57 protein-coding genes, 3 tRNA genes and 1 pseudogene (1 of these 61 running past the window's edge) are annotated in these 57,671 nt (G+C 31.8%); 43 read left to right on the top strand and 18 right to left on the bottom strand.

Annotated features, from left to right (window positions below):
• From CVD18_RS05025 to CVD18_RS04965, 13 genes are all read left to right on the top strand, one after another.
• On the top strand, positions 1–545 hold the end of the coding sequence (locus CVD18_RS05025) for a TonB-dependent receptor domain-containing protein (RefSeq protein WP_103864350.1). 1,924 nt of this gene lie to the left of the window's left edge; 545 of the gene's 2,469 nt are visible here — the last part of the coding sequence; its start codon lies off the left edge, out of view; its stop codon occupies positions 543–545.
• Positions 546–623: 78 nt separating this feature from the next.
• A complete protein-coding gene (locus tag CVD18_RS05020; RefSeq protein ID WP_103864349.1) occupies positions 624–1,136 on the top strand; it encodes a PAS domain-containing protein in 513 nt (170 codons plus the stop codon).
• A gap of 234 nt (positions 1,137–1,370) precedes the next feature.
• The gene (locus CVD18_RS05015) at positions 1,371–1,877 is read left to right on the top strand and encodes a ferritin (protein WP_103864348.1); all 507 of its coding nucleotides are present in this window, start codon (positions 1,371–1,373) and stop codon (positions 1,875–1,877) included.
• 392 nt (positions 1,878–2,269) lie between these two features.
• Complete coding sequence (locus tag CVD18_RS05010; protein ID WP_103864347.1) at positions 2,270–2,704, top strand: thioredoxin family protein; 435 nt, start codon at positions 2,270–2,272, stop codon at positions 2,702–2,704.
• Position 2,705: 1 nt separating this feature from the next.
• Complete coding sequence (locus CVD18_RS05005) at positions 2,706–3,689, top strand: FAD:protein FMN transferase (RefSeq protein ID WP_233194475.1); 984 nt, start codon at positions 2,706–2,708, stop codon at positions 3,687–3,689.
• Positions 3,690–3,713: 24 nt separating this feature from the next.
• Positions 3,714–3,926 carry a DUF4266 domain-containing protein gene (locus CVD18_RS05000; protein ID WP_103864358.1) on the top strand — a complete coding sequence of 71 codons (213 nt, stop codon included), beginning with the start codon at positions 3,714–3,716 and terminating at the stop codon, positions 3,924–3,926.
• Positions 3,927–3,990: 64 nt separating this feature from the next.
• Entirely contained in the window at positions 3,991–5,232 is a 1,242-nt protein-coding gene (locus CVD18_RS04995; protein WP_103864346.1) for a DUF3570 domain-containing protein, read from the top strand.
• Positions 5,233–5,501: 269 nt separating this feature from the next.
• Positions 5,502–5,900, top strand: a complete 399-nt coding sequence (locus CVD18_RS04990) for a hypothetical protein (protein WP_103864345.1) — start codon at positions 5,502–5,504, stop codon at positions 5,898–5,900.
• Between the two features lie 220 nt (positions 5,901–6,120).
• Positions 6,121–6,465 (top strand): YciI family protein, encoded by a 345-nt coding sequence (locus tag CVD18_RS04985; protein ID WP_103864344.1) that lies wholly within the window; start codon positions 6,121–6,123, stop codon positions 6,463–6,465.
• Positions 6,466–6,472: 7 nt separating this feature from the next.
• Complete coding sequence (locus CVD18_RS04980) at positions 6,473–7,750, top strand: RNA polymerase sigma factor (RefSeq protein WP_103864343.1); 1,278 nt, start codon at positions 6,473–6,475, stop codon at positions 7,748–7,750.
• A gap of 176 nt (positions 7,751–7,926) precedes the next feature.
• Positions 7,927–10,296: a DUF2339 domain-containing protein gene (locus CVD18_RS04975; protein ID WP_103864342.1), complete on the top strand. Its 2,370-nt coding sequence runs from the start codon at positions 7,927–7,929 to the stop codon at positions 10,294–10,296.
• The gene (locus CVD18_RS04970) at positions 10,280–11,533 is read left to right on the top strand and encodes a DUF3999 family protein (RefSeq protein ID WP_103864341.1); all 1,254 of its coding nucleotides are present in this window, start codon (positions 10,280–10,282) and stop codon (positions 11,531–11,533) included. The genes CVD18_RS04975 and CVD18_RS04970 overlap by 17 nt, the downstream gene beginning before the upstream one ends.
• Before the next feature lie 196 nt (positions 11,534–11,729).
• Positions 11,730–12,203 (top strand): hypothetical protein, encoded by a 474-nt coding sequence (locus tag CVD18_RS04965; RefSeq protein WP_103864340.1) that lies wholly within the window; start codon positions 11,730–11,732, stop codon positions 12,201–12,203.
• 220 nt (positions 12,204–12,423) lie between these two features.
• Here CVD18_RS04965 and CVD18_RS04960 read toward each other — a convergent pair whose 3' ends face one another.
• Complete coding sequence (locus CVD18_RS04960; protein WP_103864339.1) at positions 12,424–13,191, bottom strand: phosphatase PAP2 family protein; 768 nt, start codon at positions 13,189–13,191, stop codon at positions 12,424–12,426.
• A gap of 415 nt (positions 13,192–13,606) precedes the next feature.
• Here CVD18_RS04960 and guaB point away from each other — a divergent pair, with 415 nt between their 5' ends.
• Positions 13,607–15,079, top strand: a complete 1,473-nt coding sequence (guaB, locus tag CVD18_RS04955) for an IMP dehydrogenase (protein WP_103864338.1) — start codon at positions 13,607–13,609, stop codon at positions 15,077–15,079.
• 101 nt (positions 15,080–15,180) lie between these two features.
• On the opposite strand, the gene CVD18_RS04950 is transcribed toward guaB, so the two are convergent.
• The 3 genes from CVD18_RS04950 to CVD18_RS04940 all read right to left on the bottom strand — a co-directional run bounded on the left by CVD18_RS04950 (position 15,181) and on the right by CVD18_RS04940 (position 16,652).
• The gene (locus CVD18_RS04950; RefSeq protein WP_103864337.1) at positions 15,181–15,699 is read right to left on the bottom strand and encodes an OmpH family outer membrane protein; all 519 of its coding nucleotides are present in this window, start codon (positions 15,697–15,699) and stop codon (positions 15,181–15,183) included.
• An 89-nt stretch (positions 15,700–15,788) separates the two neighbouring features.
• On the bottom strand, positions 15,789–16,034 hold the full coding sequence (locus CVD18_RS04945; RefSeq protein ID WP_103864336.1) for a hypothetical protein: 246 nt from the start codon (positions 16,032–16,034) through the stop codon (positions 15,789–15,791).
• A gap of 168 nt (positions 16,035–16,202) precedes the next feature.
• Positions 16,203–16,652 carry an SRPBCC family protein gene (locus tag CVD18_RS04940; RefSeq protein WP_103864335.1) on the bottom strand — a complete coding sequence of 150 codons (450 nt, stop codon included), beginning with the start codon at positions 16,650–16,652 and terminating at the stop codon, positions 16,203–16,205.
• Positions 16,653–16,813: 161 nt separating this feature from the next.
• On the opposite strand from CVD18_RS04940, the gene CVD18_RS04935 reads away from it, so the two are divergent.
• From CVD18_RS04935 to CVD18_RS04890, 10 genes are all read left to right on the top strand, one after another.
• Complete coding sequence (locus CVD18_RS04935; RefSeq protein WP_103864334.1) at positions 16,814–18,769, top strand: peptidylprolyl isomerase; 1,956 nt, start codon at positions 16,814–16,816, stop codon at positions 18,767–18,769.
• Positions 18,770–18,936: 167 nt separating this feature from the next.
• Positions 18,937–19,791, top strand: coding sequence for a peptidyl-prolyl cis-trans isomerase (locus CVD18_RS04930; RefSeq protein WP_103864333.1), 855 nt, complete (start codon positions 18,937–18,939; stop codon positions 19,789–19,791).
• Entirely contained in the window at positions 19,784–21,235 is a 1,452-nt protein-coding gene (locus tag CVD18_RS04925) for a peptidylprolyl isomerase (RefSeq protein WP_233194474.1), read from the top strand. Before CVD18_RS04930 ends, CVD18_RS04925 begins: the two co-directional genes overlap by 8 nt.
• A gap of 6 nt (positions 21,236–21,241) precedes the next feature.
• Positions 21,242–22,198, top strand: a complete 957-nt coding sequence (locus CVD18_RS04920) for a MoxR family ATPase (protein ID WP_103864331.1) — start codon at positions 21,242–21,244, stop codon at positions 22,196–22,198.
• Between the two features lie 181 nt (positions 22,199–22,379).
• Positions 22,380–22,847, top strand: coding sequence for a lipocalin family protein (locus CVD18_RS04915; RefSeq protein WP_103864330.1), 468 nt, complete (start codon positions 22,380–22,382; stop codon positions 22,845–22,847).
• 224 nt (positions 22,848–23,071) lie between these two features.
• Entirely contained in the window at positions 23,072–23,491 is a 420-nt protein-coding gene (locus CVD18_RS04910; protein WP_103864329.1) for a hypothetical protein, read from the top strand.
• 349 nt (positions 23,492–23,840) lie between these two features.
• Positions 23,841–26,105, top strand: a complete 2,265-nt coding sequence (locus CVD18_RS04905) for an aconitate hydratase (protein ID WP_103864328.1) — start codon at positions 23,841–23,843, stop codon at positions 26,103–26,105.
• 137 nt (positions 26,106–26,242) lie between these two features.
• Complete coding sequence (locus tag CVD18_RS04900) at positions 26,243–26,911, top strand: Crp/Fnr family transcriptional regulator (protein WP_103864327.1); 669 nt, start codon at positions 26,243–26,245, stop codon at positions 26,909–26,911.
• A gap of 74 nt (positions 26,912–26,985) precedes the next feature.
• The gene (locus tag CVD18_RS04895; RefSeq protein WP_103864326.1) at positions 26,986–27,897 is read left to right on the top strand and encodes a hypothetical protein; all 912 of its coding nucleotides are present in this window, start codon (positions 26,986–26,988) and stop codon (positions 27,895–27,897) included.
• A gap of 326 nt (positions 27,898–28,223) precedes the next feature.
• Positions 28,224–28,784, top strand: a complete 561-nt coding sequence (locus tag CVD18_RS04890; RefSeq protein ID WP_103864325.1) for a TlpA disulfide reductase family protein — start codon at positions 28,224–28,226, stop codon at positions 28,782–28,784.
• On the opposite strand, the gene CVD18_RS04885 is transcribed toward CVD18_RS04890, so the two are convergent.
• The 5 genes from CVD18_RS04885 to CVD18_RS04865 form a co-directional block, all read right to left on the bottom strand.
• Complete coding sequence (locus CVD18_RS04885) at positions 28,785–29,234, bottom strand: sterol desaturase family protein (RefSeq protein WP_103864324.1); 450 nt, start codon at positions 29,232–29,234, stop codon at positions 28,785–28,787.
• Between the two features lie 27 nt (positions 29,235–29,261).
• On the bottom strand, positions 29,262–30,101 hold the full coding sequence (locus tag CVD18_RS04880; protein WP_103864323.1) for a phytoene/squalene synthase family protein: 840 nt from the start codon (positions 30,099–30,101) through the stop codon (positions 29,262–29,264).
• 35 nt (positions 30,102–30,136) lie between these two features.
• On the bottom strand, positions 30,137–31,627 hold the full coding sequence (locus CVD18_RS04875) for an NAD(P)/FAD-dependent oxidoreductase (protein WP_103864322.1): 1,491 nt from the start codon (positions 31,625–31,627) through the stop codon (positions 30,137–30,139).
• Positions 31,628–31,645: 18 nt separating this feature from the next.
• Positions 31,646–32,536 carry a MerR family transcriptional regulator gene (locus tag CVD18_RS04870; RefSeq protein WP_103864357.1) on the bottom strand — a complete coding sequence of 297 codons (891 nt, stop codon included), beginning with the start codon at positions 32,534–32,536 and terminating at the stop codon, positions 31,646–31,648.
• A gap of 165 nt (positions 32,537–32,701) precedes the next feature.
• A complete protein-coding gene (locus CVD18_RS04865) occupies positions 32,702–33,259 on the bottom strand; it encodes an RNA polymerase sigma factor (RefSeq protein ID WP_158250392.1) in 558 nt (185 codons plus the stop codon).
• Positions 33,260–33,347: 88 nt separating this feature from the next.
• Here CVD18_RS04865 and CVD18_RS04860 point away from each other — a divergent pair, with 88 nt between their 5' ends.
• From CVD18_RS04860 to CVD18_RS04835, 6 genes and pseudogenes are all read left to right on the top strand, one after another.
• Positions 33,348–34,523 carry a FecR family protein gene (locus CVD18_RS04860; protein ID WP_103864320.1) on the top strand — a complete coding sequence of 392 codons (1,176 nt, stop codon included), beginning with the start codon at positions 33,348–33,350 and terminating at the stop codon, positions 34,521–34,523.
• A gap of 150 nt (positions 34,524–34,673) precedes the next feature.
• Entirely contained in the window at positions 34,674–37,916 is a 3,243-nt protein-coding gene (locus tag CVD18_RS04855) for a TonB-dependent receptor (RefSeq protein ID WP_146052704.1), read from the top strand.
• A 957-nt stretch (positions 37,917–38,873) separates the two neighbouring features.
• Positions 38,874–39,179 carry a helix-turn-helix transcriptional regulator gene (locus tag CVD18_RS04850; protein WP_103864318.1) on the top strand — a complete coding sequence of 102 codons (306 nt, stop codon included), beginning with the start codon at positions 38,874–38,876 and terminating at the stop codon, positions 39,177–39,179.
• Positions 39,180–39,243: 64 nt separating this feature from the next.
• Positions 39,244–39,594 carry a DUF6428 family protein gene (locus CVD18_RS04845; RefSeq protein WP_103864317.1) on the top strand — a complete coding sequence of 117 codons (351 nt, stop codon included), beginning with the start codon at positions 39,244–39,246 and terminating at the stop codon, positions 39,592–39,594.
• Positions 39,591–40,169: an imm11 family protein gene (locus CVD18_RS04840; RefSeq protein ID WP_103864316.1), complete on the top strand. Its 579-nt coding sequence runs from the start codon at positions 39,591–39,593 to the stop codon at positions 40,167–40,169. Before CVD18_RS04845 ends, CVD18_RS04840 begins: the two co-directional genes overlap by 4 nt.
• An 81-nt stretch (positions 40,170–40,250) precedes the next feature.
• Positions 40,251–40,805 (top strand): annotated as a pseudogene (locus CVD18_RS04835) (transposase).
• 153 nt (positions 40,806–40,958) lie between these two features.
• On the opposite strand, the gene CVD18_RS04830 reads toward CVD18_RS04835, so the two are convergent.
• The 3 genes from CVD18_RS04830 to CVD18_RS04820 form a co-directional block, all read right to left on the bottom strand.
• Positions 40,959–41,042, bottom strand: a tRNA-Leu gene (locus CVD18_RS04830).
• Between the two features lie 65 nt (positions 41,043–41,107).
• Positions 41,108–41,180, bottom strand: a tRNA-Lys gene (locus CVD18_RS04825).
• Between the two features lie 80 nt (positions 41,181–41,260).
• Positions 41,261–41,333: transfer RNA gene (locus tag CVD18_RS04820), tRNA-Lys, on the bottom strand.
• A 135-nt stretch (positions 41,334–41,468) separates the two neighbouring features.
• On the opposite strand from CVD18_RS04820, the gene CVD18_RS04815 reads away from it, so the two are divergent.
• Complete coding sequence (locus CVD18_RS04815; protein WP_103864315.1) at positions 41,469–41,990, top strand: shikimate kinase; 522 nt, start codon at positions 41,469–41,471, stop codon at positions 41,988–41,990.
• On the opposite strand, the gene CVD18_RS04810 is transcribed toward CVD18_RS04815, so the two are convergent.
• The gene (locus CVD18_RS04810) at positions 41,982–42,482 is read right to left on the bottom strand and encodes a phosphoribosyltransferase family protein (protein WP_103864314.1); all 501 of its coding nucleotides are present in this window, start codon (positions 42,480–42,482) and stop codon (positions 41,982–41,984) included. The genes CVD18_RS04815 and CVD18_RS04810 overlap by 9 nt on opposite strands.
• Positions 42,483–42,756: 274 nt before the next feature.
• Entirely contained in the window at positions 42,757–43,143 is a 387-nt protein-coding gene (locus tag CVD18_RS04805; protein ID WP_103864313.1) for an RNA-binding S4 domain-containing protein, read from the bottom strand.
• Between the two features lie 169 nt (positions 43,144–43,312).
• On the opposite strand from CVD18_RS04805, the gene CVD18_RS04800 reads away from it, so the two are divergent.
• Positions 43,313–44,293, top strand: a complete 981-nt coding sequence (locus CVD18_RS04800) for an FKBP-type peptidyl-prolyl cis-trans isomerase (protein ID WP_103864312.1) — start codon at positions 43,313–43,315, stop codon at positions 44,291–44,293.
• A 71-nt stretch (positions 44,294–44,364) separates the two neighbouring features.
• Here the strand turns inward: CVD18_RS04800 and CVD18_RS04795 are convergent, their stop codons facing one another.
• The 4 genes from CVD18_RS04795 to CVD18_RS04780 form a co-directional block, all read right to left on the bottom strand.
• On the bottom strand, positions 44,365–44,946 hold the full coding sequence (locus CVD18_RS04795; protein ID WP_103864311.1) for a porin family protein: 582 nt from the start codon (positions 44,944–44,946) through the stop codon (positions 44,365–44,367).
• 289 nt (positions 44,947–45,235) lie between these two features.
• Entirely contained in the window at positions 45,236–46,189 is a 954-nt protein-coding gene (locus CVD18_RS04790; RefSeq protein ID WP_103864310.1) for a transketolase family protein, read from the bottom strand.
• On the bottom strand, positions 46,186–46,893 hold the full coding sequence (locus CVD18_RS04785; RefSeq protein ID WP_146052703.1) for a hypothetical protein: 708 nt from the start codon (positions 46,891–46,893) through the stop codon (positions 46,186–46,188). The genes CVD18_RS04790 and CVD18_RS04785 overlap by 4 nt, the downstream gene beginning before the upstream one ends.
• Positions 46,894–46,903: 10 nt before the next feature.
• Positions 46,904–47,749 carry a transketolase gene (locus tag CVD18_RS04780; RefSeq protein ID WP_103864308.1) on the bottom strand — a complete coding sequence of 282 codons (846 nt, stop codon included), beginning with the start codon at positions 47,747–47,749 and terminating at the stop codon, positions 46,904–46,906.
• Positions 47,750–47,925: 176 nt separating this feature from the next.
• Between CVD18_RS04780 and tgt the strand changes: the two genes are divergently transcribed.
• The 11 genes from tgt to CVD18_RS23325 all read left to right on the top strand — a co-directional run bounded on the left by tgt (position 47,926) and on the right by CVD18_RS23325 (position 57,238).
• On the top strand, positions 47,926–49,056 hold the full coding sequence (gene tgt, locus CVD18_RS04775; protein WP_103864307.1) for a tRNA guanosine(34) transglycosylase Tgt: 1,131 nt from the start codon (positions 47,926–47,928) through the stop codon (positions 49,054–49,056).
• Positions 49,057–49,177: 121 nt separating this feature from the next.
• Entirely contained in the window at positions 49,178–50,248 is a 1,071-nt protein-coding gene (locus tag CVD18_RS04770) for an LptF/LptG family permease (protein ID WP_103864306.1), read from the top strand.
• Positions 50,235–51,143 carry a DMT family transporter gene (locus CVD18_RS04765; RefSeq protein WP_103864305.1) on the top strand — a complete coding sequence of 303 codons (909 nt, stop codon included), beginning with the start codon at positions 50,235–50,237 and terminating at the stop codon, positions 51,141–51,143. Before CVD18_RS04770 ends, CVD18_RS04765 begins: the two co-directional genes overlap by 14 nt.
• Positions 51,144–51,216: 73 nt before the next feature.
• Positions 51,217–52,170 carry an acetyl-CoA carboxylase carboxyltransferase subunit alpha gene (locus CVD18_RS04760; protein ID WP_103864304.1) on the top strand — a complete coding sequence of 318 codons (954 nt, stop codon included), beginning with the start codon at positions 51,217–51,219 and terminating at the stop codon, positions 52,168–52,170.
• 169 nt (positions 52,171–52,339) lie between these two features.
• Positions 52,340–53,887 (top strand): replicative DNA helicase, encoded by a 1,548-nt coding sequence (gene dnaB, locus CVD18_RS04755; RefSeq protein WP_103864303.1) that lies wholly within the window; start codon positions 52,340–52,342, stop codon positions 53,885–53,887.
• Positions 53,888–54,002: 115 nt separating this feature from the next.
• Positions 54,003–55,187 (top strand): asparagine synthetase B, encoded by a 1,185-nt coding sequence (locus CVD18_RS04750; RefSeq protein ID WP_103864356.1) that lies wholly within the window; start codon positions 54,003–54,005, stop codon positions 55,185–55,187.
• Positions 55,188–55,378: 191 nt separating this feature from the next.
• Complete coding sequence (locus tag CVD18_RS23070) at positions 55,379–55,657, top strand: hypothetical protein (RefSeq protein ID WP_233194473.1); 279 nt, start codon at positions 55,379–55,381, stop codon at positions 55,655–55,657.
• 49 nt (positions 55,658–55,706) lie between these two features.
• On the top strand, positions 55,707–55,991 hold the full coding sequence (locus CVD18_RS23065) for a hypothetical protein (RefSeq protein WP_369858579.1): 285 nt from the start codon (positions 55,707–55,709) through the stop codon (positions 55,989–55,991).
• Positions 55,992–56,036: 45 nt separating this feature from the next.
• Positions 56,037–56,900 (top strand): DKNYY domain-containing protein, encoded by an 864-nt coding sequence (locus tag CVD18_RS04740; protein WP_103864302.1) that lies wholly within the window; start codon positions 56,037–56,039, stop codon positions 56,898–56,900.
• Between the two features lie 32 nt (positions 56,901–56,932).
• Positions 56,933–57,049, top strand: coding sequence for a hypothetical protein (locus CVD18_RS23475; protein ID WP_158250393.1), 117 nt, complete (start codon positions 56,933–56,935; stop codon positions 57,047–57,049).
• A 66-nt stretch (positions 57,050–57,115) separates the two neighbouring features.
• Entirely contained in the window at positions 57,116–57,238 is a 123-nt protein-coding gene (locus CVD18_RS23325) for a hypothetical protein (protein ID WP_255409416.1), read from the top strand.
• Positions 57,239–57,671 lie beyond the last annotated feature (433 nt).

Genomic DNA, 57,671 nt, shown 5'->3' with positions numbered 1-57,671 from the left:
TGTTTAATGATAGAGCACAACGAGTACGTGGTAATATCGGAAGTGCATTTATTTATGGGCTAGAAAGTTATACCAATTGGAACATTGCAAATTCATTTTTGCCAGAAAACTCTAATTATGTGTTCAACGCTTTTGTAAACCTTGCTGTTACTGATTCTGAGTATACAAAATCAGAAGAACAGATAGAAGGAAATAAAGTAGAATTTATTCCATTGATTAATTTAAAAACTGGAATTGGTTTTGGGTATAAGAACTTTTTAGGAAGTATTCAATATACTCATTTATCTGAGCAATTTACAGAAGTAACCAATGCAGATAGAGCAGATTTTGGGAGTAAAGAAGAAGGAACCTTAGGAAAAATACCTCAGTACTCAATAGTAGATCTTTCTTTATCGTATACATACAAAATGTTTAAATTAGAAACAGGGATCAATAATGTATTGAATGAAAAGTATTTTACCCAAAGAGCTACAGGGTATCCAGGCCCTGGGATTATACCTTCTGATCCTACAACTTGGTATACTACATTACAGTTTAAGTGGTAATTTTTTATTTAATAATTAACTTTTGTTCAATTAAAATAGATAGTGTAATTGTATATTTTTAATTAAAAATAAATAATTATGGATGACTTGTTTTGGTATGATACTATGATGGCAACAGATTATAAAAAAATGTCTGACCATGTATTGCCAATACTATCTTGGGAGTTCTATGGAGAACAACATGTTGTTTTAGAGGGTTTTAGAGAGGACTTAGTAACGCTAAAAAAAATAACAGAAAACTGGGAGTTTACTAGAGATTATTATAATGAGTTTCTAGAAAAACAATCCGTTATAATTATTACCAATCCTACACTTAAAATTGTGTATGCTTCTCAGAATATCCAACAACTTAATGGTTATATGCCTGATGAAGTATTAGGAAAATCACCAAAGATGTTTCAAGGAGAAGAAACTTGTAGTAGAACTTCAAAAATAGTAAGAGCAGCTGTAGATAACAAAATTCCTTTTGAAGTATCATTACTTAACTATAGAAAAGATAGGACAACATACATGTGTAAAATAAAAGGTTTTCCCGTTTGTAACAAAAGAGGTAAACTAATAAATTATATAGCTTTTGAGAAAGTTGCATAGTTTTTACCGCAAATCAATGTTTGATAAAGAAGAGGAAAGAGAGAAGTACGGTAAATAGAAATGATGTAATTTGGTTTTAATCAGATTAAAATTCAATAGTTTATAGATCATATTTATAAGTGAATAGATTGTGCATAATTTATAGCAGAAATCAATATGTAAAAGATAGGTTAAGGCTCCCAAAAACGTAATAAATTATGTACATTAGAGGTTCGTTTTAAAATAGTATTACACATGATATCAGAAATAGAAAAACTGTTAAATGATCAGATAAAATATGAAGCAAAAGCCTCTGCGCAATATCTCTCAATGGCATGTTGGGCTGATACCAGAGGATTTAATGGTATTGCAGATTTTTTTTATACACAATCAGAAGAAGAGCGCGTGCATATGACCAAACTTGTTAAGTTTATTAATGAGAGAAGTGGTACAGCAGTGATTCCTGCAATAGACAAACCAAGAGATGATTTTAAATCATTGATGGAGCTTTTTGAAATATTTCTAGAGAGTGAAGAGTTTGTTACACAAAAAATCAATAACATAATATTTGAATGCCTGAATCATAAGGATTATAACGTTCACAATTTTATGCAATGGTATGTGGCAGAACAGTTAGAAGAAGAAGCTGTAGCGCGTACTTTATTAGATAAACTCAAAATAATAGGAGACGATAAATCTGGGCATTATTTGTTTGATAGAGATATCAACACATTTCAAGTAGCAACAGAGGAGCCTAAGTGATTGTTAATAAGTTCATAGAGATATGCTAAAGATTCCTTTTTTAGGAATCTTTTTTTTATATTTTTGCACCTTATTTAGATTTAATAAGAATTGAAATAGTGCAAAGTTTAGCTACCCCTTCGTTATATACTCCTTGTCCTGCTTTGAATTGTGAAGTAGTTTGTGGAGGCAAAAAGAAAAAATGTTGTAAAAAATATAAAAAGAAAGGAAAAACTAATTGTAAAAAATGTCCTAAGCTTTAGTTTTATTACTATAAAAATATAACAATCAATTTTTGAAATTGATTTCTATCTTATAAAAAAGCAACTATAGTTAATTAGCTATAGTTGCTTTTTTTGATGAATATTATGTAATTTACCCTCATTGCTATAAAACTTAATTATATTCAATAGATGAAAAATATAGTTTTAATACTACTTCTGGCTGTCAATATAGTTCAAGCACAAGAGTGGTTAACAGACTTTGAAGAAGCTAAAGAGAGCGCAAAAGAGTATGAGAAAAATATGATGCTATTGTTTTCAGGCTCAGATTGGTGTGCTCCATGTATTAAATTAGAAAAACAAATTCTGGAAACCCAAGAATTTAAAGAATATGCAAACCAACATTATATTTTATTAAAAGTTGATTTTCCTAGAAAGAAAAAAAATCAATTACCAGAACCTTTGCAAAAGCAAAACAATGATTTAGCAGAAAAATATAATAGAAGCGGCGGTTTTCCATTAATTGTTATTTTAGACAAAGAAGGAAAGAAGCTTGGAGAAGTAGGATATAAAAAAGGAACACCAAGCTCATATATACAATTGTTGCAAACAATAAACAGTAAGTGATTTGAGATTTTTTTATGCATTTTTAATCTGGATATTGATAAGTAATATAGCTATATCACAAGAGATTTATAAACGTACTTTAAAATTAATGGGGAGTCGTTTTGATATCACCGTAGTAGCAGAAAGGAAGGATTCTGCTAATTATTATATAGACAGTGCAGTTGCAGAAATTAAAAGAATAGAAACATTGATTTCTTCATGGAATAAAGATTCTCAAACCTCCTTAATTAATACCAATGCAGGGATTCACCCAGTACAAGTAGATAAAGAGTTTTTTGACCTAATATCAAGAGCTATACAGATATCAAATTTAACAGATGGAGCCTTTGATATAAGTTATGCATCAATGGATAAAATTTGGAAATTTGATGGTAGTGTCAATAAGATGCCTTCTAAAGAAGATATTATGGCATCAGTAGAAAAAGTAGGACACAAATATATTATATTAGATAAAGAAAAATTGACTGTATTTCTTGCCCATAAAGGAATGAAAATAGGATTTGGAGCGATTGGTAAGGGATATGCAGCAGATAAAGCTAAAGAACTCTTAATTGGTAAAGGCGTCAAATCTGGGATTATCAATGCTTCTGGAGATATGAGTACTTGGGGTAAACAACCTAATGGAGATGAGTGGAGAGTTGCGATTACCAACCCATTGAATAAAAATAAAGCATTTGCCATATTACCAGTTATAGATAAAGCAGTTGTAACTTCAGGAAATTATGAGAAATTTATAATGATAGATGGTAAACGCTACTCGCATATTATAGATCCTAGAACAGGATACCCTTCTACAGGGATTATAAGTGTGACTGTATTTGCACAAAAAGCAGAACTGGCAGATGCGTTGGCAACATCGATTTTTGTAATGGGTATAGAAACAGGAGTAAACAGAATAAATCAATTAAAAAGTGTAGAATGTGTGATTATCGATGATCAAGGAAACATTCATACTTCTGATCATATTAAGATAGATAATCACTAGTGCCGTTTTATAAAATAAAATATGATGATTAAATTATTGCCATTATTTTTAATGTTATTATTTTCATTTCAATCGTGTGTAGCTGTAAAAGAATATGAAAAAGTACAGATTAATGATCCTGATATGGGGTTAACTCTCAAAAAAATAGATCGTTTCGAAACTAATTTCCAGGCATATCGAGAAGCTGCTGCTGGAGCCAATGGAGGAAAAACAGGAGGAGGTTGTGGTTGCAATTAAAATGATGTAGTATACTTGATAATTAAAGAGTTTATAGAATTGGATAAAGAATAAATCAACAACTTTGAAAAAACTTCTCTATATAATAGTATTATTAACTGTATCAGTAGTAACTGCACAGGAAAAAGATCTCTCGAATACATATAAAAAAAGAGTATTAGAATCATCAGAAATAGATTTTTTGATGAGTTACTATGCTCAAGAAGGAGATAATGCAGCGGTAACAGGAGGAATAGGAACAGAAGAGCTTACAGATATCACACCAACAATTGTTCTTTCTATTCCATTAAATGATGATGATGTTTTAACCATAGATGCAGGAATATCTGCCTATTCATCAGCTTCGTCTAGTAATGTAAACCCTTTTGATGGTGCTACAGTTGCAAACCCTTTTGTTGCATCATCAGGAGCTTCAAAAAGCGATATTCTTACTACAATTTCTGGTGCATATACCCATAGTAGTGATGATCGCAATACAATATGGTCAGCCAATATGGCTGTAGCAAGTGAGTATGATTATTTCTCTTTCGGTTTTGGAGGAAGTTACACTAAATTATTTAATGAAAAAAATACTGAAATCAGTATAAAAGCCAATGCTTTTCTAGATACATGGAAACCTATTTACCCATCAGAACTAAGAGATCAACCAACGTTTGTTGCATTTGAAGATGACTCTCGTAATTCATATGCTTTAGGGATTGGGTTTTCTCAAATTTTATCAAAAACATTACAAGGAGTATTGTCATTAGATCTAATACAACAACAAGGATTATTGTCTACTCCTTTTCAGAGAGTGCAATTTGCAGATGTAGAAGATTTGGTTATTCAAGAATTTACCTATGCAGATGATATAGAGAGATTACCTGGCACTAGATTTAAAATAGCAATGGGAGGAAGGCTTCATTATTATATTAATGAAATTTTTACCATACGCACATTCTATAGATATTATACCGATGATTGGAAAATTAATTCCCATACAGCTAGTATAGAAGTTCCTATAAAAATTACTGATAGATTTACAATATATCCATCATATCGTTTTTATACACAAACTGCAGCAACATACTTTGCTCCATTTAATCAACACCAATCTACACAAACATTTTATACTTCTGATTATGATTTATCTGATTTTGATGCCAATCAATATGGTTTTGGAATTAGTTACACGGATATTTTTACAAAATTTCATATCTGGAAATTAGGGTTAAAAAGTATTGATCTTAGATTTAGGCAATATGAACGTAGTTCAGGGCTTACGTCAAGTTTATTTTCTGGAAGTTTTAATTTTGTAGTAGATTAATAACTTCTAGATTTAATAAACACATATTTTTTAAAAAAAAGGAGAGACACAACAAATAACAAGTCTATTTCGTTTCCTAATGATGTGAGTAGTTTAACATAAGGTTTAGGTTTAATAAGAAATGGACAGAGATTGTGTTTAATAAAATGATAACCTCTGTAAATCAGTAAGATTCATTCCTTATTAAGAATTATTTTATATAATAATTAAGGTAGTTGAGGATAAAACCAAAAATAATGTTAAATTTAACCTGCTTAAATACGTATATTATGCAATCAAAATTTAACATTATTGTTCTTGTAATTGCTATAATCACGCTTAGTAGCTATACAAGTAACCATAAGGATATAGTAGTTGATAAAGGAGGGAAAAAGATTCTTATAGGTCAAGGTACTCCAGAAGAGCTGGTGGGTAAATGGGTGATGGATGGTGATCCAAATACATTTATTGAGTTAAAACAAGATGGTACAGTTATAGAAAAATCCCTAGGAGAACCATTAGAGCGGTTCTGGGGATTAAAAGAAGAGAAACTCTGTCTAAAAGCTAACTCAGAAGAAAATGCAACAGAAATTTGTTTAGATTATGTTCTCAATGGAAATGTATTGGTCATAACAATGAATAAAATGGAACTGTACTATGTGAAATCAAATAAGATTAATAAACCTTAGATAATTCAAAAAATAACAACAAGAGGTTTTATGATAAAAATTTTAGTTAAACTATAACTACAGTCTGATTGAGAGTATAGATTTTTTAAAATTATTAAAAAATAGCATGAATAGCGTACTTACTATTCATGCTATTTTTTTTTCAAAAAAAATAAAAATTTTGTCCAAGTCTATAAGAAGGTATTCGTCATACTTATATAAATCATTAAAAAATAAATCAATGAAAGAATTTATGTTTATAATTAGAGGAGGAGAAGGTAAGTATAATCAAGCTTCTCCAGAAGAACTGCAAGAACATATGCAGGATTGGCAAAAATGGATGGGTAATCTAGCCAAATCAGAACAACTCATAGGCGGACAACCACTGATGGATGAAGGGAAAACGTTGAGTAATAAGGGTAAAAAGGTAACCGATAGACCTTTTGCAGAAGGAAAAGAATTGGTAGGAGGATATTTGATAATCAAAGCAGATTCTCTAGATCATGCAACCCTGATAGCAAAAGACTGCCCAAGCTTTGTATATGGATGTACTGTAGAAGTAAGAGAAATAAATCTAATGGAATAAGTTTTTTGTGAAAAACAAGGAACATATAGATCATACATTAAACCATCTTTTTAGACAAGAATCTGGGAAGATGGTTTCTGTACTAATCAGAATATTTGGAGCAGAAAATATCGAATTGGCAGAAGATGTGGTACAGGACGCATTAGTCAAAGCAATAGAAACTTGGAAATATAAAGGAGTTCCAGATAATCCTAAAGCGTGGTTATATCGTACTGCCAAAAATAGAGCTATAGATGTTATAAGGCGTAATAAATATAGTAAGGTGATTGATTTTTCTGATCCAGAAAAACAATTATTAGTTTCTGAATATACATTGATGGAGGCGATGAATAATTATTGGAAAGAACAACAGATAAAAGATGATTTTTTGGGAATGATGTATGCCTGCTGTCATCCTAATATTTCGCAGGAAAATCAAATAACATTTATTCTAAAATCATTATGCGGATTTAGTACCAAAGAAATAGCAAAATCCTTTCTTAGTAGTAATGATACTATTTCTAAGCGTTTATATAGAACCAAAGAATATTTTAGGAAACATAAGGTACGTCCTGTAATCCCTACTGTTGAAGAAATTATTACAAGAACAAAAACTGTACTCAGTACGATATACTTAATGTTTAATGAAGGATATAATTCTACACATTCAGCCCTTCTTATTCGCAAAGACCTTATTAGTCAAGCAATGTTTTTATGCAAGTCTTTACTGTCTGAAGAGCGTACCCAGTTACCAGAAGTATATGCATTGATGGGGTTAATGTCTTTTCATACAGCTAGAATTGATAGTCGAATTACACCAGAAGGAACATTGGTTTTACTTTCTGAACAAGATCGTACAAAATGGGATAAGCAATTGATACAATTAGGAGAACAGTATTTAAATAAAGCAGCGTTTGGAAACACAATATCTACATACCACCTCGAAGCAGCCATTGCTTATCAACATTGTAAAGCAAAGCAATATGAAGACACAAACTGGAAAGTAATATTAGAATATTATGACCTCTTATTAAAAATAAAAGATGATCCTATTGTATTTTTAAATCGTTGTTTAGTTGTTCTTCAACTTAATGGACCACAAGAAGCTTTATCTGATCTAGAATCTATAAGTGGTAATAAAGTAGTAGAAAAATATTATTTGTACCATGCCATATTAGGTGGTATTTATCAAAAATCAGGTGAAAATGCAAAAGCAGTAATAAGTTACAAAAGAGCAATAGAACTTACTCAGTCCAACCATGAAAAGCTATTTCTTACTCATAAAATAGCATGTGTTTTAAATTAGATAAGAGTACAAAACCATACTTTTGATAGCCTTGATCTCAGAAAATCTTACTACCTTTTCACTTTATTGTAAAGGATCATTCTAAATTTTTGCTTTTTACTTTTTGGGGTAAAATCAATAAATTACAAAGGATGTGTTTAACTATTTGAATAATAGTTGGGTATAAAAATAAAAATATGGGAGACAATCAAGATCAGATACATCAGCTTCTGGAAAAACTAGAAATTCTGCTGAAAAGACAAGAGGATTTCTCTACTCAGATACAAAATCTTAAAGAGGAAATATATAAAATAAAAAACTTAGCTGCAGATCAACCAGAGGTTGCAAATAAAGCTATAACGCCAGTTGCATCTATAGATAAACCTGTAGAAGAAACAGAAAAACCTGTTCTGGTAAAACCAAAACAACAAGAACCAGTAAAGAAGGTAGAAGTAAAAACGGTAGCTCCTCAAAAAAATGTACCAAAAAAGAAATCAAATTTAGAAAAGTTTATAGGAGAAAACCTGATTAATAAAATTGGTATTGGGATTATTGTAATAGGTGTTGCTATTGGAGCAAAATATACAATAGAAAATGATCTTATAGGACCATTAACTCGAATTATCCTTGGATATTTGGTTGGATTAGGTCTTTTGGGAGTTGGAATGAAGTTAAAGAAAAAATATGAAAACTTCAGTGCAGTACTAGTAAGTGGAGCTATGGCAATTATGTATTTTATTACATTTTTAGCTTATAGTTTATACGGGCTGATTCCGCAAAGTATGACCTTTATATTGATGTTGTTATTTACAGCATTTACAGTTTTTGCAGCAATACAGTATAATAGACAAGTTATTGCACATATAGGACTCGTAGGAGCATACGCCGTGCCATTTTTGTTAAGTGATGGTTCAGGTAGAGTAGTCATACTATTCAGTTATATGGCTATTATTAATGTAGGGATACTAATTATTGCATTAAAAAAATATTGGAAATCACTTTATTTCTCTTCATTTATATTCACATGGATTATTTTTATATCCTGGTATGCAGCAAAATATGATATAGAAACCCACTTTACACTTGGTTTTGTATTTCTAATCTTATTTTTTCTAACGTTCTATCTAATATTTTTAGGCTACAAGCTCAGAAAAAAAGAAAAATTCGGAATATTAGATGTGATTTTACAGTTATCCAATTCATTTATTTTTTATGGTATTGGATTTGCTATGCTTAGTGATCATGAGTATGGCAAAGAGTTGTTAGGTTTATTTACTTTGGCAAATGCAGTGGTTCATTTTGCGGTAAGTGTAATTTTGCATAAGCTTAAATTAGCTGATCGCAATTTGTTTTATTTTGCAACAGGAATGGTGTTAATCTTTATTACAATTGCCTTCCCTGTACAATTAGATGGTAATTGGGTTACATTATTATGGGCAGGAGAAGCTGCATTACTCTTTTGGATAGGGAGAACCAAAAAAGTGCCTATCTATGAGGTGCTATCATATCCATTGTGGGCACTTGCTTTTTTTAGTATTCTACACGATTGGGCAGAAATGTATTTTGGGTATACTCCTGAATTTCCAGATACTAGATTGCTACCTGTATTGAATGTATATCTAATGACTTCGATATGTTGTATCGCATCGTATGCAAGTATCCTCTGGATTCATCGCAAAGAGAAACTATCTTTTCCATGGCCTAAACAATCAGAAGTATATGTATTACTAACAGTAAGTATCGTTTTATTACTTATAGGTGCAACTTATGGTACTTTTTGGGTAGAAATAAGTAACTATTGGTATCAGATACACGAAGAAACAAGTCACTTGTTTACATTTCAGGATGAAGACACTTCAAAATATGAAGCACTATCAGATATAAATAATTTTAAAGCCATTTGGCTAATAAACTATACACTGTTCTTTCTAGTAGTTTTGTCATTTATAAATATCAAAAAAATCAAAAATAAGGCGCTTGGATATATAACCATAGTATGCACGTTATTTATTGTTTTTGGATTTTTAACTAGAGGACTTTACTTATTAAGTGAGCTTAGAGACAGTTTTTTAGAATTAGAAAGCCAACAGTATAGTACAGGTGTCTTTTCTCATCTGGGAATACGATATATTTCTCTTATGTTTGCGGCAGGTGTGCTTTATGCTCTTTATGTATATGTACGACAAAAATTCTTGGGTAGAAGCTTTAAAATTGCTTTTGAAATTATCCTGCATTGTACCCTGATCTGGATAGTAAGTAGTGAATTGGTTCATTGGTTGGATTTGGCAAATTATACAGAAACCTATAAGTTAGGCTTAAGTATTTTGTGGGGAGTATATGCATTACTACTTATCATCTTGGGAATATGGAAAAGAAAAAAATATTTACGTGTTTTGGCCATTATAGTTTTTGGAATTACGTTGATAAAGCTATTCTTCTATGATATTTCACATTTAGGAACTATAGCCAAAACTATCGTGTTCTTATCCTTAGGAGTCCTCATGCTAATCATTTCATTCTTATACAATAAATACAAACATATTATTGCAGATGAACAAGGAAATTAATAGTATAGTCGTAAAACTAATGTTATTGATCTGTTGTAGCACTTATGCTCAAATGGATCAATATACATATAAACATAAATTGCAAGGTGTAGTAGATAATTGGCATTTGATAGATTTGCCCAATGAGGTTTTTGGTCATATTTTGCCTAATTTATCAGATGTTAGAGTTTATGGAGTAACCAAAGAGAAGGATACTGTAGAAGCACCATACCTCTTGAAATTAAAAACTGGAAATGTATCACTCAAAAGGGTACCATTTAAAACCCTGAATACTACACACAACGATAAAGGCGCATATATAACATTAGAAGTTTCTAGAACAGAACCTGTAAATCAGATTTATTTAAAATTTAAAAGACGTAATTTTGATTGGTTGATCGCTCTAGAAGGAAGTCAAAACCTTGAAGAATGGTATACTATTACAGAGGACTATCGTATACTATCAATTCAGAATGACCTGACAAATTATCAATTTACTACAGTACGATTTCTTGAAGCAAAATATAAATATTTTAGAGTCAATATAAAAGATGTTCAAAAGCCTGTATTAGAGTCTGCAAATATTACCATGCAAGTAACTAAGAAGGCAGATTACCTAGAATACGATATCATTAACCACCAAGTAAAACAATCCAAAAAAAACAAGCAAACAATTATAGATGTAACCCTTAGAAACCCTGTTTCTGTTAGCTGTTTAGATATCAAAATTAAAGATACTTTTGATTATTATCGCCCTGTCTCTATTCAATATGCAAATGACAGTATCAAAAACCAAAAAGGAGATTGGATATTTCGATATAAAGAACTCAATTCAGGGATTCTTAATTCTATAGAAGATAATGTATATACCTTCAGAAATGTTATAACAAAAAAAGTAAGAATAGTAATTGATAATAGTGATAATAAGCCTTTGAATGTAGGTAAACCTTTAGTAAAAGGATATAAGCATGAGCTTGTTACACGTTTGATAGATTCAGCAACATATTATCTTGTATACGGAAATGAGAAAGCAAAGAAACCATCGTATGATTTAGGATATCTCTCAGTTAAGATTCCAGATAATATAACACCTCTATCTATAGAGAAACGAACATTTGTAGGTCATACAGAAAGTGCGAATCAAGAAGTTTCAGAACCCCAACCTTTATTTACTAATAAAATCTGGCTATGGGGGATAATGGGAGTTGTAATCTTATTATTAGGAGGGTTTACATTATCTATGATGAAAAAGAAATAGCAGCCTTTTTTTATTCTTAATAAGAATTTCTTTATACAACCAACTAGTTTGCTAGATGTAATAACACTTCATTTATAAAATGTAGGGATAGCATTATGACAATAAATAAAATTACGGAAAACCGTACATAAGTATTCAGATATTTAATTAGGTTAGCGGTATAGCATATATTTATAATCCCAAAATAAAATTATAAATGAAAAGCCAATTATTATCTCTACTTAATAGATTCGTGAATACTGATACAGAGAAATCAACTAGTCGAGTTACAAAGATTTTTTTGACAGATACACATGCCAGTTCGGGAAGAACTTTGATGATTGAAGAAGAAGCTTATGCTGTTTGGGCGTATCTCTTGAGCCCAGATAAAGAAGAAGTAGATTTTGATGGTTTTTTGTGCTCGGTAGTCGATCCAAAATCATCAAAAACAAAAGGAATATTGTATGATGCAAAAGGAATAAAAGATAAACCACTACCTTCTTTTTATGCAAATCAATATTGTTATGTCAAGAATCTAAAAAAAAAGAATATTAAAGTTCTATGGGGTCAAAAAACGGTAACTATTCTTATAAAAGAGAAAGTATATTTGGTTATGGATTTAATGACAAAAACAAGTTATTCAAAAGGTTTGATCAGAGATTGTGAGTATGGGAAACAGTTAAAAATGTAGATTTTTTTTTAAAAACTGTCTAAATAAGATAAAGGTTATTTTTCAGTATTTTGTTTATGTGTTTTAGCACATAATTTGTCTATAAAAAGCTATATTTACGGCTTAGTTATAATTGCATTTTATATAACTAAACGTAAACCATTTTTTAAAAACGGAGCAAGTTTAATAACAAGCTCCGTTTTTTGTATAGAGTATTTTACTGATTAATCAGTAAGGTAAATTAAAAAGTTTTTGAGAGGTAGATACCAGCAGATTTTTCACTAAAATGCGGGGCAAATGCTACTCCGTTCAATTTCTTAAAAGGATTCCAAGAGATAAGGTGCTGAAAATGATAAACCAGTTTAACAGATAATATTCCTATGCCAGCACCAACCAATACATCAGATAAATAATGCATATTGTTGAGCATTCTTAACCCACCAGTAGTAACTGCAAAAATGTAACCGCTATATGCCAATAAAGGATTGGTATGTTTAAACTCTTCATATAAAACAGTTGCGGTGGTAAATGCAGTTGTAGTATGACCAGAAGGAAAAGAATTAGGATGAGTAGATGTTCCTGGTCTATATTTATGAATTTCTTTTTTAAGTAAAGATGAAGTACCGTTACTTAAAATAGAAGATAACATAAGAATTTTGGTTTGATCAAACCAGTGACTTCTTGATTTTGCTCCTAGAATATCTGCCACATACATTTCAACAATAGGAGCATAGCGAGTATAGTCATCCATGCCAAAATAAAAATCGTCTCCAACAATGTTTCTTACATCTTTTTGAAGTGATTTCTCTAGACTACTTGTAGATAATAATACACCAGTAGTAATTAATGCAATTGGAATTATTCTGTTTGTTATTAATTTTTTTCCTGAAATAGTTTCTCTCTGTTTGATAGTATTAATCTGATAATCAGATAAATAAGTGTCGGTAAGTTGAGCATTTACAGCAGGAGTATAAATGCAGAGCAATGCTAGTATAAGTAGGATTTTCATAATTATGTTTTTGGGGTGTGTAATCGGTGTTTTTGGGCTAACAACTGTATAGTTACATTGTTAAATATAAAGGATAATTATTAAGAATATGTTAATTAATTACGTTTTGTTAATAAATAATTAACAATTTACTAAGGATAATATATAAATAGTTGTTTTGATTATTTTAATCAAAGCTAGATGTACGATGAGAAATAAAACTTTAGAGAGACTTATTAAAATGATGATTATTTTAATTTAAAATTTTATTTCTTAACTAATGCTTATTCAGATCTTAAAAAAAAGAAGAAGCAATATTAAAACAAGAGGTTATAAAAGTGTTAATTTATCTAGTAATGAGGGGCAAAATAAAGAAAGCCCCCTTATTTTTCATTAAAAAAGGTGTATATTTGCACGCAATTAAATTTTAATTGCCATGACAGCACATGATTCCAAAATCGTTGGAGAAGGTTTAACCTATGACGATGTTCTTTTAGTTCCAGCATTTTCTGAAGTGTTACCCCGAGAGGTAAGTATCCGAACTAAATTCACAAAAAATATAACACTTAATGTTCCTATTGTTTCTGCAGCAATGGATACCGTTACAGAAAGTCGTATGGCAATAGCTATGGCTCAAGAAGGAGGAATAGGTGTACTTCATAAAAACATGACTATAGAAGAACAGGCGATCAAAGTGCGTAAAGTAAAACGTGCTGAGAGTGGTATGATTATAGACCCTGTGACATTACCCCGCGATGCAAAAGTAATCGATGCCAAAAATAATATGCGAGAGCATAGTATAGGAGGAATTCCAATTGTAGATGATAATTATAAATTGATAGGGATCGTTACCAATAGGGATCTTAGGTTTGAGAAAAATGATGAGAGACCTATATCAGAAATCATGACTAGTGAAAACCTAGTAACTGTAGGAGAAGGAACATCACTACAGCAAGCAGAAGTTATTTTACAAGAAAACAAAATAGAAAAATTACCAGTAGTTGATCAAAACAATACACTTGTAGGGTTAATTACTTTTAGAGATATAACCAAGCTTACGCTAAAACCAATGGCAAATAAAGATAAGTTAGGTCGTCTTCGTGTAGCTGCTGCAATAGGAGTTACAGGGGATGCTGTAGAAAGAGCAGATGCATTGGTTAAGGCAGGCGTGGATGCAGTGGTAGTTGATACAGCACATGGTCATACAAAAGGAGTGGTAGCAGTATTAAAAGAAGTAAAAACAAAATTTCCTGAATTAGATGTAATCGTTGGTAATATTGCTACAGCAGAGGCTGCAAAATATCTAGTAGAAGCAGGAGCAGATGCTGTCAAGGTTGGAATTGGCCCAGGGTCAATATGTACAACTAGAGTAGTGGCAGGAGTTGGATTCCCGCAGTTTTCGGCAGTGCTAGAAGTAGCAAGTGCAATAAAAGGATCGGGAGTTCCTGTAATTGCTGATGGAGGAATTAGGTATACAGGTGATATTCCAAAAGCGATTGCTGCTGGAGCAGATACAGTAATGTTAGGGTCTCTTTTGGCAGGAACCAAAGAATCACCAGGAGAAACAGTGATTTACGAAGGAAGAAAATACAAAACATATCGTGGGATGGGATCTGTAGAAGCAATGAAGAAAGGATCAAAAGATAGATACTTTCAAGATGTAGAAGACGATATCAAAAAACTAGTTCCAGAAGGAATAGTAGGGCGTGTAGCTTATAAAGGAGATTTAGTAGAAAGTATCCATCAGTTTATAGGAGGATTACGTGCAGGAATGGGATATTGTGGAGCAAAAGATGTTGCAACCCTTCAAGATAATGGTCGTTTTGTGAAAATTACAGCAAGTGGTATTAACGAAAGCCATCCGCATGATGTAACAATTACCAAAGAAGCCCCTAACTATAGTAGGTAGATAAGCTAAAAATATTCAATAAAAAAAACATCAAATTTGATGCTTTTTTTTATTGAATAATACCAGTTTTATATGAAACGGTATGATGAAGTAGCCTATAATTACTTCTTAGGCTCTTTGATCTCAATACCTAATTTTGTCATTACTGTTTTGGTTACATCAAACTTAGGGTCAATATAAGCCAGACCACTTGTGGTCACTGTAAAAACCTGAGTATACCCTTCTGCTTTAGCAATTTCTTCTAGAGCTTGCCCGATTTTCTGGTATAAAGGCTGTAGTAATCTGTTTTGTTCTATTTGCACCAATTTAGCACCATTTTGACGAAATTGTGCGATATCATTTTCTAAAGCAATAATCTCTTCTTGCTTTGTTTTCTTCATAGGTTCAGTAAAAGAAGCAACTTTTTCCTGATATTCTTTTGCTTTTGTTTGATAAGCTTCAATCTTTACCTTTAGCCCTTCTTCAAGTTTTGTGTTATAGGCTTTTAAGTCAGTTTGAACCTTGGGAAGTTCAGGCATTTGAGAAAGAATAAATTCAGTGTCAATACTTCCTGTTTTTGATTGAGCATTTATTTGAAAACTGGCAACCAAAACCAGGATTAATGCGATTACTTTTTTCATTTTATTTTTTGTTTACTGATTTTTAAATTTTTGCAAATATATAAGGTCTGAAACAATATATGTGCCACGAATTATTTTTTTTGAAAGCCTTACTCCTGATACAATTGTCCGCGATGAGGTTTTAAAGCATCTCTCACAGCTTTCATTTCAGAACTCATAACCACCATATATGCTATACTATGCATATCATTGATGTCTTGAAACCCCGTGATACTAAGTGATAGCTTTTCTAGAGTAATATACTCTTTTAGGTGAATTTCGTGGTGTTGAGCTGTTTTATTAGCAGCAGGACCTTTGAAATCCCAAATCAGTTTTAATTTTTGTGTTTTTTCCAAAATAGATATCAAATTAAGAATACACCAAAGTTAAGGTAAAAGATACATATCAAGAATGCACAATGAGAATAACTAGTTAGCTTTTATAATCTTTAAATTTAAAAATAAGAAGAATCAGTCTAGTATATAAGTAAATAGGCAAAGAAGATAAAAAGAAGATAGCTAGTATTAATTATTTACACTTTTACCATTCTCTGCAAAGGCTTTAAAATCTTTCATATAACTATACGATTGTTTTTTGAATGCTCCTGGCATTAAAAATCCCATAATTTTCATAAAACCACTAAACTTAAATTCATTTTTAGATATCCATTTAGTGTGTCCATTGACAAGTTCTTCAAAATAATTTTCCTGAATATTGTATATGTTTTTAGCATCAAAGGTAAGATGAATTGCGGCAGGAAGATCTAATAGAGTAATGGTTTCAACCATTTCAATTTTTCGTTTTCCCATTATGTAAGTTAATTTTGATACTGCTCCAGCTTTTCCTTTTTGACCATTAAGAAGAGTCATATTTACAAAACCTTTTTGCCAAAACTTCATATTTTCTTCATTTTTAAATAAATCAACTACTTGGTGCCTAGGAAGCTTGATTTCGATGTCAAGAGTATATTCCATGATAAAATTGCTATTTGTTTTTTGAGTTTGTATTAGGTCTATAATATAAAAAAACTAAAAGTCAATACTATAGAGTGCAATTACTTCGTTAGAAGAAGAACTTGTAAAACATCTTAATATTGTTATTTTTGTTCAGTTAAGGACTTCACCATATAGAAACTATGTATAAGAAGGCGTTATTATTATTTTTAGGAAGTATTTTTTTGATGCAAACCCATGCGCAACAATCAAAAGAAATACTATTTACGATAGATGAATCTCCAGTGTATATCTCAGAATTTAAAAGAGTATATCTCAAAAATATAGATTTGGTTAAAGACGATTCTCAGAAAAATATTGATAAATATTTTGATCTATTTGTCAATTATAAATTAAAGCTCAAAGAAGCAGAGTATTTAGGGTTAAATAAAAAAGAAGCATATGTTTCAGAATTAGAAGGGTATAGAGAGCAATTGGTCAAAGGCTATCTTACAGATAACAAGGCATCTGAAGCTTTGTTAAAACAAGCTTATGAGCGTTCGCTAGAACAGATAAATGCAAGCCATATATTGATCATACTAAAACCTAATGCTTCAGAAAAAGACACAATTGCGGCCTATCAAAAAATTATAGAAGCAAAAAATAAAATAGATAAAGGAGAAGCATTTGATGTGGTAGCCAGAGTCTATAGTCAAGATCCTTCTGTATCCAAAAATGATGGAAATTTAGGATGGTTTTCTGCATTTAGAATGGTGTATCCCTTTGAGGAAGCTGCATATTCAACAAAAATAGGAGAGGTGTCTGAACCATTTAGAACACAATTTGGATATCATATTTTAAAAGTAAATAGCAGAGAGAAGAAATTAGGAGAAGTTACAGTTGCTCATATTATGGTTGCGATAAATGCTAATCGTACTTCTGAAGGAGCAAAAAAAAGAATAAAAAAAATCAACCAGCAACTGGCACAAGGGGTCTCTTTTTCGGCTTTAGCAAAACAATATAGTGAGGACCCTAGTACTGCAATAAAAGGAGGTGTGCTCAAGCGTTTTGCACAAGGAGCATTGAATTCACAAAAATTCGAACAAGCGGCATTTGCTTTGCAAAAGAAAAATGAAATTTCTGAACCCTTAAAAACACAATACGGTTGGCATATTATTAAGCTTATAGAAAAACATAAACCAAGAACGTTTGAAGAACAAAAAAATAATCTTGCTAAAAGAATAAAAAGAGATAGTCGATCAAAATTAATTACAGAATCTTTTATCAATTCATTAAGAAAGAAATATGCTGTTAACAAAAACGAAAAAGCTATAGCCTTTTTTAAAAAAAATATCCCAGTTACATTTTCTGAAGAAAAATGGGAAATGTTAAAAAAAGATAAAGAGATAGAAAAAGAATTTTTTAGCATCAAAAAAGAAAAGTATACCTATAAAGATTTTATTGATTTTTTAATGAGTAATCAGATGGGAATACGTAGATATATAGATTCATCTGCATATATAGAAGAAATGTATCCCAAATTTGAATCTTCTACCTTGCTACAATATTATGAAGAACATTTGGAAGAAGATAATATAGATTTTGCAAATATTATAGAAGAGTATCGAGACGGCCTTTTACTTTTTGACCTTATGGAGTCTAAGATATGGAATGCAGCTAAAACTGATTCTATAGCAATAAAGGCGTATTACGAAAAACAAAAAAAGGACTATAAACAAAATGAAGCTTATAAAGTATTCAAAGCATCATCATCAAATCATGATTTGATTTTAAAAATTAAAGAGTTATTGAAAGAGAAAAAAGCGATAGAAGAAGTAAAAAAAGAAATAGAAGGCGATAATACAACGATTTTATTCTCAGAAGAGGTATTGAATAAAGGTAAAAGTAATATGCCTAATAATTTTTCTAAAGAAATAGGAGCAATTACCATTTCAGAAGAAGAAAATTTTACCACTTTGATAATGGTTAAAGAAATTTTACCTTCCCGAATTAAAACTTTTGATGAAATAAGGGGAGAGGTTATTAATGACTACCAACAAAGTATTGAAGGAAAATGGTTGGATGAACTTAAGGAAAAGTACTCTGTGAAGGTTAATAAAAAAATATTAAAGAAAGCAAAAAAAGAGTTGTCTATATAAGTGTTTTTTGAAATTTAAAAATGTAAAACCCTATACTATAAACAACATAATAAAGGTTGAAATACTTGAGTAAATCATAAAAAAGTAATAGTACCCATGCACAAAAAACAGCATTAATTCTAATGAATAAAGGTTATGTTTTATGATTCTCAAATTATTATAAAAAAATGAAATACTACAAACTACTACTACTGCTATTATTCATTATAGCTACTTCATGTCAAAAATTTAAAAATAACTCCAAAAAACAAACTATTGCCCGAGTAAATGATGCGTATCTGTATAAAGAAGAAATCAAAGATTTAGTACCCAAAAACGCTTCAGAGCAGGATAGTGCAAATATTGTAAATAGTTATATTAAAACATGGGCAACCCGCCAATTATTTATAGATAAAGCAAAATTAAACCTTACAGAAGAAGAGCTCAAAGAATTTGAGGATCTTGTAGAAAGCTACCAAAGTACATTATATATCAATGCATATAAAAATGCGGTGATCAAAAAATCTATAAATATGGAGATTACAGAGCAAGATCTTCAATCTTATTACGATCAAAATTTGAAAAATTTTAATCTTAATCAAGAGATAGTAAAATTACGTTACTTACATTTGCCACCAGATTATGAAAATATTGTTGCAACGCAACAGCAATTAAATCGTTTTAAAGAAGAAGATGTAGAAGAACTAGAAAGTAAAAAGCTAGAATTTCTTACATATTCATTAAATGATTCTGTTTGGATAGAGTTGGATCAGGTGTTACACAAAATTCCAATTCTAAAAAAACAAGATAAAGTAAAGTTCTTAAAAAAAGGGAAATATATACAACTTAGTGATTCTACAGGAGTGTATATGGTAAAAATGAAGGAGGTATTAAGGCGCAGTGAAGTAGCTCCGCTAGAGTACATAAAACCCACGATAAGACAAATTATATTGAATAAAAGAAAACTGGAGCTGATAAAAAAAATAGAAAAAGATATTACAAGAGATGCAGTTGAGAACAAACAATTTGAAGTATATGATTAAAACTACCGCACTTTGTGCAATACTTACCTTTAATATAAGTACACAAATTTATGCCCAAGATGTTATAGAAGAAGTAGTGCAAGATACTACTGTTATAGCAAAGGTTGTTGCAAATGATACACTTGCAGTAGTAACAGATACAGTGAAAGCGCCTTTTCAGAAAATGAAAATAGATGGTGTAGCAGCAGTAATTGGAGAAAATGTACTATTAGATAGTGATGTAGATATTGCATATAAACAATTGGTTAGTGAGGGCGTTTCTTCATCAGATGTAAGTCGCTGTGAACTTGCAGGTAGTTTATTTGAGAGTAAATTATATGCACATCATGCAGTACAAGATAGTATTATTGTCAAAGATGCTGAAGTTAATTCTATGGTAGATCAGCAATTGGGTTATATGACCAATGAATTGGGTACAGTAGAAAAAGTATTGAGCTTCTATAAAAAAGATAATATCTCAGATTTCAGAAAAGAACTTTTCGAGATCAATAAATCAAACAGACTATCTGAGCAAATGAGAGCTAAGATTATAGAAGGTATTGAGATTACTCCAGAAGAAGTAAGAGAATTTTTTGATGATATTCCAGAAGAAGAAAGACCACTTTTTGGTACAGAGATTGAATTAGCTCAAATAGTAATAGAACCAGAAATACCACAAGAAGAAGAACAAAAAGTAATAGATCGTTTAAGTCAATTTAGAGAAGATATTGTAGAAAACGGAAGTAGTTTTGCAACCAAAGCAGTATTGTATTCTCAAGACCCTGGATCAAAATCTACTGGAGGAAAATATACATTAGATCGCAAGACAAATTTTGCAAAAGAATTTAAAGATGTTTCTTTTAGTTTACAAGAAGGAGAAGTAAGTGAACCTTTCAAAACTGATTTTGGATGGCATATCGTGAAAGTAGATAAAATACGAGGAGAAGAAATAGATGTAAGACATATCCTTCTTATTCCTGATGTTACAAGAGAAAGCGTTACAGAAGCCAAAAGATTAATAGACTCTGTAAGAACAAGTATTGTTTCTGGATCTATTAAATTTCAAGAAGCAGCAAGAAAGTTTAGTGACGAGAAAGAAACTCGTGAAGATGGAGGGCAATTATTAAATCCAACAACAGGAGATACTCATTTTGAACTTACCAAAATTGACCCTATATTGTATGATCAAGTATCTAAATTAAAAACCAATGAAGTTTCTTTAGTAATTCCTGATCAAGACCGTCAAGGTAGAAAAAAGTTTAAATTGATAACAGTCCTTAATCGATATGATGAGCATATAGCAGATTATGCTAATGATTATCTTAAAATACAGGAATTAGCAAAGAGGAAAAAACAAATTGATGCAATTCGTAAGTGGCAGAATGAGAAAATAATGGATACTTATATAAAAATTAATGGAGAGTACAGAGACTGTGAATATAGCGGTAACTGGTTAAAAAAATAAAAAAATATGTCAGAAGACGTAGCGGCTATAGAAAAACTGGTAAAAAAACATTCAGAACTTAAAAATGAAATTTCTAAGGTAATTATTGGGCAAGAAAAGGTAATCGATCAAATTCTTATTTCGATCTTTTCAGGAGGGCATGCATTGCTAATAGGTGTTCCAGGATTAGCCAAAACGCTAATGGTTAATACCATCTCGCAAGCCTTAGGATTGGATTTTAAAAGAATTCAGTTTACACCAGATTTGATGCCTAGTGATATCTTAGGAAGTGAAATATTAGACGAAACAAGACATTTTAAATTTATAAAAGGCCCAATATTTTCTAATATTATATTGGCAGATGAAATCAACCGTACTCCTCCAAAAACTCAAGCAGCCCTTCTTGAAGCTATGCAAGAACGATCAGTCACTGTAGCAGGACATCATTATAAATTAGACCTTCCATATTTTGTGTTGGCAACACAAAATCCTATAGAACAAGAAGGGACATACCCGCTTCCAGAAGCACAATTGGATAGATTTATGTTTGCAATAGAGCTAAAATATCCGAGTTTTCAAGAAGAAGTAGATGTAGTAAAAAGTACAACAGGTGGTACTACAAAAACAATTAATTCATTATTTACAGCACAAGATATTATTGATTTTCAGCAATTGATACGTCGTGTTCCTGTCGCAGATAATGTAATTGAATATGCTGTAAAAATGGTTGGTAAAACTAGGCCTAATGAAGAAACAGCAACCGATTTGGTCAAAAACTATATAGACTGGGGAGCAGGACCAAGAGCTTCTCAGAACCTTATTCTTGCAGCCAAAGCAAATGCAGCTATAAAAGGTAAATTTTCTCCTGATATAGAAGATATACAAGCAGTAGCAATGGGGATTTTGCGCCATCGTATGATAAAAAATTATAAAGCAGAAGCAGAAGGAATAAGTATAGAAAATATTATTATTAGTTTGTTCTAAAACTATTTTTTGTAAACCACATAACTACTTTTGAACTTTTTTGTAATCTATGTGTTTGATATATAGAAGAGTGTTTTTTATAGGCAAAAAAAGAGCAAAAATAAGGTAACATTTTGTTTTGTTCTGACATATATATTTAATGTTAACCTAATTAACATTAATAAAAATCCAAAATAAAAAAATGAAAAAAACTTTTTTAAAATTAGTTACTGTTATTTCTTTAAGCCTAATGATATCTTGTAATAGTGACGATGATAATTCGGTAGAATTGACTCAAACAGAGATTTTAGTGTCCGATACTTGGAATATAAAAGAATATGGGGTGATTGTAGATACTAATTTTGTAGCTGATAAACTTAGTGGGTGTGAAGAGATGAACTTTATGAATTTCTCTAAAGATAATACTTTTTATGAATCAGACTTTTTCTTAGATAATGATACTTGTGTTGATGATAATGTAGATGAAAAAGGAACTTGGGAAATAGAAGGAAAAACACTTAAACGGATAATTAAATTTGAAGGTACTAATTTTGAAGAAAAATTGGCAGAAAATATTGATCGATTGGACATGAATAATTTAATATTATCTGCCTCTCAAACTGACGAGCAAGGAAATCCAGAAACATATTATATCCATTATATACGTTAAAAAACTACTATTAGCATTGGTAGCTTTTTGTATAAGTTATTTAGAATAAGTAGTAAGGCACTTCTTTTTAAGAAGTGCCTTACTACTTATAGAGAGTTTACGGTATAACAATTTTTTCTTAACCTTTGTTTTACTTCAATATTAAACCTTTTTAGAATGTATCAGTCTTAGTATTGAACGTTCAGGATAAATAATACATAAGTTTAATATTGAAAAAGAAATAAATGAAAAATAGTATAATATATTTTATAGCATTAGTAATAAGTGCTATTACCGTATCTGCACAACCTGATGTAAGCCGTAAAGAACGTAAGGTCTTAAAAAAAGAATTTTATGAAAGCCTGTCTGAAACTCAGAAAGAACAATTAAATAATAAAAGAACGCTCAGAAAAAAACAACGAGCAGTAATGCATGATAGCTTTACAGAAGAACAATTGGCAATTGTAGAAAATGAAGACCTCTCAAGAAAAGGAAAAAGAAAAGCCTTGAAAAGTACATGGAATAAAGAGCAAAAAGGGATGCTTAAAAAACATAGGGAATTAATGAAGAGTGAAAATGAAAAGTTTAAAGCAACACTTACTGCAGTTCAATTAGAGCAGTATGAAAGCTTTAAAAAGAAGAGGCATGAAAAGAAGAAAAACTAATAAAATTAGGTTTTCTTACAAAAGTATAAGTGAGGTTCTAGAACCTCACTTATACTTTTTATAAATAAATTGTCTCAGAGTAAGTTTCAGAGCATTAAAATCTCACTTAATGAGTAAATTTTAACAGAATAACTATAACGTTTTCGTAACTTCGTTTTAGAGCGAGTTATTTTCTTATCTTAATTTTTATTGATTTTATAAAATTCATAAATTAAATTTATGGATATCAATAAATGAAAGCCTATATTTTTTTAAAAAAGCAAAAAGAGCCGATAAGAAGTATTCATTTAATAAAATCTTTTAAAATTCGTATTTTTGCAGAACTTTTCAATATAAAAAAATAATAGATATGGCATTCGATATCGATATGATTAAAAAGGTTTACGATCAGTTATCAGATCGTGTTAACGCAGCACGTGAAATAACAGGTACACCTTTAACTCTGGCAGAGAAAATTTTGTATTCGCATTTGTGGGGCAATGACTCCCAGAAAGCGTTCACTCGTGGTAAAGATTATGTAGACTTTGCACCAGATCGTATCGCTTGCCAAGATGCAACTGCTCAAATGGCATTATTACAATTTATGCAAGCAGGTAAAACAAAAGTAGCAGTACCAACAACAGTGCACTGTGATCACTTGATTCAGGCAAAAGTAGGTGCAGATAAAGATTTACAAACAGCCTTAAATACAAGTAATGAAGTATTTAATTTTCTAGAATCAGTATCCAATAAATACGGAATTGGATTTTGGAAACCAGGAGCAGGAATTATTCATCAAGTAGTATTAGAAAACTATGCATTTCCAGGAGGTATGATGATCGGTACCGATTCACATACAGTAAATGCAGGAGGATTAGGGATGGTTGCTATTGGAGTTGGTGGAGCAGATGCCGTAGATGTAATGGCAGGAATGCCATGGGAACTTAAATTTCCTAAATTGATAGGAGTAAAATTAACTGGGAAACTTAGTGGTTGGACAGCACCAAAGGATGTTATTCTTAAAGTAGCAGGTATCCTTACCGTAAAAGGAGGTACTGGAGCTATTGTAGAGTATTTTGGACCTGGTGCAGAATCTATGTCTTGTACAGGTAAAGGTACCATCTGTAATATGGGAGCAGAAATAGGAGCAACAACTTCTACTTTTGGATATGATGAATCTATGGAGCGTTATTTACGTGCTACAGATCGTAGTGATATAGCAGACGCTGCAAATGAGGTAAAAGAACACCTTACAGGAGATTCAGAAGTATATGCAAATCCAGAACAATATTTTGATCAAGTTATAGAGATTAATTTATCAGAATTGAAACCCCATGTAAATGGTCCATTCACTCCAGATTTAGCTACACCAGTTGGAGAAATGACAGATAAAGCAAAGTCTAATGATTGGCCACTTAAAGTAGAGTGGGGATTGATAGGGTCTTGTACCAACTCATCTTATGAAGATTTATCAAGAGCAGCATCAATAGCGCAACAAGCTGTAGATAAAGGATTAAAAACCAAAGCAGAATTCGGGATCAATCCAGGATCAGAACAAGTAAGATTTACTGCAGAGAGAGATGGTTTACTCGATATTTTTGAAAAATTAGACGCAAAAATATTTACAAATGCATGTGGACCATGTATTGGCCAATGGGCAAGAGAAGGAGCAGATAAAGAAGAAAAAAATTCAATTATACACTCTTTTAATAGAAACTTTGCAAAAAGAGCAGACGGCAATCCTAATACACATGCCTTTGTTGCTTCACCAGAAATGGTTGCCGCAGTTGCAATCTCAGGAAGGTTAGATTTTAACCCTATTACAGATAAACTAATCAATGAGAATGGAGAAGAAGTAATGTTGGATGAACCTACAGGGTGGGAATTACCTCCAAAAGGTTTTGATGTAGAAGATGCAGGTTATCTTGCACCACAAAAAGATGGTTCTAGTGTTGAAATAGTAGTAAATCCAGAATCAGAAAGATTAGAATTGTTAAACCCGTTTAAGGCTTGGGATGGAAAAAATATTACTGGAGCCAAACTACTTATAAAAGCATTTGGTAAATGTACTACAGATCATATCTCTATGGCAGGACCATGGTTACGTTATAGAGGACATTTAGATAATATTTCCAACAATTGTTTGATCGGTGCAGTAAATGCTTATAACAAGAAAACTAATTTTGTAAAAAGTCAGTTGAATGGTGAGTATGATGGTGTGCCAAATGTACAGCGAACGTATAAAGCTGCAGGAGTACCTACCATAGTAGTAGGAGATCATAACTATGGAGAAGGATCATCAAGAGAACATGCAGCTATGGAGCCACGTCATTTAGGAGTACGTGCTGTAATTGTAAAATCATTTGCTCGTATTCATGAGACAAATCTTAAGAAACAAGGAATGCTTGGATTGACTTTTGCAAATGAAAATGATTATGACTTGATACAAGAGGACGATACCTTTAACTTTATAGATCTTGAGCAATTTGCTCCAGGAAAACAATTGACACTAGAGGTTGTTCATTCTGATGATTCCAAGGACCTAATATTATTAAATCATACTTATAATGATTCTCAAATAGAATGGTTTAAAGAAGGTTCAGCATTAAACCTTATAAAAAAGGAAAATGCATAAGAAGATAGACTCTTTTATGTAAAAAATAAGAACTCCTTAAAACAAAGTTTTAAGGAGTTTTTTACATCAATAATGTAAGGAATTTTCATGTTTTGCGTTCTAATTTTGTAAACTAACACTTTAAAACATACATTATCATGAGTACTATTTGGTTCTTTGAGGATGCAAACCTCTTCAAGATATTATGTCCGCATAAGTTTAAAGAGTATAAAAAAGATCATGATTTTGATGCTTATAGAAAGAATGATTATATCTATTTTGAAGAAGATTCTGCCAATAAAATATATCTTATAGAAAAAGGAAAAGTCAAAATAGGATATTATGCAGAAGATGGTCATGAAGTTATAAAAGCTATTCTTATCAAAGGAGAAATTTTTGGGGAAAAAGCAATTCTTGGAGAAAATAAAAGAACAGAATTTGCCCAGTCTCTTGATAATACTACCTCTATATGCCCCATTGGAGTAGAAACTATGCATGAACTTATGAAAGACAATCAGTCCTTCAGCTTAAGAATCTATAAATTTATAGGAATGCGTTTCAAGCGCTTAGAACGAAGATTGCAATTACTTCTGTTTAAAGATACCAAAACAAGATTACTAGAATTCTTGAATGAACTTAAGGAAGATTATGGGCATTGTTGTCCTCATACAGGAGATATGGTAATAGAGCACCCATATACTCAAAAAGATATCGCCCATCTCATAGGAACTTCCAGACCGACATTAAACATTATTCTGAACGAATTGAAAGAATCTAATATCATTGATTTCAATAGAAAAGAGATTCGATTAAAAAATGTTGCTTAATGTTAGATGGCTAACATTTTAAGAGCTCAGTTACTTTTATTTTTATAATCGTAATAATTATAAAAATAAAAGTAATGTTAAAAAAAGCAATTATAGGTATTTTGGTAATGGGATGTATTGCCATTTCTTGTAGTGATGATGATGATTCAGGTAATGTATCTACAGAATCAAATTTGACAGTTAATCTTAATGGTTTAGAGGATTTAGGAAGTGATTATTTGTATGAAGGATGGATTATTGTTAATGGAGATCCCGTTTCTACAGGTACATTTTCTGTAAATAGTAGTGGAGAATTATCTAGTACTTCTTTTGCGGTAAATACAGAGTCATTGAATGCAGCTACATCTTTTGTATTGACTATTGAGCCAACCCCAGATCCAGATCCTGCACCAGCAGATACAAAACTTTTAAAAGGAGATTTTGGTACAGGTAATACTGCAACTGTAGGATTAGGCCCAGTAATAACAGAAGGGGATTTTTTAGACTCGGCAGGGAATTTCTTTTTAAGAACACCTACAGATGAAGCTCCCATGACTGCCAATAATGGTAATGATGAATTTGGAGTATGGTTTGGAACCCCAGCAATGCCACCAGTAGCAACTCTTACACTGCCAGTTCTTGATGCAGGTTGGAAATATGAAGGATGGGTAGTATCAGAAGGAGTGCCAATTTCTACAGGTACATTTACAATGGGAGGTAGTGCAGACGATAATGCAGGTGCTAGTGATGGATTTAGTGAGACAGCTTCAAACGGACCACAATTGCCAGGAGAAGACTTTTTTAGAAATGAACCAGATGGAGTAACATTTCCATTAGATGTTAGAGGAAAAGCCGTTGTAATTTCTGTAGAACCTTTTCCAGATAATGCCGCAGCACCATTTTTATTAAAACCTTTGGTAGGAACTGCTGGTACAGAAACAGCACCCACAAGTTATGCTTTTGAACTTAATAGTGAGTCCTTCCCAACGGGAAGCATTTCTAGATAGTTAGTTCATTAGTATTTTTGTTAGTTTTTCTTAAGCGCAATCAATAAATCTGATTGCGCTTTTATTGTCAAAATATAGGGTAATAGCTTCAGTCCATTAATTTTTGTTGCCATGATGTAAGTAAGACTTTATAAATCTCGTTGCAGGTATAATTATTTATATAACTTTGTAAGTAGAATACAGGTTCTAAGACAGAATTATCGGTACTGATTTTATTAAATATTGATAGAAAGAGTAGAGTGACTATATAATTAATTTTAAATTGATTAGAGGATTGACCAGTAGTTATAAAAATTGTTTAATTGTAAAGTATAAAAGCCAAACGAATGAAGTTTGAGAAAAAAAAGATTTCTAATATAATTTTTGTAATCATATTGGTGCTATTTTTTATTCCTAACACTAGAGGAATGATGCAAATATTTCTAACTAGAATTTTTTCTTTTAGTCCTAGTATAGTAGAAGTAGAAGAAAGAAAAAAAGTAGCAACTTATGACTGGAAACTACATGGGGTGAATACACCTTCTATTAATTTTGATACAGCCAGAGATAAAGTTGTTTTGATTAATTATTGGGCAACATGGTGTCCGCCATGTATTGCAGAGATGCCTTCTTTGCAAAAACTGTATAATGATTATCAAGATAAAGTTGTGTTTCTTTTTGTTACTACAGATGATGATCCAGAATTAAATAAGTTTATGAAAAATAAAAACTATAACTACCCAATATATCGGTCATTATCTGAGCATCCTAAGCCTTTTATAAGCAAAACAATACCTGCAACTTATTTGATAGATAAAAAAGGAAATATAATTATTGATAAAGTAGGTGCGGCAGATTGGAATACTACCAAAGTAAGAGAAACAATTGATAGCTTACTGGATCAATAGTTATTTTTTGAAGTATTTAAAAGGAACGAATAACATGCCAAAACATTCTCCTTTTTCCTTTTTTATATTTTTATGATGCATTTTATGTGCTCTTCTTAGTCCTTTAGCATATCGATTATTAGTCTTTTTTAATAATTTAAAGCGTTGATGTATAAAAATATCATGTACTACAAAATAAGCAATTCCATATGCCAATATCCCAAAACCGATAGGTCTTCCTAGCCAGAAAGTTTGTGGGTGGTGAAATAAAATACAGGACATACTTACAATAGCATAAAAGATAAAAAATAAATCATTACGTTCCCACCAGTTACCATGATCCTTATGATGGTGATCCTTATGAAGAATCCATAAAAAACCATGCATTATGTACTTGTGTGTAAACCAAGCCATAAACTCCATAACACAGAAAGTGGTAAAAAAAACTAAAAGCTGAATAAGAATTTTCACAAGATAGATTTTTATATAAAAATACGGCTAAATTAGATTTAATTGATAATCAAAATAAGATTTGGCGAGTAACTGAATTTTTTGATAATTAGAAACTCGTATGCGGGTGTTTTTTATTTCTAGAGAAGGAGTTTTTTTAAGCTTGTTTAATAGTTTTTTATAGTATACATAAGCCATATAAACTCCAAATTTAGCTTCTACAGGAAGTTTTAGAATTCCTTTTAGAGCATTGTCAAAATCTTCTTCTATTTCTTTAATAATTTTTGATTTAGCGCCTTCATTTAATTGACTTAAATCAATATTAGGAAAATAAGATCTATCCAGAACCTCATGATCAGATTTTAGATCACGTAAGAAATTAACCTTTTGAAAAGCTGATCCCAGATACATTGCGCTTTGTTTTAATTCATCATATTTAGCTTGATCTCCGTTTACAAATACTTTTAAACACATTAAGCCAACTACATCGGCAGACCCGTAAATATATTCTTTATACTCTTGATCTGTTAAATATTTAGTCTTATGTAGGTCTAATCTCATGCTACTCATAAAAGCTTCGTATAACTCTGGGGGGATATTGTATTGATGTACTGTTTTTTGAAAAGAATTAATAATTGGATTTAAACTGATTTTATCTTGAATCCCTCGATACATTTCTTGTTCAAAGTCGTTAAATAATCTTTCTTTATCATACTTATGAAATGTATCAACAATTTCATCTGCAAACCGTACAAATCCATAAATATTATAAATATCTTGTCGTATAGAACCAGATAACATTTTTGAGGCAAGAGAAAATGACGTGCTATACGAGTTGGTAACAATCTTGCTACAACTATACGATACGGTATCAAAAATTAATTTCATAATCAATTAGTTTTATGGTCTAATGCAATGAGTTATTATGTTGTGATAAATTGTGATTTCTTGATGTTTTGTTGAGCTTCAATTAATCCAGCCACGAGTTTTCCAGAAATAAGAGAAGGGGGCACACCAGGGCCTGGGACTGTAAGTTGCCCAGTAAAAAATAACTTGTTTACTTTCTTACTTTTTAATTTAGGTCTTAAAAAAGCAGTTTGTAAAAGAGTATTAGCCATTCCATAAGCGTTTCCTTTGTAAGAATTATATTCTTTGATAAAGTCTTTTACACAAAATGATTTTTTAAAAATTATAGCGTTTCTGATATTTTGATTAGTAAGTTTTTCAAAACGAGTTATTATTTTCTCAAAATAACGTTCTCTTAGTGCCTCAGTATCTTCTATTCCTGGGGCTAATGGAATTAGAAAAAAACCATTTTCTTTTCCTTCTGGCGCAGATGTAGGATCTGTTATAGAAGTAAAATTAGCATAAAAAAGAGGTTCTTCTGGCCATGCAGGTTGATCATAAATATTGTTAGCATGTTGATCAAAATCGGTGTCAAAAAATAAATTATGGTGATGAATATTATCTAGTTTTTTGTCAAAACCTACATAAAAAAGTAATGCTGATGGTGCAAAAACTTTACTTTCCCAGTATTTTTCAGAATATTGTCTGTACTCAAGAGGTAGTAAGGTTTCTCCATGATGATAATCAGCACCACATAATACCATGTCTGATAGTATAGTAGTCGAGTTTACAATAACTCCAGCAGCGTTTCCTTGTTTGACAAGGATTTTTTCAACATTAGAATTTGTACAAATGGTTACTCCTAGAGATTCAGCCAGTTTTTTTATACCGAGTATAACTTGATACATACCTCCTCTCGGGTGCCAAGTTCCTAGTCCAAAATCAGCATAATTCATAAAGCTATAAAAAGAAGGAGTATCACTAGGTTTTGCTCCTAGAAAAAGTACAGGAAATTCAAGTATTTGAATTAGTTTTTTATTTTTAAACTCTTTGCGTACTTCTCTTGAAATGGTACTAAAAAACTGTTTTATCTTCATCAAAGTATCTTTGGTGACCAATTCTAATGGTGAAACACCAGGTCTGTATACCAAATTTTTAATAGCAATATCATAGTTGTTCTGTGCTGTTTTTATAAATTTTTTAAGTTTAATAGAGCTTCCTTCTTCTTCATTTTCAAAAGCTTTATATATCTTATCTAGCGTATCTTTGATTAAGAGACTTTCATTTTTTTTAAAAAAAACTTTGTATGCAGGGTTTAATTTGTCTAATTGATAATAATCAGAAACAGAGGTACCAAAATCATTAAAAAAACTTTCAAACACATCTGGCATCCAATACCAAGAGGGACCAATATCAAAAGTGAATCCTTCTTTTTTTAATTGTCTAGCTCTACCCCCTATGGTGTCGTTTTTTTCAAAAATCGTTACATCATATCCCAATTTCGCTAGATAGCATGAAGCAGATAGAGAAGAAAAACCAGAACCGATGACAATTATTTTTTTTGGCATAACAAAAAGTGTGTTGTGTTAAAGCTCAGCAATCAATGAGCTGATAGATTCAAAATAATAGTGATTATCTTCACTGTCGATATTTATAACCTGTTTACCAAGTACCCATAAATCATAAACGGTATCATTACAAACAATGCTATTAAACTCCCTGGTATATGCTTTGATGTTTTCTTTTTCTGGCCTGATAGTAAAATAAGATACAAAAATTATTTCCTTGTGTAAAGAAAGTATTTGAGGGAGATTGTCTAATGGAATGCTAGCTCCTAGATATATAACTTTATAACCATGTAAAAGGATTTCATAATAAATGTATAACAAGCCCAATTCATGAATCTCATTTTCTGGTAGAAATAAAACAAATGCTTTGTCGTTTTTAGTTGGTTTAGAATATTGAAGTTTTTCGATATTCAATAAAAGTTTTTGTTTTATTAAATTAGATAGAAAACGTTCGTGTGAAGGGGTGATAGTACTGGTTTGCCATAGTAAACCAATTTCTTTGAGGAGAGGGATAAAAACAGTAGTAAATATTTCTCTAAAACTCTTTTTGTTTTCTAATTGCTCATATGTATTTAAGAATAAAGAAAGATCATAATTGAGCATAGCAATTTTAAAAGAATTGATAGATTGATCTTTGATACTATTGTGAGAAATAATATTTCTCACATATTCATTTATTTCTTGGTCATTGAGTTTAGAGATTCTTGATATTTTATAACCGCTATTTACTAGGTAAGTTACATTCAGCAGTTTTTGAAGACTTTTTAGATTGTATGTTCTGATGTTGGTTTCTGTGCGATCAGGAGAAAGAAGATTGTATCTTTTTTCCCATATCCTTATGGTGTGAGCTTTGATACCACATAGATTTTCTAAATCTTTAATGCTGAATGTTTTTTTTATGTTGTTCACTTTTTTTTTAATAACGTTAAACAAAAGTACGAAAAAAGAAGAGACTTTTCTTTTTCTGCTTATTAAATTAATGATGGTAATTGTTGAAGATTTTTTTTTTTTGCTAAAAACAGTTGTCTTAAATGTTTGGTTTATAAGTTTTTATTTTTCAATAAGTGATTTGTTTTAAAGAAAAAAAACAGAAATGTTTGCCTTTAAGAAGCGTAAAGCTTTGCTAATATGAATTTCTACAGTTTTGGTAGAGATACCTAAAATTTCGGCTATTTCTTTATGTTTTTTTTGTTCTAAGCGACTAAGTTTGAAAACCTCTCTACATTTTTTAGGGAGTAGCTCGATTGCCCTTTCTATTTTTAACCAATCTGTTTCTGTTTGGTCTTCTTCAGGGGTATTATGCATTTCTAATAAAGCTTCCCATTTTAACTCATCTATACTATCATATTCTTTTTTTTGTTGCCGTAAGTACATAAGAAATTCATTATGACAGGCTCTTAATAAATAGTTTCTTAAAGACGAAGTGATTTTTAAGGAAGATTTTTTTTCCCAAATTCTCAGCAACACATTTTGAACCAAATCTTCAGATACATAAGAATTACTGGAGAGTTTGTAAACATAATTATATAATGAAGGATAATAGTGTTCAAACAATTTTTTGTAACTGTTTTGGTCTCCCTTTTCAAGTCCTTTGATTAGTAATTCATCTATGTGTTGATTGTTTTTTTTCATGATAAAAATCATCTACTAAATTAAAAAAAATAAAATAAAGTAGGGGATTTTTGTTTTTTCTGCATCATTTAATTGTAAAAAGAGGATAATGGATAATTATTTAACAATAATTAAGAGATACCTTCAGGGGGATATTTCGGCTTCAGAAAGAGAATTATTGCAAGAGTGGCTTAATGAGGATGAGGGCAATAAGATTCTTTTTAAAAAAGAAGTGAATGAGTGGTATGCATCTGCAAATGAGCAGTCTGTGGATTCAGAATTAGCGTATATTAATTTTATAAATAAGATAGATAAAAATAAAACTAAAAAACTCATACTGGGACGTTTTCAAAAAGTTATGAAATATGCTGCAATACTAGTATGTATACTTTTGGGAGGCTATTATTATGCAATAGTAAATACATCTATACCCAAGAAATCCCCTAATGTGGTAGCGTCAGAGTTTTTGGTAGATGATACTAAAATCAAAATTATTCAAGCAGATGGTAGCGTTATCTATATGGATTTTGATAGTAAAAAAGAGGTTGTAAGTACCGATGGTAATTTGTTGGGGACAAAAAAACAAAATCAATTTGTTGTACAACCAGATAAAAATAAAGAAACCCTTCTTGAGTATGTAGAAGTTGTTATTCCAAAAGGAAAGTTGTTTCAACTTGTTCTTTCTGATAGTACAAAAGTTTGGTTAAATGCAGGAAGTAGTTTGAGATTTCCTCAAAATTTTGCGGCTTCAGAAGAAAATAGGGTCGTATACCTAGAAGGGGAGGCATTTTTTGATGTAACCAAAAATAAAAGAAAACCATTTATTGTAAAAACAAAAGAAGTTGATGTTCAGGTACTGGGAACAAGATTTAATGTATCATCATATGTAGAAGATAAAGAGGTGAAAACAACCTTGGTAGAAGGTGGAGTGTTGGTAAAAGATCAGAAGAATATTATTTCTGGTGTACAATTAGAACCCAATGATCAGGCTGTTTTTAATAAAAATGTGAAGATTTTAAGCAAAAAAAAGGTAAATACATCTTTGTATACGTCTTGGATGGATAAAAAAATACTATTGCAAAATGAATCTTTTTCAGATGTATTAACTAGGATTGAAAGAGCATATGATGTAACCATTATATGTCATAATGATAGGTTGAATAATACACGATTTACAGGGGAGTTCGATGTTGAGAATATCGAGGAGATCTTAAAAATATTTTCAGAAACTTTAAAATTTACATATGAGATAAACAAGAATACAATAGTAATACATCAAGAATAAAAGATTGAAGATTTGATCTGGGATAATAAAAGATCATTCTTTAATAAGAAACGATAGTCTATTTGTAAAAAAAAGGAAGTGCTGCTACACTTCCCTTACTTATTCGATTATTATTAAACTGAGTACTTAACAATCAAACTTTTCAAAAATATGAAAAAAAAGGGTAATCGTATGCCGTTTTCACACGCGGGATACCTGTCAATTACATTAAAAATGAAACTTACATTAATTCTTTTTTGTTTTTCAATCTTTCAAATGATAGCAGCTTCGGGCTTCTCTCAAGGCAAAATAGGACTTAATTTTGAAAAAACGCCACTATCACAAATTCTAGAGGAGATAAAAAGTCAAACGTCTTACAAATTTTTTTATATCAATGATGAAGTAAACTTAAATCAAAAGGCTACTATCAAAGTTGATAAACAGGCACTGGATAAAGTTTTAGAAATTTTGTTTAAAAATAAAGGGATTTCATACACCATTGTGGGGAAACAGGTGATATTAAAAAAAGAACCTCTATTTGATACTAAGGTTGATTTGCAACGTGAGGTCAAAGGGAGTGTCAAAGATGCTGCTGGAAACCCATTACCAGGAGCAAATATATTGGTAAAAGGTACTTCAAATGGTGCTCAGACAGATTTTGAAGGTAATTTTGCAATTAGCTTACCAGATGAGAATACTACATTGATTATTTCTTTTATTGGTTTTGAGACTAAAGAGGTCAATGTATCAGGCAAAGATTTTGTGTCAGTGACTTTGCAAGATGCCGCGGCACAATTAGATGATGTAGTTTTGGTAGGGTCAAGAAACCCTAGTCGTACAGCTACAGAAACGGCAGTGCCAATAGATGTTATAGATATTACACAAATAGCTACACAAGGACCACAGACATCGGTAAATGAGATTCTAAACTATGTAGCCCCTTCTTTTACTTCTCAAACTCAAACAGTCTCAGATGGTACAGATCATATTGATCCAGCATCTTTGAGAGGATTAGGGCCTGATCAGGTATTGGTTTTAATTAATGGAAAAAGAAGGCACAATACAGCTTTGGTAAATGTAAATGGTACAGTAGGTGCAGGTAGTGTAGGTACAGATATGAATGCTATTCCCACAGCAGCCATTCAGCGTATTGAAGTATTGCGAGATGGTGCAGCCGCTCAATATGGATCTGATGCTATTGCAGGGGTAATCAATATTGTGCTTAAAAAAGCAACAGGAAAATTAGATATGTCGTTAACTACAGGAGCTAATTTTAGTGAAAACTCTAACCAGTTTGAAGGAGGTAGTGATGGAGAAAAAGTAAAGTTAGAAGCAAATTATGGATTGGCTTTAGGTGAAAAAGGAGGTTTTATCAATTTTACAGGATCTCTTTCTACTAGAGAGCCTGCATTGCGTAATCGTAATTATCAAGGAGATATTTTTAGAGGGTTTCATGGAGCAGAACGTGTTTTTGCTGCAGGAGGAGGAAATGTATCAGAAATGACACTGGCCGACTATCAAACCGCGGCTCAAGGTATTGGATACCTTGATCAGGCTACCAGAGATCAAATAGCAGCTTTAGATGTTAGTAATGATACAGATATAGAAACTTTTAGAAGCTTGTTGGATGTTGATGTTGATGAATCAGAATTAACAGCACGAGGACTAACACGTGCTGATTTTAGGTTTAAAGTAGGGACAGCAAAATTAAGAGAAGGTAAGTTTTTTGCAAATATGGCGATTCCGTTAGGAGATGATGCAGAGCTGTATAGTTTTGGAGGCATCAGTTACAGACAAGGGCTGGCGTCTGGTTTTTATAGAAGACCTGCTCAAAGTGATGGTAGAGCAAATACATTAGCTTTTCCTAATGGTTTTTTACCAAATATAGGAACCGATATTGTAGATAAATCTATTTCTTTAGGAATTAAGGGTAAAGTTAAAGACTGGAATGTTGATTTCTCGAATACTTATGGGATTAATATATTTGATATCACCGTTAGTAATTCTAGTAATGGAACATTAGGAATTGCAACTCCAAGAACTTTTGATGCTGGAGGGTTAAGTTTTATGCAAAATACAACCAACCTTGATATCAATAAATTTCATGAAGATATTTTCAAAGGATTGAGTGTTGCAATGGGAGCAGAGTATAAAGTAGAAAATTATAGTATTACAGCAGGAGAAGAAGCTTCCTATACAAGTTATGATATCAACGGAAACCCTGTTACCAGTGCGACTATGGATGATCAATTGGTGCGAAATAATTTTACAGGAACGCCTCTTGGTGGAGGTTCTCAGGTATTTAGAGGATATGATCCTAATAATGAAACCGATAAATACAGAAACAGTATCGCTGGATATGTAGATATTGAAGCTGATTTTACTGAGAAATGGCTGGTAAGTTTAGCAGCTAGATATGAGAATTTCTCTGATTTTGGGGATACTTTTAATTATAAGTTGGCCACTAGATATAAAATAACAGAAAACATATCGGTACGAGGAGCTAATAGTACTGGATTTAGAGCACCCTCTTTACATCAGCAATTTTTTAGTAGAACCAGTACTGTTTTTGTAGATAATCAACCGTTTGAGCAAGGTACTTTTACAAATGACAGTAGAGCAGCAAACTTGATAGGAATTGCTAAATTAAAAGAGGAAACGTCTGATAGCTATAGTTTAGGTTTTACAGCCAAAATTCAAAACTTTACAGTTACAGCAGATGCATACTTAATCGATATTGATGATAGAATTGTATATAGCGGTAGTTTTGGAAATGGTGGGAATGCAGAGCTTAGCCGTATATTTGATAATGCTGGAGCTACAAGTGCTCGTTTTTTTGTAAATGCAATTGATACTAGGTCCAAAGGAGTAGATGTGGTTATATCTCATAAAGCTAATTTTGGAGGCGATGCTACATTAAAAAGTGATTTGTCAGCTACTTTTGCAGAGACAGAAGTAGAGGAAATTAGAGTTCCTGAAAAAATCGATAATGCAGGACAAGGAGGTAACTTTTTTGATGCCCAAGAAGAAGCATTTTTAACGTTGGCACAGCCAAGAACCAAATTAAGTCTTACCAATGCATTGTCTATAGGACGATATAATGTATTGTTGAGAAATGTGTTTTTTGGAGAAGTTACAGACCCAGATGACTTTAATGGAGATGCTAGAGTAGAAGGAACCTTGGTTAGTGATGATGCTGTGTATGGAGGAAAAATAGTTACTGATCTCTCTGTGTCAGCAAAGGTTTTTGAAAACCTAAATATCACCGTTGGAGCAAATAATTTACTTGATGTATATCCTGATGATAATCGTGAAGGAGGAACAGCTGGGGATCAATTTGTATATTCTAGAAGAACATCTCAGTTTGGGTATTCAGGAAGATTTTTGTTTGCAAGAATAAACTTTAGCTTATAGATTCCATTAAAAAAACAAAAAATTAATATGGCAGAAATAACAATGTTGTTTCTGCCATTATATTTTGAAGCATGGAGTAAAAAGGAGCAATTTTAGGAGGTAATTTCAATTGAGAATTGCTATCAGCCTTATTGTAATTGATTCAATTTATTAATTCTATATGAAATGATTTTGAATGATTACAGAGAAAGGGTAAATATAACCCTGTCTCAGGGTTAAGGCCTAGGGAGAGTTGTATTTACACTTCCGTTACAAATTTACTAGGGTAGTCCAATATTGTATTTTATGGAGCATATACCAGATAGGTTCATAATAGAGGTGTTCCAATTGCCACTGTACTTCTAAGGCAGAAAAACACTGGTGCATGAGTATTGCAAAATACCAATAATAATAATAAGGTAATTGTGTGCCATGCAATAAGGTGCCACTGCGCAAAGTAGTTCTATGTTTACATCCTTTACATTGATATTAATCTCTAGTAGAAAGCCAATAGTGTTGCTTCCCCTGACATCGTTTGCAGATAATACCATGACTATCTCTTTCTGCTTTAAAATGAACCTTGAAACTAGCTTCATCTGGAAAATTTTTAAAAAATTATTGAATTCTCATAACAGTAATCATTTTTAAACCACTTCAATAAGATACATGCAAATCACCGTTTATGCAAGGAATCCGATAGTCATATAAAAATAATTACTACTTTAGTGTTTAGATAAACTCAATAATAATTTTGCTACTCCATTTTTTCAGGAAATACTTACACTTAAAGCTGTTAGTGAAACTTAAGAATTTATTAATATGCCCAAAAAAAGGAAAGAAAAAAATATGGTAAACAAAGTTAAACTAGAAATAAGAACATAAGACAAGGTTAAAAGAAATCATTAAGATAGCTAATGAAACTAAAAACAATGAATCGACTGATTAATTATAACTTAGTTATATTGCAATATATAAATTATGAGGCTTACAAAATCAGAATTTTTCACTACTGAGCAGAATGAAATTGCTCAAATAGCAAAAGTGTTAGGGCACCCTGTATGCGTCGCTATAATTGAACATTTAACAAAAATACAATCTTGTATTTGTGGCGACTTGGTAGAAGTTATAAATTTAGCTCAACCTACTATATCACAATATTTAAAAGAGTTGAAAAATATTGGAATTATTAAAGAATCTATTGAAGGAGTCCGTTTTTGTAATAGACGAGCAAAACTAGAAAGCTATTCAAAAACTTTATTTTTTTCTCTCTTTAGCATCAAATAACATCACTTGTTGTTCTTAAAAAAAGAAACTATTAATCGCAATATTACAATAAATATAAAACCTTATGAAATTATCAGAAATAAAAAAATATTTGCAAAACTTACAAACTATTGCTTTTGAATTGCTAGGCGGAAGTTTAGTTCCATCACATTTTTACATTACCGAAGTTGGTGAAATCTCAAAACATTTTATTGATTGTGGTGGAAGCTCCATATCAGGAAAAATGTCCAATAAAAGAAAAGCTGATTCAGCTGGTCATGATCATGAATATGAATATGAATATGAATATGAATATGAATATGAATATGAATATGAATATGAATTTCGAAAAAATAACCTAAATTACCAGATATATCATTTTAAAAAGAAAGCCAGTATTATCAGGTTTATAGGAAAACTTCAAGTAGGAAAATGATGGCTGATAACTATTATATTATTACATATGGATTAGAAGAAAATGTTCCTATTTTAGCGTGGGATGAGTCTTCAAGAGAATTTTCAAGAAATAAACCCGTTTCTAAAAAGAAGTATCAGCTTAAAATTGGTGAGCCAAAGCCCAACAGTATTAAAGTGGTTGATCATTTTTGGATATCTCGCCCTGTAGTTAATAAACAGCTAGCTGAATGCTTAAGTATTAATATTCCCGAAGAGCAAGTTCAGGTTGTAGAAGTAGATATTGATGGTATAGATCTTTCAGATTCATATTATATTATTCACCTACTACAGAGATATTCATGTGTTGATCTTGATAAGTCTGATGTTATCCTGAATAAAAATGGACGAATAAGATCTGTTACTAATATTGTGTTAAAGAAAGAGTTTTTTGTCGATGTTCCATTAAATAATAGATTAGCTTTTAGAATTGATTTAGATTATGAGCATAATGTGATTCACCAATCCATCAAAGAAAAAATCGAAGCCTTAAATCCGACAGGCATACGCTTTATAGCATTAAAAGATTGGAATGTTTCATCTCCATTTGGGAGCTAACAGTATGGCTTTATATCAAGGGTTATCAACTTTATTCGATGGCTGGAGGCAAACTCTAGGTAGTCCAACGATTGTTAAGAAATGTTTCCCAAAGCTATACAAGTTATCGATCGTTTTCATGTGCAAAAATTAGCTTTAGAAGCCTTACAGGATATCATGATCAAGCATCGATGGGAAGCTATAGATCAAGAAAATGAGTAAATCAAACAAGCTAAAGACAAGCAAAAAGAATTCAACCCTGAAATATTCTCTAATGGAGATACCCGAAAATAACTTCTGGCTCGAAGTAGATATCTGCTCTATAAAGCACCCAAGAACTGGACTCAGAATCAATACCTAAGATCGAAGATTCTCTTTGAACAATACCCAGATATTAAAAAAGCATACGATTTAGTACAAGGGCTAAGAAATATATTCAATACTGCTACTTCTATACAAACAGCATACACAAAACTAGCCCATTGGTATAAAGATGTAGAGCAAACAGGGTTTAAAACATTTAATACCATAGCAAATACAATAACCATAAATCATAGATCAATCCTAAATTACTTTATCAATAGAAGCACTAATACATCAGCAGAACCCTTTAATGCAAAAATAAAAGCTTTTAGAGCACAGTTCAAAGAGGTGTGAGAAATGTAGAATGATTAACTAGAATATTTGCATAAAAACAACTTTTGATCCAAGTTTGAAAAGGTGGGAAATATAAGTTAATAGAGGTTAATAAGTTTAGACTTACCACTAGGTTTTTTAAGTGCTTATTATCAGATTTTTATTAGGTAATTGTGCCCAGAGCGGGAGTCGAACCCGCACGCCCTAATGGACACATGGCCCTCAACCATGCCTGTCTACCAATTCCAGCACCTGGGCAATAAATTTTATACAATATACTATAAAACTAAAAAAGTATCGTAAAAAATACGATACTTTTTTAGTGACCGGGCTGGGGCTCGAACCCAGGACCCTCTCCTTAAAAGGGAGATGCTCTACCAACTGAGCTACCCGGTCATATAAAATGTATTATCTGATATTTTTAAGAGCTAAATAAATAATAATTACCAGATTCAAATTATTAGTTATTTTTTTAGTGACCGGGCTGGGGCTCGAACCCAGGACCCTCTCCTTAAAAGGGAGATGCTCTACCAACTGAGCTACCCGGTCATACATTCTGTTTTTCCTTGAATGCGGGTGCAAATATACTATCATTAATTTATTAATCAAGAAGAAATTCATATAAATTTTCATTTTATTTAAAAAGACACTTATTTTTGACAAGATCTATTTAATTTTTATAATATGAATATAGTTTTACTAGGATATATGGGTAGTGGTAAATCTTTGATTGGTAAAGAATTATCAAAAAAGATAAAATTTGAGTACCTAGATTTGGATGATTACATAGAAAATCAAGAAAAAAAATCAATTTCTGAGATTTTTGAAGATCAAGGCGAGATTTATTTTAGAAAAAAGGAATCTTTGTATCTTAAAGAGGTATTAAAAACGTATGATAATACTGTTATTTCTCTTGGAGGAGGAACTCCTTGTTTTGCTGGAAACATAGAAAACGTTACACAGAAAGAAGGAATAAAAAGTGTTTATTTACAAACGTCATTAGACGAATTATCAAAAAGATTATTTAAAGAACGATATAAACGTCCTCTAATAGCACATACAACTACGCTAGACGAATTGAAAGACTTTGTTCGTAAACATCTTTTTGAACGCTCTTTTTATTATAATAAAGCCGATTACAAGGTAACCACTGATCATAAAGAAGCAAATCAAATCAGTGATGAGGTGATAGCGCTATTATTTTAAAATAGCAATATCCTCCTCTCCAAACTGTACAACGATATGCTCGTGTAAAGAAGTGGATAGGGAAATTCCTTTAAAATCTGCTTTGACAGGATACTTTTTATGATTTCTATTTACTAATACTGCTGTTTTGAATCTGGTAAGAGGAACATCAAGAAAATGTTTTACACCATAAACAAGAGCAGTACCCGAATTAAGTACATCATCAGCAAGAACCAAAGATTTGTTTTTATATTGCTCTGGAGTAATAGAGGTTTGAATAGTATTGTGTGGGGATTTTTTATTCATAGTAACTTTGCAAAGAGTTACTTGGCAATCAGAGATGTTTTCTAAAATAGATGCTAAGCGTTGAGCAAAAACATATCCATTTTCTGCTATACCAGCAATAATAACTTCTTTTTCGTTAACATTAGATTCATAAATCTGATATGCAATTCGTTTTACTTTATGTTGTATTTGTTCGTGATTTAGAATGATGTTGTGATCAGCTTGCATGTCTTGAAATATTGATTTAGTAGTACAATAGTATAAATAAACGGCTTATTATTTTAATCTTAAACAGATTTTGTTTTTATAAATACGGTTATATTTTTCAAATATAAAAAAGAGTTCTTTTTGATCAGGAAATTGAAGACCTTTCTTAAGTAAAAAACAGCTGCCTTTTTGTAATATCTTGTATTAACAAAAGAGCAGATATCTGGTTATTGCTCAGAAATAGGAGGTGTGCTTTTTATGGGATAAAGATCAAAAAAATACCTTTTATAGATACCTATTCTTCGCTATCATCTCCATCATCAGTAAACCAGTCATCAATATCACGCCTATCTTTTTTGGTAGGTCTTCCTGTTCCTTTTTTACGATAATAATCCTTTGAATATTTTAAAAGATCTAATTTTTGCAACGCTTCTTTAGGAGTAGTGTCTTTACGATAGATGTCGACAAGTTTGGCACCAATCCTATTATCAGGAGTGCCAAGTACAACCAGTTCGTAATTGACTTGGTTTTTGCGAACCATAATTTTATCCATAGGATAGATTTCTCTTGATGGTTTTACAATATCTCCGTTTACACGGATTTTACCATCTTTACAGGCTTTTGTGGCGATAGTACGAGTTTTGAAATATCGTATACACCATAAGTATTTATCAACTCGCATAAAAAATAAAATGCGTTTAAAAAAAATTAAACAATTAAAAAAACAGCAAAATACGATTAATTATAATTAAGTATTTTCTACTAGATCTGATTATAAAAACAAAAAAGATAAACAGATGAAACAAAAGTACGAGAAAATCGTATCTTGCAACCTTTAAAAAAGTAAATAGATGAATATAAGAAAGTATAGTTACGCCACAGTGTTTGCTTTGGTGGCTTTATGTGCTTGTAAAAAAGATGATGATGGAGGTGATGTAGTAACAGTTCCACCAAGAAATAGAGGGGAGCAACAACAAACGGATGATGCAATGCTTCAGGAATATTTAAAAACACATTTCTATAAAGTAGAAAAAGTATTTTTGGATAATGATACAGTGCCAGAATACGAGATAGCAAAGTTAGATACTATAGCAGGTGATAATAGTACAGAATTACCAATCATAGACTCTAATCTGTTGACTACTAAAAAAATAACTCGAGATGGAGTAGAGTATAAATTATATGTATTAAAATTGAATGAAGGTGCAGGAAGTCATAAGCCTACCTATGCTGATTCAACTTTGGTTACATACAGAGGTGAATTGCTGTATAATGATGATGTCTTGTTTGATAGCGCAATAACATACCATTGGTTTGATCAGGCAAGTCCTAGCGGGGCAGTTATTGAAGGGTGGAGAGAAGCTCTTATAGATTTTAGAGGAGCATCTGGAGTTAAAGAGATTAGTAGTGATGGTGTTCCTGTTTATGAGAATGATTATGGTCATGCAGTGTTATTTATGCCTTCTGGATTGGGATATTTTAATAGGACTCAACCAGGAATCCCAGCGTATTCTCCTTTGATTTTTAATATTCAATTGTTTGATGTAAATCAGTCTGATCATGATGGTGATGGAATTCCTTCTTACTTGGAGGATTTAGACGGAGATCGTTTGGTTTTTGATGCAGATGATGATACAGACGAGGATTTAACACCAAATTATATCGATAATGATGATGATAGAGACGGGGTGTTAACAAGAGATGAGATAGCCTCTGTTGATTTAAATGAAGATGGTGTGATTACGCTAGATGAAATTACTTTTTATGATGATGATGGTGATGGAATAAAGAATCACTTAGATTTTGATGATAGAGAGAAAAAAAATGAATAATATTAAGTATACTTTTTAAGAGAAATAAAAACGAAACTCTAGGGCATTATTCCAGAGTTTCGTTTTTTATTTTATAAATCTAGAGAAGCGCTTAGGATAAGTTGATTCGGTCTAGAATCAACTCTAATATCTTCATCTATTGACTTTACTTTATTTTTGTTTAACCCTCGCTCATACCGCACATCAATATTAAGACGACCAAGTTGTAATCCAGCACCAAATTGTAATCCAACAGTAAATTTGTTTTTTACATCACCAAGCCTCACATCTTCAAGATCGTTTTCTACGATGTATTGCAAAGCTGGTCCTGCAAAAACATGTATTGGTTTCAAAATAAAAATTCCAAGAAGAATAGGTGCGTCTAATTTTTTGATAGTATAATCAAGATCAGCTCCGTCAAGATCATAAGTGCTATTGTTTACAGTGTATTGCAGTTCTGGTTTTAAGTATATGTTATCAGTTAGGTTTCCTCTCAGGAAAATACCTAAATGATACCCAACACGATCATCGGCAGATATTCTGGTAGCATCGGTAATTTCAATCTTACCATTGTCACCATAATTAAATCCAGCCTTTACTCCAAAGGTTGTTCTTTTTTCTTGTGCTAGAATGCAAGAGCTAAATAGTACAAAACAAACAAAAATATTTTTCATTGTAAAACAGTTTTACGTGAATCCATTTTTAAGTATTAGAAAGTCTATTGCAGTAAAACTGTTTTAAAACATGTTATCATGTTATGTGTTTTTATAATAATTCGACCTGCGTTATCAGACGCTCTAAAGTATAAAGTGGATTATAGATTAATAAAAAATTGAATGATTTTGGTAAAATGGCTAGTATATAGATAACGACAGTTGTTTTAAATTATTTTAGAACGGAGTGGGCTAAAAAAAAGCCTTCTGAATTATTCAGAAGGCTTTTTGAATATAACTTGAGTAGTTGTTATTTTCTTTTTACTACTTTTTGAGCAGCTTCGTATATAGATTTGGCATTTAGCCCATATTTCTCCATAAGCTGTTCTGGAGTTCCGCTTTCTCCAAAAGTATCGTTTGTAGCAATAAATTCTTGTGGAGAAGGAAGGTGTTTTGCCAGCACTCTAGAAACACTTTCTCCTAAACCTCCTAAGAAATTGTGTTCTTCTGCAGTAACTACACAACCTGTTTTCTTTACAGAGTTTAGTATAGCTTCATCATCAAGAGGTTTGATGGTGTGTATATTGATTACTTCTGCACTGATTCCTTGTTCATGCAAAGATTCTGCAGCTAGCAAAGCTTCCCAAACAAGGTGACCAGTAGCGACAATAGTTACATCTGTTCCTTCTTGTAATAAAACAGCTTTACCAATTTCAAATTTTTGATCCTCAGCAGTGAAATTAGCCACTTTAGGTCTTCCGAAACGTAAATAAACAGGACCTTCATAATCAGCAATTGCAATTGTAGCAGCTTTGGTTTGGTTGTAATCACAAGTGTTAATTACAGTCATTCCAGGTAGCATCTTCATAAGTCCGATATCCTCTAGAATTTGGTGAGTAGCACCATCTTCACCTAAGGTTAATCCTGCATGTGATGCACAAATTTTTACATTCTTGTCGCTATACGCTATAGATTGACGTATCTGATCATACACACGACCAGTAGAAAAATTAGCAAAAGTTCCTGTAAAAGGAATTTTACCACCAATAGTTAGTCCAGCAGCAATTCCCATCATATTTGCTTCAGCAATTCCTATTTGAAAAAAACGCTCTGGGTGGTTTGCAATAAAAGCGTCCATTTTCAAAGAACCGATCAAATCAGCACATAATGCAACTACATTTTCGTTAGTTTTACCTAATTCTTCTAAACCAGCTCCAAAACCAGAACGAGTATCTTTTTTTCCTGTATCTATATATTTTTTCATTCTGTAATTTTATAACTAAAGTTAATGTCTAAAGTTTTAGGGTTTGTATCTATTTTTACTGCTTTGATAAGCGTCTTACGCTTACTAGCAATATAGAGTATAGCCCCATTGATTTTTGGTATTTTTATTTTTGATAATCCATCATTTCCTGATAGCATAGTGTAAAAAGAATTCATTAGAATAGAATTATTAAACTCCATGTCTTTAGAGTATGCGATTTCAATCTTTTCATTAGGCTCACTATCAAAATAAAAGTTGTGAATTTCGTATGACGTATTCTCGATTTCTATTTGTTTATCTGTTTTTTCAAGAATGAATTCTGTTATTTTATCAAATGAAGATTTGTTATTCATTGGGGGAATAAAATCATCAATATTCATTTTCATGAAAAATTCATTTTTATCAAAACTCATCAAGAAGCAAACGAATCGATTTTTTATGTCAAAAACAGTATGTAATTCTGAATTTGTAAAATCTGCGTTTCGACGTCTGAAAACTGAATTTTTAAAACCTTGACCAAGTAAATCAGCATCAGAATATAAATAATCACCGCTTTTACTAAAACCTATAGTAATTGTATCTTTTTTTCCTCTCTTTTCAATTTCATAATCGACAGAATAATCAATTTTTACTTTTTGACCATAAGAGTGAATTGATACAAATATTATTACTGCAATAGAAAATAATAGTTTTGTCATTTTCATTCCTTGAGTTTTAATAATCACCAAGTGTTTCTGGATTCTGAGCTAGTCCGATTTCTAATTGCTCATCATTAGGTGCTTTACCATGCCATGCATGTGTATGCATCATAAAATCTATTCCATTACCCATTACTGTGTGCATTAGTATGCAAACAGGCTTTCCTTTACCAGTTTTGCTTTTTGCTTCTTTTAATCCTTCTACAACCGCAGAAATATTATTTCCTTCTTTGATTTCCATAACATCCCAATCAAAAGCTTCAAATTTAGCTCTTAGATCTCCTAGAGGTAATACATCGTCTGTAGCACCATCAATTTGCTTTTTGTTGTAATCTATTGTAGCAATTAGGTTGTCTACTTTTTTTCCAGCAGCATACATTGCAGCTTCCCATATTTGGCCTTCTTGTAGCTCACCATCACCATGTAAACTATAGACAAGATGAGGGTCATTGTTTAGCTTTTTTGCTTGTGCCGCACCCAAAGCTACAGACATTCCTTGTCCTAGTGATCCCGAAGCAATACGAATACCAGGTAACCCTTCATGAGTAGTTGGGTGTCCTTGTAATCTACTGTTGATTAGTCTAAATGTATTTAGCTCTTCAACGGGGAAATATCCACTTCGCGCTAATACACTATAATAAACTGGAGAGATGTGGCCATTAGACAAGAAAAAGATATCTTCATCGATACCATTCATGTCAAAATCATCTTTTCGATCTAAAATTTCTTGATACAAGGCAACGAAAAACTCGGTACAGCCTAAGGAACCTCCTGGATGACCAGAATTAACCTTGTGTACTTGTCGTAAAATATCTCTACGAACCTGTGTTGCAAAATCTTCTAATTGTTTTGTTTTTGGCATTATACTGCTGATTTCTTGATAATAAAGCTCCAAAAATACAGGTTTTGTATGCGGTGACAAAATGTATAGCCTGCTTTTAATTAAGAAACTATTGTTAATAACAAAAAGTTTTAGAAAACCTAAGTAGATCCATGTAATTTTAGTTAGCTATCTTTGCGCTCTACCAAACAGGAATTATGCAATTTGACCTTTTATCTAAAGACCCAGAGAGCAGTGCTCGGGCAGGAAAAATAACGACAGATCATGGAGTAATAGAAACTCCTATTTTTATGCCAGTAGGAACAGTAGGAACTGTAAAGGGTGTGCATCAGAGAGAATTGAAAAATGATATTAATCCTGATATTATTCTTGGTAATACTTATCATTTATATCTAAGACCTCAGACTTCTATTCTTGAAAAAGTAGGAGGGCTACATAAGTTTATGAATTGGGATAGAAATATCCTTACAGATAGTGGAGGGTATCAGGTATATTCCTTGTCTGATAATCGTAAAATAAAAGAAGAAGGGGTGAAATTTAAGTCTCATATAGATGGGTCTTATCATGTGTTTACTCCAGAAAATGTTATGGAAATTCAGCGTACTATTGGGGCAGATATTATCATGGCTTTTGATGAGTGTACTCCTTATCCTTGTGATTATAGATATGCAAAAAGAAGTATGCATATGACACACAGATGGTTGGATCGTTGTGTGCAACATTTAGAAAAAATTCCAGTTAAATATGGGTATGATCAAGCTTTTTTTCCAATAGTACAAGGAAGCACCTATAAAGATCTAAGAAGACAATCAGCAGAATATATTGCCAATGCTGGTGCTGTAGGTAATGCGATAGGGGGATTATCTGTAGGAGAGCCTGCAGAAGAAATGTATGCAATGACAGAAGTGGTTACTGAGATTTTGCCAGAAGACAAACCAAGATACCTAATGGGAGTAGGGACTCCTATTAATATTCTTGAGAATATAGCGTTAGGGATAGATATGTTTGACTGTGTAATGCCAACACGTAATGCTCGTAATGGTATGTTATTTACTGCACATGGAACAATCAATATCAAGAATAAAAAGTGGCGTGATGATTTTTCTCCTATAGATGAGATGGCAATTACATATGTTGATACCGAGTATTCAAAAGCATATTTAAAACATCTCTTTTCTGTTAATGAATTATTAGGAAAACAAATAGCGACGATACATAATCTTGGATTTTATCTATGGTTGGTTCGAGAAGCGAGAAAACATATATTGGCTGGAGATTTTTACTCTTGGAAGAATATGATGGTGAAGCAGATGGATAAAAGATTATAGCGGTTAGGGTAGTAAGAAAGAAACAAGAGTAGCCTTTGTGTAAATGCGATTATTGATATTTAAACTTTAGTAATCAGGTGGTCAAGACAAAATATAAAGGTTTGAATTTATAAGAAATTTGATGAAAATATTAGACTGGTATATACTTAAAAGGTATTTGGGTACATTTTTTACAATGATCTTACTTTTTATTCCGATAGGAATTATTGTAGATCTTTCAGAAAAAATAGATAATATGCTAGAGCATAAAGTGCCCCTTGATGCGGTAATAGGGTATTATCTTGATTTTACAATATATTTTGCCAATCTATTATTTCCTCTTTTTGTATTTCTATCCGTAATATGGTTTACTTCAAAACTTGCGAACAAAACCGAAATTATTGCTTTTTTAAGTTCTGGAGTTTCGTTTTGGAGGTTTCTTAGACCCTATATGGTAGGAGCTATTATAATCTGTATAGGAGCATTGGCAATGGGGTTATTTTTAGCTCCCAAAGCCAGTCAGGGGTTTAATGAGTTTAAGTATTCTTATCTCAAAAAAAATAAAAAAGTACAAGAAACAAAAAATGTATATAGGCAACTTAATGATAGTATGTTCTTGTATGCAAATAATTTTAAACCTCTAGAGAAATCTGCAACAAATTTCACACTAGAATATTTTGATGGGAATGCATTACGTATTAAGATATCTGCTAGAAATATTGTATTTAAGGACAGTATTTATGAATTAAAAGATTATGTGAAACGTACAGTTTTAGAGGATAAGGATGTTATAGAAAAAGCAAAAACTAAAGATACTATCCTACCATTTAATATAGATGAATTTACGCCAGTTACTTATGTGGCAGAAACCTTGAATTATACAGAATTAAGTAAGTTTATAAAAAAAGAAAGTAAAAGAGGTTCATCAGATATAAATAGATATAAAGTGGTAGCATATAAACGATGGAGTATTCCTGTGTCTGCCTTTATTCTTACAGTGATTGGTGTAGCAGTTTCTTCTATGAAGAGAAGAGGAGGAATGGGAGTTAATCTTGCAGTGGGTATTTCTTTGGCATTTGTTTTTATCTTTTTTGATAAAGTATTAGGTACATTGGCGAATCAATCTGATTTCCCGCCAATAATTGCTGTATGGTTTCCTAATATATCTTTTGGGATCTTAGCTATTTATCTATTATATAATGCCAAACGTTAAATTTAAAAATTACCTTCATTTACATTTTATCGTATTTGTATGGGGGTTTACCGCAATTTTAGGAGAGCTGATTTCTATCGATGCGCTTCCTTTAGTTTGGTATAGGATGCTTCTTGCTTCTGTTTTTATTTATGGATTCATTTGTTTCAAAAAAATATCTTTAAGTATTTCCAGAAGATTATTTTTTACCCTTCTTTTAGCAGGAATTATTATCGCTTTGCACTGGATTACTTTTTTTGCTGCAATCAAAGTGTCTAATATATCAATAACATTAGCAATGCTTTCAACAGGAGCTTTTTTTACTTCTATACTCGAACCCATTTTTTATAAGAGAAAAATGATCTGGTATGAAGTTTTTTTTGGGATTCTGGTTATTATAGGATTGTATATCATTTTTAAGGTAGAAGGGAATTATATAGAAGGGATTATATATGCATTGTGTTCAGCATTTTTATCAGCAGTTTTTTCTCTTATAAATGGGAAAATTGCACAGCAATACCGCCCTTCGATGATTTCATTTTATGAATTATTGAGTGGAGTAGGGGTTGTAACAATTTATTTGTTAATAATGACTGTTTTTGGAAAAGAGACAGATGGATTTACATTTTCGTTTTTTCAGTTGTCTACCTCTGATTGGTTGTATATGCTATTATTAGCTTCTGTTTGCACAGCATATGCATTTATAGGTTCGGTGCAGGTAATGAAATATTTGAGTCCATATACAGTGATGCTTACAATTAACATGGAGCCTGTATATGGGATTATATTGGCTTTTTTAATTTTTGGAGAGGCAGAGAAGATGAATCCCCAATTTTACTACGGAGCAGCAATTATTCTCTGTACCGTAATAATGAATGGAATCTTTAAAAATGCTAAAAAAAGAAAAAGAGCATGAACTTTACACTACTTTACGAAGTAAAGTTTTTATATTTGTCGGCTAACCCTAGTAATATAAATATATTCTTGATATGGAATATTTAGATTTTGAACTCCCCATTAAAGAGCTTGAAGAGCAATTTGAAAAAGCTTGCGCCATAGGCGAAGAAAGTGCGGTTGATGTTACAGATACTTGTAAACAAATTGAAAAAAAACTAAAAGAAACCAAAAAAGAAATATACAAAAATCTTACACCTTGGCAACGAGTTCAGTTGTCTAGACACCCTTCGAGACCTTATACCTTGGATTATATAGATGCAATCTGTGGAGAATCATTTTTAGAACTACACGGTGATCGAAATGTTCGTGACGATAAAGCAATGATAGGTGGTCTTGGAAAAATTGGTGATCAGAGTTTTATGTTTGTTGGTCAACAAAAAGGTTATAATACCAAAACCAGACAGTATCGTAATTTTGGAATGGCGAACCCAGAAGGATATCGCAAAGCTTTACGACTGATGAAAAGCGCAGAGAAGTTTAACCTTCCTGTTATAACTTTTATTGATACTCCAGGAGCATACCCTGGATTAGAAGCAGAAGAACGTGGACAAGGAGAGGCAATTGCCCGTAATATATTAGAAATGACACGTCTAAAAGTTCCTGTTATTGTGATTATAATTGGTGAAGGAGCCAGTGGTGGTGCGTTAGGTATTGGAGTAGGAGACAAAGTATTGATGTTAGAAAACGCATGGTACTCAGTAATATCTCCAGAAAACTGTTCTTCTATTTTATGGAGAAGTTGGGAGCAGAAAGAATTGGCTGCTGAAGCGTTGAAGCTAACAGCAAAAGATAGTGTAAAGCTTAATGTAGTTGATGAGATTGTAAAAGAACCATTAGGAGGAGCTCATAGTGATAGAGAAACAACTTTCAAAACGGTACGAGATAAAATTTTGGAATCTTTTGAAGAATTAAAAAACTTATCACCAGAAGAACTCGTAGGAAAACGAATGGAGAAATATGCAAATATGGGAGTCTTTAAAGACTAATCTCTAAAAGAATCACTTACTACCTGAATCTGAAGTTGTAGACTTCAGATTTTTTTTATGCTTATTAACAATAAAATAGAGTTATTAACAGTCCATTTGTTAAAGACCTGTGGACATTCGTATCTTTGTATTTAGGTACATCATTTACAATTTTTTTACATTCGTAACCATGGAAAAAGTAAAGCAAGCTGCACAAAAAAATTACGATCGGGGGAACGTAATTTCGCTTGAAAAAGGAAAAATACCTCCTCAAGCAGTTGATTTAGAGGAAGTTGTTCTTGGGGCGATGATGATTGATAAAAAAGGGGTCGATGAAATTATTGATATATTGAATCCCGATGTTTTTTATAGAGAAGCCCATCAATACATCTTTGAAGCGATTTTTAAACTCTTTGAAAACTCCGAACCTATTGACTTGTTAACGGTTTCGACTCAATTAAAAAAAGATTCAAAACTAGAATTGGCAGGAGGAGATTATTACTTAATACAATTAACTCAAAAAGTAGCCTCTTCTGCCCATATTGAGTTTCATGCTAGAATTATTCTTCAGAAATACATACAACGAAGTTTGATTAAAATTTCGAACGAAATTATTGAAGAATCCTATGATGAGACTGCTGATGTTTTTGATCTTTTGGATATGGCGGAATCCAGATTGTATGAGGTTACTCAAGGAAATATTAAGCGATCTACAGAGAGTGCCCAGAATCTTGTAATACAAGCAAAGAAAAAAATACAAGAGATCTCAAATAAAGAAGGAATGAGTGGTGTTCCTTCTGGCTTTGATAAATTAGATAAACTGACTTCTGGTTGGCAACCAAGTGACTTGATCATTGTGGCTGCTCGTCCAGGTATGGGTAAAACAGCTTTGACATTATCTATGGCAAGAAATATGGCTGTTGGAAGTAATATTCCTGTAGCTTTTTTCTCTCTGGAGATGTCATCAGTTCAGTTAATTACACGTTTGATTTCTTCAGAAACAGGTCTTTCTTCAGAAAAATTGCGTACTGGTAAGTTAGAGAAACATGAGTGGGAACAGCTTAATGTAAAAGTAAAAGATTTAGAAAAAGCACCATTATTTATTGATGATACTCCATCACTATCAATTTTTGACCTTAGAGCAAAAGCAAGACGTTTGGCATCGCAGCATGGCATACGGATGATTGTAATTGATTACCTTCAATTAATGACTGCAGGGGGAAGTGGTAAAAACGGAAATCGTGAACAAGAAATATCAACGATTTCTCGAAACCTGAAAGCTTTGGCAAAAGAATTGAGTATTCCTGTAATTGCTTTATCTCAGTTATCAAGGGCTGTAGAAACTCGTGGAGGAAGTAAAAGACCATTATTGAGTGACCTTCGTGAATCTGGAGCGATTGAGCAGGATGCTGATATTGTAGCCTTTATCTTTAGACCTGAATATTATAAAATTGATGAATGGGATGATGAAGAAAGGTCACCTACTCAAGGTCAAGGTGAATTTATTGTAGCAAAACACCGTAATGGTGGATTAGAAAATATTAGGTTAAAATTTATTGGTCACTTAGGTAAATTTGATAACTTAGATGATTTTAGTACTCCTTTTGAGTTTCATTCTAAAATGAATGATGGTAAAGAGGAAGATGAACCGTTTAGCGCAAATCATCTTCCTAGTGCTGATGAGGCTTTTGGGAGTAGCATAAATGACTCTAGTGATGACGATGAAGTACCTTTCTAAAATACGACAACTATTGAAATCTTCTTTGAACCCAAAAAGAAGATTTCAATATCTTATAATTATATTTCTTCTTTTATTTACATTTCAATCATATGCATCTTATGTATTGATACCCATGGATGCAGAGAGTCAGCAAAACCATTTAAAAGCATATGGGATTACCTATTGGACACTAAGTAAAGACATCAAAGTAAAATGGTTGTTGAACTATAGAGGAGGATCATTTTTATTGCCAGATGTAGATAATATAAGAAAAGAATGTACTATTAGAGGGGTTTCTTATGAAGTGCTTAGTGATGCAGAAGCAAATGATATTCTAGAGGAAATTAGTAGCCCATCACAGAATATGGAAGCTGTTGTTTTAGAAAAAGCCCCTAAAATAGCAGTGTATTCACCAAAAGGAAATCAACCTTGGGATGATGCAGTGACAATGGTATTGACCTTTGCAGAGATTCCTTATGAGACAATTTATGATAAAGAAGTTTTAGAAGATAATCTAATCCTATATGACTGGTTACATTTACATCATGAAGATTTTACGGGGCAATATGGTAAGTTTTATGCTTCGTATAGAGCAGCACCATGGTATATAAGAGAGAAAAAAGCAGCAGAAAATCTCGCAAAAACTTTAGGATATTCAAAAGTTTCAGAAGAGAAGTTAGCGGTTGTTCTCAAAATTAGAGATTATGTTGTTGGTGGAGGATTTATGTTTGCAATGTGTAGTGCTACTGATAGCTTTGAAATAGCTTTGGCTGCAGAAGGAATAGATATTTGTGAACCTATGTTTGATGGAGACCCTAGTGAACCAGGATATCAATCAAAAATAGATTTTAATAAAACTTTTGCTTTTAAAAATTTTACGCTAGAGCGTAGCCCAAATATATATGAGTTTTCTTCTATAGATATGACAAGAAATCGTCGTATCTCTAAAACTACAGATTATTTTACTTTAATGAGTTTTTCAGCCAAATGGGATCCAATTCCAACAATGCTTTGTCAAAATCATACTGCTTTGGTAAAAGGGTTTATGGGGCAAACTACTGCGTATAACCCAAATGAGATTAAGTCTAATGTGTTGGTGTTGGGAGAGAACAGAACAAATTCAGAAGCCCGTTACATACATGGGATCAAAGGAAAAGGGTTTTTTACTTTTTATGGAGGGCACGATCCAGAAGACTATACACATCGAGTAGGTGATCCAAAAACTGAATTAGAATTACACCCTAACTCTCCTGGATATCGTTTGATATTAAATAACGTACTTTTTCCAGCTGCAAAAAAGAAAAAACAGAAAACATAATTATTTTTAGATGTTTATGTTTTGATGAATCACTGTTTATAGGGATATAGATAACTGTTATATTTTATAGTTTTGTCCACAGTACATGACAAAAATATAATTACTTGATTATCAGTAAAATATGCATGGTTTTATTAGGATAAAGTATTGATTTTCAATATATTAGATGAATAATTCGGCCTATTTATCTAATGGAGAAAACCAATGCTGTCACTAAAAATAGTGAATTAACTTCTGTTCTCAACACTCATTTTCAAGGAAAAATAAATCTAGCTCGCATAAAGCTAATAGCACTTTTTATTAGTAGCTTATGTAAAGTACAATCTGTAACCTCTGATAAATTGGCAAATGCTTTTGACACTACAGCTAACACTAGTTCTTCTTTAAGACGTATCTCTTCATGGAGAGCTGTGTTACATCTCAGGATGCAAACTACACAAAGGAGAGTTTCTCATTATCATATCCTTTAATAAACCACAACAAGCCAAAGAACATTACAAACAACGATGGCAAATAGAAATGTGTTTTAAAGCTATGAAATCCAGCGGGTTCGATATCGAAAAAACACATTTACAGCAAATAGAACGAATAGAGAAGCTTATATTACTTGTAATGATAGCCTTTGTATGGTGTTATAAAGTAGGCATACATATTCATCTAAAAGTAAAACCTATCATCATCAAAAAACATGGGAGAAAAGCTAAAACAATATTTAAATATGGGTTAGACTATATAGCTAACACATTGTTAAATGCTTTAAATCAAACAAATATAAACATAAACCATTTTTTATCATGTACTTAGAGTTTTGTCTTAAGAGTACTTAAAGGTAAGGAAATCTCTAACCCGATGATAAAGAAAGTATTAATGATATTGATAGCTGTTTTTGTACTCCTGATTACTTTAGATGGTTATGGGGTATATCGTTTTTTTAACCCATTTGGAAAATTGGTAAATAAAGAATTGTCTGATTCATACTTCTATACTAGAGATGGAGAAGGGATTGTATTTAGTCCTATGGGAAATTGGTTTTCTTTAGGGAAAGATGATATGGAGGTAGATATGACTACTTTTCAGGTATTAGGTAGAGACTATGCAAAAGATAAAGAATATGCTTATTTTAAATCCAAAAGAATTGATTTTGGAATAGATGTAGCTTCCTTTAGAGTAGAAGCTAATTATGTTCCTATGGATAAAAATCATGTATATATTCTTACAGATAATTATTATCATATTAGTGAAAAGGGAGAAGGTTTTAAAGTGTTTGAAGATGCTGATCCAGAGACGTATGAACAGTTGAGCTATGATTTTGCAAAGGATAAAAATTTTATTTTTAGAAATGAAGAGAAATTAACAAAAGTAGATCATGAATCTTTTACGGTAATTAGTGATCAATTTTGTAAAGACATTAACGATGTGTACCTAGTAAGGTATCAACAACCTTTATATAAAATCGATGCCAATATATCTGAAGCGGTTACCTTGGTACCTTCATATATTCGTGATGATAAGTATGTGTATATTCATACCAAAGATAGAGGGATAGAGACAAAGGATATGGATACAATAATTAGAATACCTTTTAAAAAACCAGAAGAAATACAGTTCTATAATGATAATACTATTGTCAAAATAGATAATAGTATTTATTATCAAGGAATACTCATAGAAGAAGCGGATGCTTTAACTTTTGAAGAAGTTGGATATGGGTAAAAAGATACTAGTTTCGTCTTTTTTTAGGGCAAATAGTAGAAGGAGCAGATGCTAAAACCTTTAAGTATAACGATAACGATTATACGTTTTCTGATAAAAAACACACATACGAAGGAGGGAAAGTTATAGGTAAATCTAAAAAATGGTAATGTTTCTGTAAGGATTTGCTGTAAAATCGACTAAGGTGTTTTAAAATTTTAAAACACATTCTCATCATGAAAAGGTTACTGATACCAATAGCAATATGTACAATGATGATTTCTTGTAAGAAAGAAGTCAAATCTGAAAAAGAAATTCAGGTAAAAGAAGAAGTTATACCAAGTAGGTGGATACGCTAGAGCAAGCTGACCCCCTCCCTAGATCAGTATTAGGCACTATATATTAGCTGCCGTTCTGTCGGATACTGACCCCTCTGTATTAAAAAGATAGCCTAATATTACTTTTGACAAGTACTGTGATCAATTATTCTGGACTAAGCTGACCCTTTTGGATGGGGTTTGTTAGATTCTAGAGCATATTGACCCCTTTATTGAACAAAAGTTGTTTTGATTCTGGAGCATGTTGACCCCTCTCTACTGGAGATGATAGGATAGTATTCTGGATCAAGCTGCCCCCCCTTAGGCTATTTGATTTTGGTTTTACTTGATGGTTTTTTAACCGTCAAAAGATGTCTATGGCAGGAACACCAAAACGTATGAGTTTAGTAAAACAACTATTAAGAATGCACAGTCAAGGAAAAGGGGTCAAAACTATTGCCCGCAGCTTGCAGAT

Origin of the sequence: Aquimarina sp. I32.4, from assembly GCF_002924285.1 — a bacterium.
Lineage (GTDB): Bacteria > Bacteroidota > Bacteroidia > Flavobacteriales > Flavobacteriaceae > Aquimarina.
Note: the sequence above shows the minus strand (reverse complement) of the source record. Positions and strands in the feature narration are given on the sequence as shown.

Bases quoted from the DNA above. Each gene is read 5' to 3' on its own strand.
- CVD18_RS04940 (WP_103864335.1), bottom strand. From the start codon at position 16,652: ATGGAATATACTCTTGACATCGAAATCAAGCTTCCTAGGCACCAAGTA.
- CVD18_RS04760 (WP_103864304.1), top strand. From the start codon at position 51,217: ATGGAATATTTAGATTTTGAACTCCCCATTAAAGAGCTTGAAGAGCAA.
- CVD18_RS04740 (WP_103864302.1), top strand. From the start codon at position 56,037: ATGATAAAGAAAGTATTAATGATATTGATAGCTGTTTTTGTACTCCTG.
- tgt (WP_103864307.1), top strand. From the start codon at position 47,926: ATGCAATTTGACCTTTTATCTAAAGACCCAGAGAGCAGTGCTCGGGCA.
- CVD18_RS04810 (WP_103864314.1), bottom strand. From the start codon at position 42,482: ATGCAAGCTGATCACAACATCATTCTAAATCACGAACAAATACAACAT.
- CVD18_RS04780 (WP_103864308.1), bottom strand. From the start codon at position 47,749: ATGCCAAAAACAAAACAATTAGAAGATTTTGCAACACAGGTTCGTAGA.
- CVD18_RS04750 (WP_103864356.1), top strand. From the start codon at position 54,003: ATGGATGCAGAGAGTCAGCAAAACCATTTAAAAGCATATGGGATTACC.
- CVD18_RS04865 (WP_158250392.1), bottom strand. From the start codon at position 33,259: ATGAAAAAAAACAATCAACACATAGATGAATTACTAATCAAAGGACTT.
- CVD18_RS05010 (WP_103864347.1), top strand. From the start codon at position 2,270: ATGAAAAATATAGTTTTAATACTACTTCTGGCTGTCAATATAGTTCAA.
- CVD18_RS04915 (WP_103864330.1), top strand. From the start codon at position 22,380: ATGAAAAAAACTTTTTTAAAATTAGTTACTGTTATTTCTTTAAGCCTA.
- CVD18_RS04950 (WP_103864337.1), bottom strand. From the start codon at position 15,699: ATGAAAAAAGTAATCGCATTAATCCTGGTTTTGGTTGCCAGTTTTCAA.
- CVD18_RS04795 (WP_103864311.1), bottom strand. From the start codon at position 44,946: ATGAAAAATATTTTTGTTTGTTTTGTACTATTTAGCTCTTGCATTCTA.
- CVD18_RS04860 (WP_103864320.1), top strand. From the start codon at position 33,348: ATGGATAATTATTTAACAATAATTAAGAGATACCTTCAGGGGGATATT.
- CVD18_RS04985 (WP_103864344.1), top strand. From the start codon at position 6,121: ATGAAAGAATTTATGTTTATAATTAGAGGAGGAGAAGGTAAGTATAAT.
- CVD18_RS04925 (WP_233194474.1), top strand. From the start codon at position 19,784: ATGATTAAAACTACCGCACTTTGTGCAATACTTACCTTTAATATAAGT.
- CVD18_RS04890 (WP_103864325.1), top strand. From the start codon at position 28,224: ATGAAGTTTGAGAAAAAAAAGATTTCTAATATAATTTTTGTAATCATA.
- CVD18_RS04800 (WP_103864312.1), top strand. From the start codon at position 43,313: ATGAATATAAGAAAGTATAGTTACGCCACAGTGTTTGCTTTGGTGGCT.
- CVD18_RS23065 (WP_369858579.1), top strand. From the start codon at position 55,707: ATGTGTTTTAAAGCTATGAAATCCAGCGGGTTCGATATCGAAAAAACA.
- CVD18_RS04905 (WP_103864328.1), top strand. From the start codon at position 23,841: ATGGCATTCGATATCGATATGATTAAAAAGGTTTACGATCAGTTATCA.
- CVD18_RS04765 (WP_103864305.1), top strand. From the start codon at position 50,235: ATGCCAAACGTTAAATTTAAAAATTACCTTCATTTACATTTTATCGTA.
- CVD18_RS05020 (WP_103864349.1), top strand. From the start codon at position 624: ATGGATGACTTGTTTTGGTATGATACTATGATGGCAACAGATTATAAA.
- CVD18_RS04880 (WP_103864323.1), bottom strand. From the start codon at position 30,101: ATGAAATTAATTTTTGATACCGTATCGTATAGTTGTAGCAAGATTGTT.
- CVD18_RS23325 (WP_255409416.1), top strand. From the start codon at position 57,116: ATGAAAAGGTTACTGATACCAATAGCAATATGTACAATGATGATTTCT.
- dnaB (WP_103864303.1), top strand. From the start codon at position 52,340: ATGGAAAAAGTAAAGCAAGCTGCACAAAAAAATTACGATCGGGGGAAC.
- CVD18_RS04930 (WP_103864333.1), top strand. From the start codon at position 18,937: ATGAAATACTACAAACTACTACTACTGCTATTATTCATTATAGCTACT.
- CVD18_RS04965 (WP_103864340.1), top strand. From the start codon at position 11,730: ATGAAAAGCCAATTATTATCTCTACTTAATAGATTCGTGAATACTGAT.
- CVD18_RS04875 (WP_103864322.1), bottom strand. From the start codon at position 31,627: ATGCCAAAAAAAATAATTGTCATCGGTTCTGGTTTTTCTTCTCTATCT.
- CVD18_RS04920 (WP_103864331.1), top strand. From the start codon at position 21,242: ATGTCAGAAGACGTAGCGGCTATAGAAAAACTGGTAAAAAAACATTCA.
- CVD18_RS04845 (WP_103864317.1), top strand. From the start codon at position 39,244: ATGAAATTATCAGAAATAAAAAAATATTTGCAAAACTTACAAACTATT.
- CVD18_RS04815 (WP_103864315.1), top strand. From the start codon at position 41,469: ATGAATATAGTTTTACTAGGATATATGGGTAGTGGTAAATCTTTGATT.
- guaB (WP_103864338.1), top strand. From the start codon at position 13,607: ATGACAGCACATGATTCCAAAATCGTTGGAGAAGGTTTAACCTATGAC.
- CVD18_RS04895 (WP_103864326.1), top strand. From the start codon at position 26,986: ATGTTAAAAAAAGCAATTATAGGTATTTTGGTAATGGGATGTATTGCC.
- CVD18_RS04770 (WP_103864306.1), top strand. From the start codon at position 49,178: ATGAAAATATTAGACTGGTATATACTTAAAAGGTATTTGGGTACATTT.
- CVD18_RS04935 (WP_103864334.1), top strand. From the start codon at position 16,814: ATGTATAAGAAGGCGTTATTATTATTTTTAGGAAGTATTTTTTTGATG.
- CVD18_RS04855 (WP_146052704.1), top strand. From the start codon at position 34,674: ATGAAAAAAAAGGGTAATCGTATGCCGTTTTCACACGCGGGATACCTG.
- CVD18_RS04900 (WP_103864327.1), top strand. From the start codon at position 26,243: ATGAGTACTATTTGGTTCTTTGAGGATGCAAACCTCTTCAAGATATTA.
- CVD18_RS04910 (WP_103864329.1), top strand. From the start codon at position 23,072: ATGAAAAATAGTATAATATATTTTATAGCATTAGTAATAAGTGCTATT.
- CVD18_RS23070 (WP_233194473.1), top strand. From the start codon at position 55,379: ATGGAGAAAACCAATGCTGTCACTAAAAATAGTGAATTAACTTCTGTT.
- CVD18_RS04805 (WP_103864313.1), bottom strand. From the start codon at position 43,143: ATGCGAGTTGATAAATACTTATGGTGTATACGATATTTCAAAACTCGT.
- CVD18_RS04960 (WP_103864339.1), bottom strand. From the start codon at position 13,191: ATGAAAATCCTACTTATACTAGCATTGCTCTGCATTTATACTCCTGCT.
- CVD18_RS04850 (WP_103864318.1), top strand. From the start codon at position 38,874: ATGAGGCTTACAAAATCAGAATTTTTCACTACTGAGCAGAATGAAATT.
- CVD18_RS04790 (WP_103864310.1), bottom strand. From the start codon at position 46,189: ATGAAAAAATATATAGATACAGGAAAAAAAGATACTCGTTCTGGTTTT.
- CVD18_RS05015 (WP_103864348.1), top strand. From the start codon at position 1,371: ATGATATCAGAAATAGAAAAACTGTTAAATGATCAGATAAAATATGAA.
- CVD18_RS04785 (WP_146052703.1), bottom strand. From the start codon at position 46,893: ATGAAAATGACAAAACTATTATTTTCTATTGCAGTAATAATATTTGTA.
- CVD18_RS04970 (WP_103864341.1), top strand. From the start codon at position 10,280: ATGAACAAGGAAATTAATAGTATAGTCGTAAAACTAATGTTATTGATC.
- CVD18_RS04990 (WP_103864345.1), top strand. From the start codon at position 5,502: ATGCAATCAAAATTTAACATTATTGTTCTTGTAATTGCTATAATCACG.
- CVD18_RS05000 (WP_103864358.1), top strand. From the start codon at position 3,714: ATGATTAAATTATTGCCATTATTTTTAATGTTATTATTTTCATTTCAA.
- CVD18_RS04975 (WP_103864342.1), top strand. From the start codon at position 7,927: ATGGGAGACAATCAAGATCAGATACATCAGCTTCTGGAAAAACTAGAA.
- CVD18_RS04840 (WP_103864316.1), top strand. From the start codon at position 39,591: ATGATGGCTGATAACTATTATATTATTACATATGGATTAGAAGAAAAT.